This window comes from Nostoc favosum CHAB5714 (assembly GCF_020829495.1).
Lineage (GTDB): Bacteria > Cyanobacteriota > Cyanobacteriia > Cyanobacteriales > Nostocaceae > Nostoc > Nostoc favosum.
Genome location: NZ_JAIVFQ010000040.1, coordinates 20,231 through 63,046 on the forward strand (window position 1 = coordinate 20,231; position 42,816 = coordinate 63,046).

28 protein-coding genes and 1 pseudogene are annotated in these 42,816 nt (G+C 43.7%); 10 read left to right on the plus strand and 19 right to left on the minus strand.

Annotated elements, in window-relative coordinates; all coding sequences use genetic code 11:
• Positions 1 to 210: 210 nt before the first annotated feature.
• The 3 genes from LC586_RS22670 to LC586_RS22680 all read right to left on the minus strand — a co-directional run bounded on the left by LC586_RS22670 (position 211) and on the right by LC586_RS22680 (position 8,137).
• Positions 211 to 1,188 (minus strand): SDR family NAD(P)-dependent oxidoreductase, encoded by a 978-nt coding sequence (locus LC586_RS22670; protein ID WP_229486925.1) that lies wholly within the window; start codon positions 1,186 to 1,188, stop codon positions 211 to 213.
• Positions 1,189 to 1,293: 105 nt separating this feature from the next.
• The gene (locus LC586_RS22675; RefSeq protein WP_229486926.1) at positions 1,294 to 1,434 is read right to left on the minus strand and encodes a hypothetical protein; all 141 of its coding nucleotides are present in this window, start codon (positions 1,432 to 1,434) and stop codon (positions 1,294 to 1,296) included.
• A gap of 22 nt (positions 1,435 to 1,456) precedes the next feature.
• Entirely contained in the window at positions 1,457 to 8,137 is a 6,681-nt protein-coding gene (locus LC586_RS22680; RefSeq protein WP_229486927.1) for a HAMP domain-containing protein, read from the minus strand.
• Between the two features lie 602 nt (positions 8,138 to 8,739).
• On the opposite strand from LC586_RS22680, the gene LC586_RS22685 reads away from it, so the two are divergent.
• A complete protein-coding gene (locus LC586_RS22685) occupies positions 8,740 to 9,423 on the plus strand; it encodes a Uma2 family endonuclease (RefSeq protein WP_229486928.1) in 684 nt (227 codons plus the stop codon).
• A gap of 383 nt (positions 9,424 to 9,806) precedes the next feature.
• On the opposite strand, the gene LC586_RS22690 is transcribed toward LC586_RS22685, so the two are convergent.
• The 4 genes from LC586_RS22690 to bchH form a co-directional block, all read right to left on the minus strand.
• Positions 9,807 to 10,247, minus strand: coding sequence for a hypothetical protein (locus tag LC586_RS22690; protein WP_229486929.1), 441 nt, complete (start codon positions 10,245 to 10,247; stop codon positions 9,807 to 9,809).
• A 988-nt stretch (positions 10,248 to 11,235) separates the two neighbouring features.
• Positions 11,236 to 11,421, minus strand: coding sequence for a type II toxin-antitoxin system HicA family toxin (locus tag LC586_RS22695; RefSeq protein ID WP_100901366.1), 186 nt, complete (start codon positions 11,419 to 11,421; stop codon positions 11,236 to 11,238).
• Positions 11,421 to 11,642 (minus strand): type II toxin-antitoxin system HicB family antitoxin, encoded by a 222-nt coding sequence (locus LC586_RS22700; protein ID WP_229451659.1) that lies wholly within the window; start codon positions 11,640 to 11,642, stop codon positions 11,421 to 11,423. The genes LC586_RS22695 and LC586_RS22700 overlap by 1 nt, the downstream gene beginning before the upstream one ends.
• 52 nt (positions 11,643 to 11,694) lie before the next feature.
• Positions 11,695 to 15,501 (minus strand): magnesium chelatase subunit H, encoded by a 3,807-nt coding sequence (gene bchH, locus LC586_RS22705; protein WP_229486930.1) that lies wholly within the window; start codon positions 15,499 to 15,501, stop codon positions 11,695 to 11,697.
• Between the two features lie 964 nt (positions 15,502 to 16,465).
• Between bchH and LC586_RS22710 the strand changes: the two genes are divergently transcribed.
• Positions 16,466 to 17,407 (plus strand): N-acetylmuramoyl-L-alanine amidase, encoded by a 942-nt coding sequence (locus tag LC586_RS22710; RefSeq protein WP_229486931.1) that lies wholly within the window; start codon positions 16,466 to 16,468, stop codon positions 17,405 to 17,407.
• 228 nt (positions 17,408 to 17,635) lie between these two features.
• Here LC586_RS22710 and LC586_RS22715 read toward each other — a convergent pair whose 3' ends face one another.
• Together LC586_RS22715 and LC586_RS22720 are read right to left on the minus strand one after the other, a co-directional pair.
• Positions 17,636 to 18,007 (minus strand): DUF5615 family PIN-like protein, encoded by a 372-nt coding sequence (locus tag LC586_RS22715; protein ID WP_229486932.1) that lies wholly within the window; start codon positions 18,005 to 18,007, stop codon positions 17,636 to 17,638.
• On the minus strand, positions 18,004 to 18,234 hold the full coding sequence (locus tag LC586_RS22720; RefSeq protein WP_229486933.1) for a DUF433 domain-containing protein: 231 nt from the start codon (positions 18,232 to 18,234) through the stop codon (positions 18,004 to 18,006). Before LC586_RS22720 ends, LC586_RS22715 begins: the two co-directional genes overlap by 4 nt.
• A 43-nt stretch (positions 18,235 to 18,277) precedes the next feature.
• On the opposite strand from LC586_RS22720, the gene LC586_RS40775 reads away from it, so the two are divergent.
• Positions 18,278 to 18,409 (plus strand): AAA-like domain-containing protein, encoded by a 132-nt coding sequence (locus LC586_RS40775; protein WP_309143400.1) that lies wholly within the window; start codon positions 18,278 to 18,280, stop codon positions 18,407 to 18,409.
• A gap of 134 nt (positions 18,410 to 18,543) precedes the next feature.
• Here the strand turns inward: LC586_RS40775 and LC586_RS22730 are convergent, their stop codons facing one another.
• Positions 18,544 to 19,296, minus strand: a complete 753-nt coding sequence (locus tag LC586_RS22730; protein WP_229486935.1) for an alpha/beta fold hydrolase — start codon at positions 19,294 to 19,296, stop codon at positions 18,544 to 18,546.
• A gap of 196 nt (positions 19,297 to 19,492) precedes the next feature.
• Positions 19,493 to 20,005 carry a flavodoxin FldA gene (gene fldA / locus LC586_RS22735; RefSeq protein WP_229486936.1) on the minus strand — a complete coding sequence of 171 codons (513 nt, stop codon included), beginning with the start codon at positions 20,003 to 20,005 and terminating at the stop codon, positions 19,493 to 19,495.
• Between the two features lie 317 nt (positions 20,006 to 20,322).
• On the opposite strand from fldA, the gene LC586_RS22740 reads away from it, so the two are divergent.
• Positions 20,323 to 20,625, plus strand: a complete 303-nt coding sequence (locus tag LC586_RS22740) for a hypothetical protein (RefSeq protein WP_229486937.1) — start codon at positions 20,323 to 20,325, stop codon at positions 20,623 to 20,625.
• A 628-nt stretch (positions 20,626 to 21,253) separates the two neighbouring features.
• On the opposite strand, the gene LC586_RS22745 is transcribed toward LC586_RS22740, so the two are convergent.
• From LC586_RS22745 to LC586_RS22755, 3 genes are all read right to left on the minus strand, one after another.
• The gene (locus LC586_RS22745; protein ID WP_229486938.1) at positions 21,254 to 23,782 is read right to left on the minus strand and encodes a mannose-1-phosphate guanyltransferase; all 2,529 of its coding nucleotides are present in this window, start codon (positions 23,780 to 23,782) and stop codon (positions 21,254 to 21,256) included.
• A 593-nt stretch (positions 23,783 to 24,375) separates the two neighbouring features.
• Positions 24,376 to 28,221, minus strand: a complete 3,846-nt coding sequence (locus LC586_RS22750; RefSeq protein WP_229486939.1) for a CHAT domain-containing protein — start codon at positions 28,219 to 28,221, stop codon at positions 24,376 to 24,378.
• Between the two features lie 187 nt (positions 28,222 to 28,408).
• Positions 28,409 to 29,092 (minus strand): hypothetical protein, encoded by a 684-nt coding sequence (locus LC586_RS22755; RefSeq protein ID WP_438822924.1) that lies wholly within the window; start codon positions 29,090 to 29,092, stop codon positions 28,409 to 28,411.
• A gap of 455 nt (positions 29,093 to 29,547) precedes the next feature.
• Here LC586_RS22755 and dnaX point away from each other — a divergent pair, with 455 nt between their 5' ends.
• A complete protein-coding gene (dnaX, locus tag LC586_RS22760) occupies positions 29,548 to 32,175 on the plus strand; it encodes a DNA polymerase III subunit gamma/tau (protein ID WP_229486941.1) in 2,628 nt (875 codons plus the stop codon).
• 145 nt (positions 32,176 to 32,320) lie between these two features.
• Here the strand turns inward: dnaX and LC586_RS22765 are convergent, their stop codons facing one another.
• Positions 32,321 to 33,727: a glycosyltransferase family 2 protein gene (locus tag LC586_RS22765; RefSeq protein WP_229486942.1), complete on the minus strand. Its 1,407-nt coding sequence runs from the start codon at positions 33,725 to 33,727 to the stop codon at positions 32,321 to 32,323.
• A 583-nt stretch (positions 33,728 to 34,310) separates the two neighbouring features.
• Here LC586_RS22765 and ebsA point away from each other — a divergent pair.
• Positions 34,311 to 34,685 (plus strand): type IV pilus biogenesis protein EbsA, encoded by a 375-nt coding sequence (gene ebsA, locus LC586_RS22770; RefSeq protein WP_229486943.1) that lies wholly within the window; start codon positions 34,311 to 34,313, stop codon positions 34,683 to 34,685.
• A gap of 768 nt (positions 34,686 to 35,453) precedes the next feature.
• On the opposite strand, the gene LC586_RS22775 is transcribed toward ebsA, so the two are convergent.
• Positions 35,454 to 35,657, minus strand: coding sequence for a class I SAM-dependent methyltransferase (locus tag LC586_RS22775; protein WP_233715658.1), 204 nt, complete (start codon positions 35,655 to 35,657; stop codon positions 35,454 to 35,456).
• A 10-nt stretch (positions 35,658 to 35,667) separates the two neighbouring features.
• Here LC586_RS22775 and LC586_RS40780 point away from each other — a divergent pair, with 10 nt between their 5' ends.
• Positions 35,668 to 35,790, plus strand: a complete 123-nt coding sequence (locus LC586_RS40780) for a hypothetical protein (protein ID WP_267921714.1) — start codon at positions 35,668 to 35,670, stop codon at positions 35,788 to 35,790.
• Between the two features lie 35 nt (positions 35,791 to 35,825).
• Here LC586_RS40780 and LC586_RS22780 read toward each other — a convergent pair whose 3' ends face one another.
• Together LC586_RS22780 and LC586_RS22785 are read right to left on the minus strand one after the other, a co-directional pair.
• Positions 35,826 to 36,200 carry a DUF5615 family PIN-like protein gene (locus LC586_RS22780; protein ID WP_229486945.1) on the minus strand — a complete coding sequence of 125 codons (375 nt, stop codon included), beginning with the start codon at positions 36,198 to 36,200 and terminating at the stop codon, positions 35,826 to 35,828.
• Positions 36,197 to 36,487: a DUF433 domain-containing protein gene (locus tag LC586_RS22785; RefSeq protein ID WP_229486946.1), complete on the minus strand. Its 291-nt coding sequence runs from the start codon at positions 36,485 to 36,487 to the stop codon at positions 36,197 to 36,199. The genes LC586_RS22780 and LC586_RS22785 overlap by 4 nt, the downstream gene beginning before the upstream one ends.
• 255 nt (positions 36,488 to 36,742) lie before the next feature.
• On the opposite strand from LC586_RS22785, the gene LC586_RS22790 reads away from it, so the two are divergent.
• A complete protein-coding gene (locus LC586_RS22790; protein WP_229486947.1) occupies positions 36,743 to 38,662 on the plus strand; it encodes a GTPase family protein in 1,920 nt (639 codons plus the stop codon).
• A 372-nt stretch (positions 38,663 to 39,034) separates the two neighbouring features.
• Positions 39,035 to 40,714 (plus strand): hybrid sensor histidine kinase/response regulator, encoded by a 1,680-nt coding sequence (locus LC586_RS22795; protein WP_229486948.1) that lies wholly within the window; start codon positions 39,035 to 39,037, stop codon positions 40,712 to 40,714.
• Between the two features lie 261 nt (positions 40,715 to 40,975).
• On the opposite strand, the gene LC586_RS22800 is transcribed toward LC586_RS22795, so the two are convergent.
• Entirely contained in the window at positions 40,976 to 41,827 is an 852-nt protein-coding gene (locus LC586_RS22800; RefSeq protein WP_229486949.1) for a TVP38/TMEM64 family protein, read from the minus strand.
• A gap of 362 nt (positions 41,828 to 42,189) precedes the next feature.
• On the opposite strand from LC586_RS22800, the pseudogene LC586_RS22810 reads away from it, so the two are divergent.
• A pseudogene (locus LC586_RS22810) lies at positions 42,190 to 42,816 on the plus strand (ISKra4 family transposase); the annotation flags it as partial.

Genomic DNA, 42,816 nt, shown 5'->3' on the forward strand with positions numbered 1-42,816 from the left:
ATTAATGAGTATTAAAGGTGGATGAACGAGTATCAAAGACTCATTAATGAGTATTAAAGGTGGATGAACGAGTATCAAAGACTCATTAATGAGTATTAAAGGTGGATGAACGAGTATCAAAGACTCATTAATGAGTATTAAAGGTGGATGAACGAGTATCAAAGACTCATTTACGAGTATCCCTGCCCTATGCCCGATGTCCTATGCTCATTAAATCTTAGGCGAACTAAGTGCCCCTAATAGCAGCAGTGACCACGGTACTTTAATATCAGGTATGAGCCATGAGTACTTTCTCAGTACAGGTAATGCAGCTGGCAGCACAAAACACAGAGAACGTAGCGACGCCGGGCGATCGCCATTTTCATCTACAATTCCATATTGCTTGGCTAGTTCGGCAACAATCTGCACACGTCCTGTACGGCGCATGACATTTGGCTCACCAGTAAGTGCAGCGATCGCCCGTCCAGTTAGTAAGGGAGTTTCCCAGTTGTAGCGATCGCTAAGAAATGAGCTTTTTTGGTCAGTATCACTGGTTTGATTCACTTCAGAAGCAAAACGGGAAAAAAGCTCAGTACCAACAATACCTGGCCAAATTGAAACAGAAGCGACATTATGGGGTTTTAACTCAACAGCCATATCAGCTGCTAGGCGATCGCAAGCTGCTTTACCAGCACCATAAGCTGTATTAAAGATATAAGACATGCTACCCCACGAGGAAATGGTGCAAATTAGTCCAGAGTTACGCTTGGTCATCATTCGAGCAGCAAAAACACTCGCAACATAGTGGCTACGAAGACCAACGTTATTGCTAGCATCCCAAATACTTGGTTCACAATCCCAAAAGGGCTGCCCATAAGCGTCTTTTAATGCCTGAACTCCTGAGTAAGCATTATTCACCAGTAGGTCTAGTTGTCCATCCTGCTCATCTTGGATGCGCTCAAACAGTAGACGCACCTGCTCATCGTCGCTGTGGTCTACTTGCACAGGAATGCCCACACCACCGGCTTCCTCTATAGCTGATTGGGTTTCGCTAAGACTCCCAAAAACCGCATCACTGGAAGATTTGTTGAGGCTGCGCCCAGTGACGTATACAGTTGCACCAGCCTCACCCAAGCCAATAGCAATTCCCCTCCCAATTCCCCGCGTAGCACCTGTTACCAACGCCACTTTACCCTCAAGGTGTTTCATAATCGCTTTCCTCTGCCGTCTTTTTTAGTGCTGAGTTAGGAGTTAGGAGTTAGGAGTTAGGAGTTAGGAGTTAGGAGTTAGGAGTTAGGAGTTAGGAGTTAGGAGTTAGGAATTATTATTCTCCCTCATCTCCCTCATCTCCCTCATCTCCCTCATCTCCCTCATCTCCCTCATCTCCCTCATCTCCCTCATCTCCCTCATCTCCCTCATCTCCCTCATCTCCCTCATCTCCCTCATCTCCCTCATCTCCCCCTGCCCCCTGCCCCTATCAACGGTATAGCCAAACGCGCAATAGTGAAAGCAGTTGTTCAGTATCCACAGGTTTGGTAATGTAATCTGATGCGCCTGCTTCAATACACTTCTCGCGATCGCCTTGCATGGCTTTAGCGGTCAGTGCAATAATCGGCAAAGATTTAAATTGCTCGTTTTGGCGGATTAAGCGTGTTGTTTCGTAACCATCCATTTCTGGCATCATTACGTCCATCAAAACGACATCAATATCTGATGTAGTTTCCAACAGGGTAATCCCCTCTCTGCCGTTTTCAGCATATAAAACTTGTATTTGATAACGCTCCAGCATACTTGTCAGCGCAAAGATATTACGCACATCGTCGTCTACAATTAGCGCTTTTTTGCCAGCGAGTAAGTGGTCTATGGAATGCAGTTGTTCAAGTATTTCTCGCTTGGGTGCTGGTAAATTTGCTTGGACTCGGTGTAAAAATAATGCTGTTTCATCGAGGAGACGTTCGGGCGATCGCACATCTTTAATGATGATTGTTTCGGCAATTCGTCTGAGTTCGGTTTCTTGAGCTTTGCTAATTTCTCTACCTGTGTAAACAATGATTGGTAAAGTTTTGCCGTGAGGTAGAAGCTTTATCTGCTCGATAAGTTCAAACCCGGTCATGTCGGGTAGCCCTAAATCGAGAACGAGGCAATCAAAATGCTGTGAGCGGATGGCTTCTAAAGCTGCTGCACCAGTGCCCACAGCAGTGGTAGAAACATCGCTGTTGCCAATCAACTCAACAATACTCAGCCGTTGAGTGTCGTCGTCTTCGACTACTAACAAATTTTTCACCTGGCGCTCAACAAAACCTTTAATTTTGGCCAACGCCTCGGATATTGTCTCGCTGGTTAAGGGCTTTTGCAGATATGCGATCGCTCCTAGTTGCAAACCGCGCTGTCTCCCTTCCTCAACTGTCATGATATGTACAGGAATGTGACGGGTATTTGGGTCATGCTTCAGACGATCTAATACAGTCCAACCATCCATTTCTGGCAACCTGATATCTAGCAAAATGGCTGAAGGCTGGAATTGCTGCGCTAACATCAAACCTGTACTGCCTGTTTGGGCAGTGATCACCTTGAATCCTTGCTGTTGTGCCATATCTAGCAGGATACGCGCAAAATTAACGTCATCCTCAACAATTAGTAACACGCGATCGCCTATGCCGATAGTAGTGCGATCGTCATTTAGGAGTGGGGAGTTAGGAGTGAGGAGTGAGGAGTTAGGAGTGAGGAGTGAGGAGTTAGGAGTGAGGAGTGAGGAGTTAGGAGTGAGGAGTGAGGAGTGGGTAGAGACGCGATTAATCGCGTCTGTACTAGATTGTGTTGATGTTGACTCAGGACTCGGAACTCGGAACTCTGGACTCAATTGGGGGAAGTAGAATGTAAAGGTGCTACCTTGACCGGGTTGACTGATTAGTTTAATTTCGCCGCCAAAGAGACGGGCGATTTCACGGCTAATTGATAAGCCCAATCCAGTACCGCCGTATCTGCGACTGGTAGAGCCATCGGCTTGCTGAAATGCCTCGAAAATAACTTTCTGCTTGTCGGGGGCAATGCCAATGCCTGTATCGCTGACTGAGAAGGCGATGACATTTTGGGCGCGATTTAAAGTTACTTGGTCGTTGCTCCACCCTTGCTTCGCCACCGCAATCTGTAAGCGTACTTCCCCTCGCTCTGTAAATTTAAAAGCGTTGGAGAGGAGATTTTTTAACACCTGTTGTAAGCGTTTGACATCTGTATAGATGGTTGTGGGCAATTCGGGAGTCAATTCAATTGTGAAAGCAAGTCCTTTGCTCTGAGCGATTTGTCGGAAGGTGCGCTCAATCTGATCGCCCAATTCTGTCAATGGCATTTGGGTCATGTCAATCGACATAGTTCCAGATTCAATTTTGGCGAGATCCAGAATGTCATTGATTAACGCCAACAAATCATTACCTGCTGAGTAAATTGTTTGGCTGTATTCGACTTGCTTGGCACTGAGGTTGTGATCAATGTTATCTGACAACAACTTTGCCAAAATCAACAAGCTGTTTAGCGGTGTCCGCAGTTCATGGGACATGTTGGCGAGAAACTCTGATTTGTATTTTGAAGAAAGGGCGAGTTGTTCAGCCTTATCTTCTAAAGAGAGTCTTGCTTGTTCAATTTCTCGATTTTTGCGCTCGACTTCTTTCTTTTGCATCGCCAACAACTCTGCCTTTTCTTCTAACTCAGCGTTGGTTTGTTGCAACTCCTCTTGCTGTCCTTTGAGTAAATCTTCCGAGGTTTTGAGTGATTGGGCTTGTTGTTCTAAGCGCTTGTTGGTTTCCCGGAGTTCATCTTGCTGGGTTTGGAGTTCTTCAGCCAAAGATTGCGACTGCTTGAGTAATTCTTCAGTTCGCATGGATGCTGCGATCGTGTTGAGGACGATCGCTATACTTTCGGTAAGTTGGTCGAAGAATGTCAGATGAATTTCGCTAAAGCGACGGAAGGAAGCTAATTCTATGACTGCTGTCACCTGTCCTTCAAAAAGTACAGGTAACACCACGGCATTAAGTGGAGTTGCTTCTCCTAAACCAGAGGCAATTCTGACATAATCACTTGGCACTTCCGTCAGCAGTATTCGCTCTTTTTCTAAAGCGCATTGTCCCACCAAACCTTCACCCAAGTGGAAGCGGTTAGCTAGATGTCTGCGTTCGCGGTAAGCGTAGCTACTAATTAATTTCAAATACGGTACATTTTCTCCAGACTCCATCAGGAAGAATACGCCGTGTTGCGCTCCTACTAAAGGTGCCAGTTCTGAGAGAATTAGTTTAGATACAGTTTCCAAGTCTCGCTGCCCTTGCAGCATTCTGGTAAACTTGGCTAGGTTAGTTTTCAACCAATCTTGTTCGGTGTTTTTCTGCGTTGTCTCCCGCAGATTGGCAATCATCTGATTGATGTTGTCTTTGAGGATGGCAACTTCACCTAATGCTTCGACGGCAATTGAACGAGTTAAATCACCTTTAGTTACAGCTGTAGCAACTTCTGCGATCGCTCGCAACTGAGTTGTCAATGTAGCAGCCAATTCGTTCACATTATCTGTCAAATCTTTCCAAGTCCCAGCCGCGCCAGGGACTCTAGCTTGTCCGCCCAACTTCCCTTCGATTCCCACTTCCCGCGCTACTGTGGTTACTTGATTGGCAAATGTCGCTAGAGTATCAATCATCTCGTTGATTGTCTCTGCCAAGGTTTCAATTTCTCCCTTGGCGTCTAACATCAGTTTCCGTTTCAAGTCACCGTTAGCAACTGCCGTTACAACTCTGGCAATACCGCGCACTTGTGCCGTTAAGTTCCCCGCCATCGAGTTAACATTATCTGTTAAATCTTTCCAAGTCCCTGCAACACCTTGGACTTGCGCTTGTCCGCCCAACTTCCCTTCAGTTCCCACTTCTCGCGCCACCCGCGTTACTTCACTTGCAAAAGAACTAAGTTGATCCACCATTGTGTTGGTGGTGTTCTTCAAGTCTAAAATTTCGCCTTTGGCATCGACGGTAATTTTCTTAGAAAGGTCGCCATTAGCTACCGCCTTGGTAACTTCCGCGATGTTGCGAACTTGTCCGGTGAGGTTCCCCGCCATCGAGTTAACGTTGTCAGTTAAATCTTTCCAAGTCCCTGCAACTCCCCTGACGTAAGCTTGCACGCCCAATTTACCTTCGGTTCCCACCTCACGGGCAACCTTTGTAACTTCTGATGCAAAGGAATTTAACTGATCCACCATTGTATTAATGGTGTTTTTGAGTTCCTGAATTTCACCTTTCACATCGACGGTGATTTTCTTGGATAAGTCGCCGTTAGCTACGGCTGTGGTAACTTCGGCAATATTCCGCACTTGTGCCGTCAAACTTCCCGCCATGAAGTTTACGCTGTCAGTTAAATCTTTCCAAGTTCCGGCTACACCTTTAACTTCTGCTTGTACACCCAGCTTACCTTCAGTTCCCACCTCCCGCGCCACCCGCGTTACTTCACTTGCAAAGGAATTGAGTTGATCCACCATTGTATTAACGGTATTTTTCAACTCTAAAATTTCACCTTTGACATCAACGGAGATTTTCTTAGATAAGTCGCCATTAGCTACAGCTGTGGTAACGGCGGCAATGTTTCGCACCTGTGCCGTTAAGCTTCCCGCCATGAAGTTCACGCTGTCAGTTAAATCTTTCCAAGTTCCAGCTACGCCGCGCACATCTGCTTGTACACCTAATTTACCTTCGCTTCCCACTTCCCGCGCCACTCGCGTTACTTCACTTGCAAAGGAGTTGAGTTGATCCACCATTATATTGATGGTGTTTTTAAGTTCCAGAATTTCGCCTTTGACAGCAACAGTAATTTTCTTAGATAAATCACCATTGGCGATCGCAGTTGTAACTTCGGCAATGTTCCGCACCTGTGCCGTCAAGCTTCCTGCCATGAAGTTCACGCTGTCGGTTAAATCTTTCCAAGTACCAGCAACGTCTTTCACCTCCGCTTGTACACCCAATTTACCTTCAGTTCCCACCTCACGGGCGACTCGCGTCACTTCACTTGCAAAGGAACTGAGTTGATCCACCATTGTGTTAATGGTATTTTTCAACTCCAGAATTTCGCCTTTGACATCAACGGTGATTTTCTTAGAAAGGTCGCCGTTTGCTACGGCGGTGGTGACGGTGGCAATATTTCGCACTTGCGCCGTCAAGCTTCCTGCCATGAAGTTCACGCTGTCAGTTAAATCTTTCCAAGTGCCAGCCACGCCCCGCACTTCTGCTTGCACGCCCAACTTCCCTTCGCTTCCCACCTCACGCGCAACCCTTGTGACTTCTGATGCAAAAGAGTTAAGCTGATCCACCATTGTGTTAATGGTGTTTTTGAGTTCCAGAATTTCACCTTTGACATCGACAGTGATTTTCTTAGATAAATCGCCTGTTGCAACCGCCGTAGTCACTTCGGCAATATTCCGCACCTGTGCCGTTAAACTTCCCGCCATGAAGTTTACGCTGTCGGTTAAATCTTTCCAAGTGCCAGCCACACCGCGCACATCGGCTTGCACACCCAGTTTACCTTCACTGCCAACTTCACGGGCAACCCTTGTGACTTCACTTGCAAAGGAACTGAGTTGATCCACCATTATATTGATGGTATTTTTCAGTTCAAAAATTTCACCTCTGACATCGACGGTGATTTTTTTAGATAGATCGCCATTTGCGATCGCAGTGGCAACTTCAGCAATATTTCGCACCTGTCCGGTGAGATTACCCGCCATTAAGTTAACGTTGTCAGTTAAATCTTTCCAAGTCCCCGCCACTCCTTTAACTTCTGCTTGCACGCCCAATTTACCTTCAGTTCCCACCTCACGCGCAACTCTTGTGACTTCCGATGCAAAGGAATTAAGCTGATCCACCATTGTGTTGATGGTGTTCTTGAGTTCCAGAATTTCACCTTTCACATCGACAGTGATTTTTTTAGATAAGTCGCCATTTGCAACCGCCGTTGTCACTTCGGCAATATTCCGCACTTGTGCCGTCAAGCTTCCCGCCATGAAATTCACACTATCGGTCAGGTCTTTCCACGTACCCGCTACCCCGCGAACTTCTGCTTGACCGCCTAATTTTCCTTCTGCACCCACCTCACGGACAACTCTTGTTACTTCCGATGCAAAGGAATTAAGTTGATCCACCATGATGTTAACGGTGTTTTTCAACTCTAAAATTTCGCCTTTGACATCAACAGTGATTTTCTTGGAAAGGTCGCCATTCGCTACCGCCGTTGTCACTTCCGCAATGTTACGGACTTGGGCTGTCAAATTCCCTGCCATTAAGTTAACGTTATCTGTCAGATCCTTCCAAGTACCTGCTACTCCTTTAACTTCGGCTTGCACGCCCAATTTACCTTCAGTTCCCACCTCACGCGCCACCCGCGTCACTTCCGATGCAAAAGAATTAAGCTGATCCACCATCGTGTTGACGGTGTTTTTTAGTTCTAGAATTTCGCCTTTGACATCGACAGTGATTTTTTTGGATAAGTCACCATTTGCGATCGCAGTTGCAACTTCGGCAATGTTGCGAACTTGTCCGGTGAGATTACCCGCCATCAAGTTAACGTTATCAGTCAAATCCTTCCAAGTGCCAGCAACACCTTGCACTTCGGCTTGAACGCCCAACTTCCCTTCGGTTCCTACTTCACGGGCAACTCTTGTTACTTCCGATGCAAAAGAACCGAGACGATCTACCATCGTGTTGACGATATTAGCAGTTTGGAGAAACTCACCTTGGAGGGGTCTGCCGTCAATTTCTGTTGCGATCGTTTGGGATAAGTCACCATTAGCGACAGATCGAATTACGCGAGTAGTTTCAGCTGTTGGTTGAACTAAATCTGTAATTAGACTATTGACAGAAGTAACACAATCTGACCAGGAACCACGAACATCTCCGAGAGAGGCGCGATCGGCAATTTTGCCTTCTTTGCCGACAACATTACCAATCCTCTGTAGCTCCGCCGCCATCCGCTCATTTTGATCAATAATATCATTAAGCGTATCAGCTATTTTACCCGCTACACCAGTATGGTCTATAGGCATCCGAGCAGAGAAATCACCCTGTTTAACAGCATTCAGCGTTCTTAGTAGCTGATTTAAATCTAGATTATCGCTGTCTCTAGTTAACTGTTCGGTTGCCATAGCCTTATCCTTAATCTTGAATCTTGAGGAATTTTTTGTATTTTTTGCACCCCGTACCTCGTGAGATAACTTTTAGGTAATGCGGATCAAAATAGAGAGTAGGGAATAGAAAGTGGATCAAACTAATTTTTAATGGGTGCGAGTGTAAGCAGTTGATAAAGACTGCTAACTAAATGGTATTGCCGTCGATGTATCTGGCATACCACTTAGCTAATGATAGCTAGTTGGACTCTGTTATGCAGCATCAATTGTCGGCGATGCCTAACTTGGGCGAGTAAGCGATCGCACGGTAGAACCAGGGCTATTTCATTCTCATCTAGCCCGCCTCAGAATAAATTCTGAGGCTAATAGCAAAAGTCGTCTAAAGACGACTAATAAAGGCTTTTAGTCGTCTTTAGACGACTTTTGCTATTAGCCCGGAACTTTAGTTCTGGGCGGTTTATGTCTAGAACGAAATAGCCCTGCGGTAGAACACACGATGACAATTAACATTACGTTTTATGATTTTTGGAATTTGAGGAAAGCAGCAAATCAAGAAATCCTAACTGAGAACTGAAGGTTTGCTAAAGTCAGAAATATCCGGCAACTCCAAGGATTGGCAAATGGTTAGAGAGTACTCAGCCCAGAGACATCTGCCTCCGCTTGAAAGTGGCGATCGCCTAACTCGCCCTGAATTTGAACGGCGTTATGCGGCTGCACCCCATATCAAGAAAGCAGAACTGATTGAAGGAATCGTTTACGTGGCATCTCCCTTAAGACATGAGCAACATGGCAAACCCCACAGTCGGGTCATAACTTGGTTAGGAGTCTACCAATCACTGACTCCCGGCGTTGACTTAAGCGTTGAACCAACAGTCAGACTAGATTTAGACAATGAACCCCAGCCAGATGTAGTGCTGTTTATTGAACCAGACGCAGGCGGACAAACCCGTTTGAGCCGCGACGGTTACATTGAAGGATCTCCCGAATTGATTGTTGAAATTGCAGCGAGTAGCGTTGCGATCGATACAGGGAGCAAAAAGCAGGTTTATCGCCGTAATGGGGTGTTGGAGTACGTAATCTGGCAATCTTACGAGAATAAAATTGAATGGTTTTGCCTAATTGATGGCGACTATCGATCGCTATCTCCCAGTGCAGATGGAATTATTCGCTCTGGGGTGTTTCCGGGTTTGTGGTTAGCGGTGGAGGCGCTGTTAAACAATCAGATGGTGCGAGTGTTGGAGGTGGTGCAAGCGGGGTTGAAGTCACCGGAACATAATGCGTTTGTGCAGCAGTTGAAGAAATAGGAATAAGGCAATACGCTTGGGTTAAGAAATTTGTCCGTTGAGGCAGGCTGTTCTTGAGCAGGGGATGCTGGCGTTGCAGGGGGGAGAAAAAAGCTTATCCCAAGCGTATTGAGGAATAAGGGACTTGCGGTCAAATAGTAGGTAAAATTGATATCCCGCAAGGAACTGAAGTTCCTTGCTAATAGCAAAAGTCATCTGAAGATGACTAAATATACTCAAAAATATTTAGTCTACTTTAGTAGACTTTAGCTGTTAGCCTGGGAATTGATTCCCAGGCGGGTGAGGAAGCTAACAGATAAGCTATTTCTAGGCTTTTGTTGACACTAATAGGCAGTGCCCATAGGCGTCAATTTAACGTATAACTAAACCCTATTGGATTTTACTCAACTCACGATCGCACCCAACGCCCCATTCATAGATCCATTGACAGAAGAAAGGTTAACAGAATCGGCTGCTAAAGAATTGGTGACTTGGGAATTGCTTATTAAGCTTTGCTTCTTCTTGGTATTACCTCGTCTAGCACCACCCGCCATCTCATATTCTTGGCTGTTTTTACCGTAACGGCTGCCAACTCCTAGTAACATTTTTTCTGACATCGTTATTACAGCCTGTTCTGCGTTATTCAGGTCATCTGTGAGTTTGTCAATGGTAGATAATGTAGTGTTGTAGGCAGCAAGCTTAGACCGGAGATCGTTAATTGTCATGGTGTAAGCTTGTATAGTCAATCCTTGGCCAAAGTCAAGTTCTACACTGATAGATTGTAAACTTTCAATCCGGCGATCGGCTCGTTCTAAAACGCTGGAATTTCTTTTACGACGTGCCATAATGCATCTCTGTTACTAGGTTGCTAGTACTGTTTTATACGAAAAGATTTCTGATTGTCATGGGGAAATATATCAAATCAGTTGCGATTGCATCTCTAAAGGTTTAGTTAATTTCACTTAGGCTATATCTTACTATAGGTAGTAAATAAATTTGTTCTGCCTGGTTGGTGAGCGAAGCCGAACCACTGCCCTCCAATACTGTTCGGTTAAGCCTAAAAAATAACTCTAATGTAGGTTGGGTTGAGGAACGAAACCCAACATTTTCAAAGATTTGTTGGGTAACACTAAAGTTCAACCCAACCTACAAATCAATACGGTTCAGTTAAGCAAATTTATCTGTTAAGGCAGGCTGTTCTTGAGCAGGGGAGGCAGAGGAAGCAGGGGGAGAAAAAAAGCTTAACTGAACTGTATTGACCTACAAATCTTCTTAACCTGCCTGGTTGGTGAGCGAAGCCGAACCACTGCGCTCTGCCTTTGTTCGATAGATTCATAAGTTCGTTACAACAATTGCTGCAATGATTTAAGCCTTTCTTATACATGGAAGAACATTTGTTGCAAAGTATTAAACATTTGCAGCAACGACTTATACATTTGCTGCAATGATTTAAGCCTTTCTTATACATGGAAGAACATTTGTTGCAAAGTATTAAGCATTTGTAGCAACTGCTTATACATTTGCAATAAAAACTTAAGCCTTTCTTATAGATGAAGTAATCTTAGCTGCAAAGGTTTAAATTTTCACAGTTTCAAGCGTAGGAGCGATCGTTTTGCTTGTTGTCTGAGATAATACCTCTTGCATAAATTAAAAATAAGAACCCCAAAGCTACGCTTTTTCTCTTACGAGACGTTACCGCCTTAAGCGAAGCTATGCCGAAGGCGTTCGCGTTAGCGTCTCTGAAAGAGAAGCCTCTCGAACGCGAGTGCGTTTTTGTTCGCGCAGCGTCCCGAACGGAAGGACAAGAGAAGGCTTTACGCTTCATTTACAACACTAGGGTGGGGAAATCTCCAAATCTTTGCAAATTTTGATAGCTAGAATATCAACAATCTCAGTATGTCTTGGAACTGCCGAGGTTCTGTTGTTTGATGGATTGTAATAAATCGTATGCCTTCCACCCTCTCGAAGAAACAAACAGCCGTTCTTTTCCAAATGGCGAATCAATTCACGTCTTTTCACTATAATTTGACATTAATCTGTTCACGGACGACATCTTTACCGGAGAGTTGTTGCTCTGCGAGTTCCCGATTTGATATTAGAATCAACTCTATCGCTTCCCGTAGACTTTCTCTAGCTTCTTCCAGCGTTCTCTCTTGGACATTTGCACCTGGTAACTCTTGAACGTAGCCAATATACCAGTCATCTAACTTTTCGTATACAGCAGTAAAAGAATTTTCCATAATTTTTATTAATCGTTAGTGTCTTAATTTGAACTTTTAACGCATCTACTTTCTAAACCGTCACACCCTCCAACTCCTCATCTGTCAACTCATACAATTGACGCAACTTATCCAACTTATCACCATCAGCTTCCCAGAAACCCCGCCCATGTGCCTCCAACATTCTCCCTAAAATATTGCGAAAAGCTTCAGGATTTGCCTTGCGTAATTTATCCGCCATCTCTGCGTCTAACGCATAAGTATCAGCCGCTTGGTCATAAACCCAATCATCGGTAAAATCGGCAGTACCACCCCAACCAATCAACGCCGTCATTCGTTGGGAAATTTCAAAAGCACCACCAGAACCTTGATTCGCCATCGCTTGCGCCCATTTGGGATTTACCAACTTAGTGCGGTACTCCATTCGCAGCAAATCATCTAAATTGCGCGGTGTAGTATCCTTCGAGAAACTTTCCACAAAACTGGTTGTAACCTTCTTCCCGCCTTGTTTTTCTGCTGCCCTTTTCAACCCGCCAGTATTAGCGTAATATTCTTGAATATCAGTTAAACCATATTCAACCGAATCGATTTCTTGAACAATGCGATCGCTAGTTTTTAACAACGTATTCAACACTTCCGGTCTAGCTTGACCTTTATCTTCTCTCCCATAGCTGAATACATTGCGACTTTGCCAAGTATTGCCTAACTCCTCACCAGATTCCCAGTTACCATCCACCACCCTATCATTCACCAAAGAACCAAAATCACCCGCCGGATTAGAAAACAATCTCGCCGATGCATTCTCTACACCTTGGGCTTTCAAAGCCAAAGCATGTCTTCTAATAAAATTTTGATCATCTGATTCATCAGCATCAGCCGCCCGTTGAAATAAATCATCCAACAATTCGATGATATTTACAAAACTATCCCGGAAAATTCCAGACAAATTACCCAACACATCAATGCGGGGATGTCCAACCTCCGCCAACGGCTTCAATTCATAACGAACAACTCTACCAGTTCCTTCCTTAACAGGTTCAGCCCCCACCAACTCCAAAAGAATCCCCAGAGATTCACCCTTAGTTTTAATCGCATCCAATCCCCATAACATCACCGCCACCGTTTCCGGATATTTCCCATATTCATCCAAATGCTGGGCGATAATTTTTTGAGCAATTTCTCGTCCCCGTTCATAAGCAGCAGGTGAAGGCATCCGATAAGGATCTAAAGCATGAATATTCCTCCCCGTAGGCAAAACCCCAGCCCCATCCCTTAACAAATCCCCACCAGGCGCAGGCGGAATATACTCCCCATTCAACCCCCTTAACAAATTCGTTAACTCATCCGTAGATTGCATCAACAAATCCCTTATTAGCCTTTCCTCTTCTTCGCGTCCTTTGCGCCTTTGCGGTTCGTTTACTCCATCCTCCCCCCCAAAATAAGCCTCCAAATACGACCCCAACTCCTCCTCATTCGGTGCTTCCCCCAAAGTATGCAACCCAGAAGAAAACAACCGATTTTCTAAAACCTGCAAATATTCATACAACTCCACCAAATAATCATCAAAAGCATGACCACTAAACATCCGCACATTCTCCGGCGTAAACGCAATCCCCAACCGTTTAGCATCCTCAAACGGACAATCTGCATCCAACCCAGAGTCTACAATTTTTTTACAAATCCCTTCCTTCAAAACATAATTCTTTTGCGGATCTTCACGATACTCCGAAATCAAATCACGCAACGCCACCAATTCCTTATACAAACCTGCACGCCCATAAGGAGGTACATTATGAGAAATCAATACACCATAACCGCGACGTTTTGCCAACATAGACTCAGACGGATTATTCGCCGCATATATATATAGATTAGGCAAATTTCCTAACAGAATATCCGACCAAGAATAACCCGTATTACCCAACGGAGAACCAGGCAACCATTCCACCGTCCCATGCATTCCAAAGTGAACGACAGCATCAGCTTCAAACTCATTTTGCAGCCATTTATAATAAGCAGCATATTGCGGATGAGGCGTTAAATCCCGTTCAAACATTAAACGCATCGGGTCGCCTTGTATACCCAAAGGTGGTTGTACACCTATCCACACATTTCCTAATTGCACACCGCCAATCTGAAAATCATCGCCATAAGTTTTAATACCAGTCCCCGTGAGAGATTTCCATTGTTTTTCGATGCGGGAGGTTTGCAGATATCCCAGCCATTTTTCTAAGGTACGGGCGTTAACGGACGCAGGGATATTCTTTGCATCATCAATTTCATCCGCCTCTTTCACCCAGCGAATCAATTCTTCCCCATCTTCTGGTAAATCCCCGACGGTGTAACCTTGTTCTTTGAGTGCATGGAGAAACTTCAGCAAACTACGCGGCACATTTAATAATGCAGCTGTACCCACAGCACCATAACCCGGAGGAAAGCCATATAAAATGATGGCAATCTTGCGTTCCGATGCAGGTTTTTGCCGCAAAGCCACCCAAGTTTTTACCCTACCAATTAATCGCTGCACCCGTTCGGGAACCAGATAAATATTTTCGCCCACCAAACCGCCGAGGGGAACGGTATCAATAGCCCCATCCAATTCTGGTAATGCGTACAACACGACACTTTGCAATCCGCCGACACCTTGGCGCGTCCACGAGGAAATATCTTGAATTAATAGTGGTGCAGCAACAATATAAGGTACATTCTTGGCAGTGAGGATGCGTTTTGCTACTTCCACTTGACGCCCTGCTTCCATTGAACCAGCCGGGCCACCCACCAGAGGAAAGCCGATTGTCGAAACGATCGCATCTACTTTTGCTGCTTCACTTGATAGTGAGGGAGTCTCTATATTGCCTAGTTGTCGTTGCTGAATTTCATGGTCGGTTGTCATCAAATCTCGTACCGCCACATGTCCTTCCACGCCGTTGATGAAGATGGGTAAAGGAGTTAACCCAGCTTTTTCAAAACTGCGAATTAGTTGGGGAATGTAGGGTTGTTTGGTGATGACGTGTTTACGGTAGAGGAGAATTCCGATAACTGGGGAGACGCGATTTGGGGATACGCGATTTGGGGATACGCGATTTGGGGATACGCGATTTGGGGATACGCGATTTGGGGATACGCGATTTGGGGATACGCGATTTGGGGATACGCGATTTGGGGATACGCGATTTGGGAAGACGCGATGAATCGCGTCTCTACAATGGGTTTTATACCATTCCAAATATTCGCGGGGCGATTCAAAAAACCCTTGATAGTCGGGGTGGAGTAATCCGATGTTGGGGGTTTCAATTAGCGGGGGAATGTCGCCGACTTTTAAATTTAAATATTTTTCTGCCAGTGTCCAGAATAATGAGGCTACGTTTTCTGGGCCGCCAGCATTCCAGTAACTATAGATAATTAACCAGTTGCGTAAGTCTTGGACTTTTTGCACTGGGACATATTTCAATAGTTTGGGGCCAATTTTTAAGAAGCTGATGTAACCAGCGAGTTTGTCTTCTTCTCGTCCGTTGCTAAATTTGTCAAGGATGAATTTGACTGGTTTGGGCATTCCTTTGGGTTTGTCGCCAATGGCAAAGTCACCCACCTTGGTTAAACTCATCAATTCCAAGGCTGACTCAAAGACTAGGCGAATGGGAATTTGGGCAATGCGATCGCGCAGCCACACAACCTGGTCATAATCAAATAGTAGGCTACCGAAAAACACATCAGCGCCATCAAGTGCTGCTTCTACCTCAGTGCGTTTGTTGGTAAGATCGCGATCGCTAAATACCCGAATATCCAACTCAGGACAGCGAGAGTTAGCCAAAAAAGCTGCTTTTCTATACAAATCAGCGTTAAACGATTCAAACCCAGCAACCAAGACGATGCGTTTCATGCCTGTAAGCTACGAAATATTTCTTTACTTTGATCTTAAACCTGCTTTCAGGCTGATTGTTAAATATCTACCAACAGATTTTGGTCATTTAGCCGTACTAGTACAGAATGGCGGAAATAAACATCCTATTTATTCAGGCACAAAAGCCTGTGTTATCGGTTTTCTTGCTTTTACCCCTCTGCCTTCTTGCAGTAATACAGCTCGGCGCAAATAAACCTACCATTTCATTACAGCCAGAAAGCCTTTTGACTTTTGACTTTTAACTAGTTCCGTGGGTTTAAGTCCCCCGGTTCAATAAAAATTTTGTTTTGTGTTGGGGTTAAATCCCCATTACAAAACAAAATTTACGAATTACGTTAGCGCAGCGTTAGCGAGTCATCGAGCGTCATTACGAATTATTTAACTTCCGCCAAGCTGTACTAGGTACATTTGTCATAGCTTTCTACTTTTACGAAGCGTTATTATTTTAAGGATGGGGGTAATTGCTGCATTTCAGTTTATTGCAACAATCACTATATTGTTTCTGATTTTGATAAATTATGAGGGTTGTGTTTTTTCTTCCAATAAACCTTGCAAAAAGCGGGCTTTGCCACATAAAATCTGCTTAAAAAGTTTGCAAAAAACTTATTTTATTTATCAGTATGTTAATGGTTAAAATAATGCCGAGGTTGCCAATAATATCATGTTCACTTGATTACTTATTAAACCCGAAGAACCCCAAAGAGACAATCGTCGCTTCGTCTCCCCTCCTGCTTGCGGGGAGGGGAGATTTTGGGGAGCCAGTGCGGTCTTGGGGTTCACCTGCGTGGAGCCGGATAGCGTGTGGGGTGCAATGACTGTGGAAATCATAACTAATTATGCGAACATGATATAAGTAGCTAAACAAATTTAGGAACAAAACTTTTCCTCTCAAACTTGAAGAGTTTTGAAGCAGTATCAAAATAAGTAAGTTAAGGATTAAATCATGAAATTTGGAATTGATAGTGGGCACAATTGTCCACCAGACACAGGAGCTAGAGGCATCAAAGTTGAGGATAATTTAACTTTAGATGTAGGTAATAGAGTTATAGCCAAGTTAAGAGCTTTAGGAAATGAAGTCGTAGTATGTAAACCAAGTAGTGCTAGTACAGTCCGTGACTCACTCTCAAAAAGATGTTCTACAGCTAATGCGAGTAGAGTAGATATTTTTGTTTCAATTCATTTTAATGCTTTTAACAGACAAGCTAATGGCACAGAAGTTTTTGCAACTAGCGAAAATGGAAGAAAAATCGCTAAACCTGTATTAGATGAAATTGTCAAGTTAGGATTTTTTAATCGTGGCGTTAAGAGTGGTTCGCACTTGTATGTTCTGAAAAATACAGATATGCCTGCTATCTTGATAGAATGTTGCTTTGTCGATTCGCAAAAAGATATGAATCTTTTTAATCCTGAAGCAATGGCTAATGCGATCGTCAAAGGCTTAACTGGTAAATTGCCAAGTGTTCCTGTTAACCCTGTACAAGATGAAGAAGATAATGTAGATGCCACTATTCTCCGACTGCAAAAATCCTTAAATCGGCTCAAAATAACTGATAGAAATGGTAAGGCGTTAGTAGAAGATGGCTTCACCGGGGCTAATACAAAATCTGCCGTAGAAAAATTTCAGACTATTGTTGAAGTTCAAGCGACTGGAATTGCTGACTCAACTACATGGAATGCCATAAATCTAATTTTGGCAAAACGAATTATCAGAGCAAACCATGCCGGTGGTGCAGTTGTCAGATACTTGCAATACCGTTTAGGTGTTGAGAATGATGGCGTCTACGGGCCGCAAACAGAGGTTGCTATTAAGAACTTTCAAAAGCAAAATGGTTTAGATGCTGATGGGATTATCGGCCCTGCTAGCTGGCAGAAATTAATTGGTTAGATTGAGGGGTAGGCATGGTTCGTAGTTAGGGCTTTAGCGCTAAAGCACCAACTACGAACTTATACGATTGGCTATTACCGAAAAAATGAGTCTATAGCTACGCACTTCTAGGACGGCTTTCATTAATAACCGATTTGTACAAGTTGGTGAGCAACTATGGTTATCGCTAACTCCAGAGAAAATTCACTTTTTTGACCCAGAAACTGAGTTAGCAATATTTCCCTAATACTATCCACGTCTAATTGGTAGAATACGCACTCTGGATTGGCTTTGATCAACAGTAACTAATGCGCCTGTCTCTAGTGAGGACTCAAACTGATTCAGGGCTGAAATGACTAGATTTTCGATACTCTTTGGCAAAACATCCTGGGTACGAACCTGAATGACACTGGGAGTATCGACACCTGTCGCAGCTAGCAAGGAACCGAAGTCTAAATCGTGAGTAAAGACGATATATCTATTAGTTCTTGCCCACTCCATAATTATTGAATCTTTCTCACGGGGATCGCCAACCGTAGACCAGTGGACAGCGTAAATATTGTACCTCTCAAAAACCGCAACCCAATCAGGGGAAAGGTTCATATCAATCAAAATGTTCATGCACTTCTAAGAGGGACTTCAATCTCTTCAGCCCGCCATGCAGCGTAGGCAAGTGCCTCATAGATGTCGGCTTCTTCGAGGTAGGGATATGCTTTGATAATCTCGCTATTACTATGTCCAGATGCCATTAAGCCGACGATAGTACCAACAGTGACACGCATTCCTCGAATACAGGGTTTGCCGCCCATCACTTCAGGATTACGAGTAATTCTAGTGAGATTTTGCATAATTTTTGTAGAATGGGAGTAAGGTTATAGGATTGAGAGTGATATTCCTGTGAAGTTAGACTCTGTACAAAGTTTTAAATTACGCAGTCTAGGCTTAATTGAATTTAAAGGAAATGAAGTTCAATGCCTTTGTAATTTATATCGCCTTTATTTTCGAGAACACCTATCCGAATGATTACACCCAGCTTGAGACGATAAACCATCAATAATGAGTGGTAAAATAATTAGCGATCGCACCCCATCATACCTAATTTCACAAATGCGACGCCGAGTAGCCCGCCGTAGGCATCGCACTCTTGTATCTTATTACTAATTTGTAGAACTGCTAAAAGATAGTGCAGATGCTTCTACTAGATGTGGATGGTGGTGTTTCCAAAAACTTAAAATCTCTTCACCAACCTGTTGAGGATAGAAGTAGTGAAAAAAATGATATCCTTCTGGGCATTCCCAAAGTTTATCTTCTGGCTTCAACCAATTTAACCAGTCATGCAATGCAGTTGGGTTAACTATCGGATCACTCTTGCTACCACACACCATCATTGGCATAAAAACTCCACCCTTGGGTAAATCAACCAACTTAAATAAAGAGTGTGACGAGGGAGATTGTTCTAAATCTTTATCTAAGGCAGCTACTAACTTTTTAGTGGTGTGAGGCGGTTGATTTCCAAATAGACTGCGAACGCTGCTTGCTAAAACTAGCTCACGGCTGATGCTAAAAAGTTGTCGTTGAAAGTAATAGTGAGCGTGCCAATTGTTTGCCGGTTGAGCTGCTACAGCTAGCAAGGTGAGCGATCGCGCTTTTTGGGGAAATCGACGGGCAAAGGTTAAGGCGATCGCACCACCCATCCCATGACCTGCCAAATGCACGGGGCGATCGCGCCATTCTAAAAACTCATATAGCAACTCCACAGCTTGATCTATGGAACTAGCTTCATCTTTGGTTTGCTGGTATTCCCACTGGGCGACGCTTATATACCCAGATAAATATTCAAGTAATGGTTTATCAAAACGCTGCAAAACAGGACTCGCACTTAACCACAAAACATCAAATGACTCAGACATAAATACCTATAACTTCTAAATTATCAATTTCAACAGGACTTACGCAAAAATTGCCAAAAAGCTTAATTTCTCGAACCGCCATCTCTACGAGAGGCTTCTGCCAACGCGCAGCGTCTCGTAGAGAAGAACGCCAATGATTCGTAGAGTGTGCGTAAGTCCTATTCAATAAAGGTGCACAGTGGTGCGCCCCTAATCTCTACAAACCAAATTCTCTTTTCAACTGAGCAACCCAAGTTTTAATTCGCTCGTCTGTTAGATCAGATTGACTACCTTCATCAAGTGCCAGCCCTACAAACTTGCCATTTTTCAAAGCTCTAGAATTCTCAAAGTCATAACCCTCAGTTGGCCAGTAGCCAACAGTTTTACCGCCTCGCTGGGAAATTTTTTCTTCTAGAATTCCCATTGCATCCTGGAAATTATCGGCATAGCCATATTGGTCTCCATCACCAAAATAGGCAACCAGCTTACCACTAAAATCTATTTCATCAAGATCGGGGAAAAAACCTTCCCAATCGCTCTGAAGTTGACCAATATCCCAAGTGGGAGAGCCAATAATCAGCAATTCATACTCATCAAAGGTGGTAGCATCCGCCTCATAAATGGGATGTAATGTTACAACCTCATCACCAAACTCATCCCGAATTTTTTCAGCATCAGATTCAGTGTTACCAGTTTGAGTCCCGTAGAACAGACCGATTTTTTTCGACATATTTTCACCTGATATATAGTTTTGCGATCGCCAGGATACCTATTTGCCTTATTGAAATATATTCTTACCTTAATGAATATCTATCTCAATAAGCCTGAAAATATCCTACCAGACTTATTGAAAGTTTTTATCATTTGATTTAAGTAAAATTTTGTAAAGTATTTCAGGGAATAAATCGAAAAGGCAGGCGGCGGTTCATTCAACCTCAACTTATTGTAAGTGCTTTACGATATCCTCACACAATATTCCAGGCTGTTACTGATTTAAAAATATACATCGGTAAAGGAAGCTAGAGAAAGTAAATTTTTTGTGCATTTATGAAATTAATCCAAATACTAAAAGTAGCTGTAATTCCTGTTTTGACTGTATTGAGCTTGTTGTCTGCATCAAATAAAGTACTAGCTGACTACTTAAATAGTCAGGGTTCAGGAGGTAATTACCGTTATGAATTATGGTCTAGCGATGATAATAGTCATTACTATTTGAAAATCTGGTCATCTGAAGCAAGTCCAAACAGTGACGCATACTCCACAAGTAGAGGATTCACCTCTACTAGGGAAGCTCTAATTTATTTTGATTGCAATTACGCCCAGAGAAGTTTACCAGAATGCCCTCGATGAGAATTTTGAACCCCGCTCAAAGCATTGTAGGAGCGTTATATCATGTCCGCCAAATTATCCATAATAAAAGAACCCCACCCCCAACCCCTCCCCGCTCTTCAGGAGGGGAGACAAAGCAAAGCTTTGGCTCTTTGGGGTTCCAGGTATTATGCTTAATTATCCGGACATCATATTAGTTATAGCAATCCTATTTTATTTCTAAAAATTATCAGTTTCCAGATGCCCGGCTTCCCCAATAAATCGGGTATCTAACTTTTCACAAATGATTTAAGATTAAGCTGATATGCGTCTAAATTATATAAACATTCTTTATAATCGTTGACGGTTGACGGTCAACAGTCATCAGTCATCAGGTAAATGTACAAGTTAAATGCGTAACAGCTTACTATATTCTTTCTTTAGTAGTATTTTAAATTTCTAATTTATAAATATAAACTATCTATATTTTTGGTCAATTGTTAATACTTTGAGCAAACTACAGAGGCAAAAGTGAAAGCCTACTTTTCTTCCGATAGTTGGGCGGTTGGTCAACATAATTCGTAGCTCGTAATTAAAAAATTCAATTACGAATTACGAATTACGAATTACGTTAGCGCAGCGTTAGCGAGTCCACGAGCGTCATTACAAATTACGCTTCGGCGGGTTGATATTCTTGTTGTCTTTCCACAAAAGTCTGGACACGGGTGCGGTAGTTTCTCACAGTCTCATCTACCCATTCGCGATCGTTGCTATTTGCATACAAATGCACTAGTGGTTCGCTGGCATCTGGTAAAACTAACAGCCAACTGTCATCGTAGGGTTGACAAATTTTCACTCCATCAATGAGTTCTAGGTTTTGAGCTGGATGAGTTTCCACCAAGTAACGCATCAAAGCACCCTTAGCTGTCCACGGGCAGCGTATTGTATAAGTTTTGTGAATTACACGGGGCAATTCTGACCGCGCAGCAGCAAGCGATCGCTCCTGTATAGTCAACATCTCAATTATCTTCGCAATGCAGAACATAGAATCAAATCCCGGATGCAGTTGCGGGAAAATAAAACCAGTATCTCCACTACCTCCTATTACCACATTCGGGTTTTTTTGACAAGCCTCCATTAAAGCTGTGGGGTTGGCTTTAGTGCGAATCACTCTGCCATCGTGGCGGCGGGCGACTTGTTCAATGGCACTGGAAGCATGAACTGGCACTACTACCGTTCCTCTGGGGTTAGCCGTCAGAATCATGTCTACCATCAGTGCAGTTAAAGTTTCCCCACGAATTGGGTAGCCTGATTCATCAACTAAAATCAGTTGTTCTCCATTAGCCGTGACTTGCACACCAAAGTTAGCTTTCAATGCCTCTACTACATGACCTAACTGAGTCAGCAGTCCTTCTCGGTCAGTTACTGACATCGCCGTTTTATTGACACTGGCATTCAGCACCACTGCATCAGCACCAAATTTATCCAACATTTGGGGTAAAACTGCCCCCGATACGGCATAAACATAGTCAATCACCACTTTTGCTCTGCTGTTGCGGAGTGTATGAACATGCAATAGTTTTTCAAAAGCAGTACAGTAGCGGTCATTCACTTGGCTGGGGTAAGACACATCGCCAATTTCATGGATTAGCGCCCGCCGCATATCCTCCTTAAAGTAAGCCCCTTCAATTTTCTTTTCCAGGGCTTTGGTGATATTAATGCCCTTGGCATCCATGAATTCAATCAAAATGTAGTCAGGGCGATCGGGGTGTACCCGCACATGGATACCACCAGTTACCGACATTGTGGGTATAACGGTGCGGGCAATGGGGATAGCTGTAGCATCGAGGTTTTGAATATCAATACCTACTGACATCAAACCAGCAATAAGCGATCGCGTCACCATCCGAGAGATATTACGCTGGTCACGGGAAACCGTTACCTTAGAGCCTGGTTTTAAGGTAGAACCGTAAGCAGCTCCCAATTTCACGGCGAATTCTGGGGTGATGTCGATATTAGCTAATCCTTGGACACCACGTTGCCCGAATAAATTCCGTTGGGCGGTGTTCCCCCAAATTAAGTTAATGTTTAAAACTGCCCCTGACTCAATCTTTTTACTGGGCCAAACGCGCACACCGGGGCTAATTTGGGCTTCTTCTCCCACCGTGGAAAGCGAACCCACAACAGCAGCTTCTAATACTTGAGCGCGGCGGTCTACACGAGCGCCACGGGAAATTACACAAGCAGAAAGATGTGCTTCATCGCCAATAAATGCCCCATTCCACACTATCGGACGTTTGAGATTCGCATCAGCGCCAATAGTGACATTATCGCCAATTACAGTTCCTGCCTCAATTTGTACTCTTGCACCGATGCGGCAATTATCACCAATCACTACTGGGGTTTCAATCACAGCCGTCTGGTCAATGTAAGTATTTTGACCAACCCATAATTCATGGGAAACTTCTTTGTAGGCACAATCTAGTTGCACTTTCCGATCTAAGGCGTCATACTGAGCCTCACGATAGGCATCTAAGTGACCGACATCACACCAGTAACCTTGAGCAATGTAACCATACAGGGCTACATCTTTTGCTAGTAACAAAGGGAATAAGTCTTTGGAAAAGTCACATTCAACGTTTGCTGGCAGATATTCTAAAACTTCTGGTTCGAGAATGTAAGTGCCAGTATTGACGGTATCAGAAAAAATTTCACTACTAGAGGGTTTTTCTAAAAATCGCCGAATTCGTCCTTCCTTATCGGTAATCACCACCCCAAACTCAATCGGGTTAGGAACCCTGGTCAAAATCAAAGTAGCTTTTGACTTATTCTGTTTGTGAAATGCGATCGCTGCCGTGAGGTCAAAATCTGTTATGCTATCACCGCTAATGACTAAAAAGGTTTCATCAAGAAGTTCAGCAATGTTTTTCACACAGCCTGCTGTACCCAGAGGCTGATCTTCTTCGACGGCGTATGTCATCTGAACGCCAAAATCACTGCCATCTTGAAAATAGTCTCGCAAGACATCAGGTAAATAATGTAATGTCGCAATAACTTCTGTAATTTGATGTCGTTTGAGGAGATTGATAATATGTTCGGCTATTGGTCGATTAAGGATCGGCACCATCGGTTTAGGCAGATCGCAAGTTAACGGGCGAAGCCGCGTTCCCGAACCCCCCGCCATTAGTACTGCACGCATAAATCCTCCTTAACTAGTTACAGCCTTCGCTGCTTGAAAACGTATCAGATATATTTTCTTCTTCTTTCTCTAGTCTCCTATGGATATCGATATTTGAGGAACTTCCACAAGATGCATTACCGCAAGGCGGAAGTCACTCATTCAAAAATCAAAAGTCAAAAGTTTTGTAGATCAAGGCTTTTGCAAGTTTTAAAATGGTAGCTTGATAATAGGCAGGGGGTGGGGTTCAGTACCTACTCAACCGAGAACCGCTTGATCACAAGTACATTCATAAGTAAAGTAAGTTAGCTGCTGATTTTTCCATTATTCTGACCAAATAATTACTAATTCGTAATGACGCTCGTTCCGACGCTCGTTCCTCGCTAACGCTGCGCTATCGCTACCGCTACGCTAACGTAATTCGTAATTAAAGGTACAGAGCAACTAACTAAAGTTTATGGAGACAAATAAATTTATTCCTTATTTCAGAGCAAGCGACTTCAGTCGTGGGGTAATAATTACGAACTTGTACTGAGCGTAGCCGAAGTATTACGAATTATAAATTACGAATTATTTTGACTCCTGAATTCTGACTTTGACTAAGTTTCAAAAGATTAATTTGGCTTACCTGTAATCGTGAATGCTGCCCAATAGTAAGGATGATTATAAAGATTTTTATCTGATGCCATTTTCCTATTTCTATATAGTTGTGTAGCTAAATAAGTTTGAATTCGCAATTCTTCAGGATGCAAATTATTTAAGACATCTTCATACCATTTTGTCAGTTCTCCAGCAGTTAGTTCTTTCAGCCATCGCGTTGCTTCAGCTAAGGCAATAACTGCTGATTTATTGGGCTGTAATCGTCGGTAAAACTCTATCATCACCAAGGCACTAGCTGAAGATTCTACACTCCAGAGAGTACTCATTACATGAGGAACGCCCTGACTCACAAAACCAGTCACTAAACTTACATATTCGCTGCTGATAGTGTGGTTGCTAGTACTTAAATTTTCACAAGCGGAGAGGGTAATAAGGTTGTAACTCGCTAGATTTTGTTGGCAGATTTCAGCTAGAGTAATTTTGTCTTCACCGGCTAATGCTAATTCTGAGTTTTTGGGTTCAATTAAATTATTAGTGACATGACCAGTAAAATGTAAGATATTGTAATTATCAAATAAGGCGTTTTCAACAATATTTTTTGTAGCTTCTGAACCCTGAATTCTTTGGATATTATTGAACATCTGGCTAACAACTTCCGACTCAAGTTTGGCAAATTTGAGTGTGGGATAACCTGTATTCTCTGGATGTTCAATACTGAGCAATAATTGATTTTGCCATTGCCAGATATCCTCAGTTCTTATTGATAAACCTATTTGGGCACTAGGTAGATAGGTAACGCTGAAATTTGACTCCACATTCGGCAATTCTTCCGGCGATGGGGAAGGAAGATGGAAAAGGGTATGAATTGGCAATCTGTACAAGTCACGGTGAGGAATTAAAACTAGTTGGGTGATGCCTTCGAGTTCCTGTGCAATTGTAGAAATATTCAGGATTTCATACAGTTGCAATAGCTTCTGTTCCATATCAACTCGCCAAGAATGCTGGCTTTTACTTTCTTTATCTTGGGCAGTGCTGCGATATTCTTGGTATTGTTGATGCCAATCTTCTAGCCAATTTTCAAATTCAATTAGGCGTTGTACTGCTTCGGGTAGAGGTAATTCATTTAGACGGATAGCGTCTTCTCCTAAAGGTATTGCCCCAGTATCTTGCACGGGTGTAAAGAGGAGGATGGGTGATGGCGCTTGGTCTTTGAGAATAAATGTGTGTAAGGCGACTGGACTAATATGCCAGTAAATAATTGCTGTTGTGGGATTGAATAGTTGTTGAATTGCGCCATAATAAGGCGAGTAAATATTATCATTCCAGCCATAAAGCAGCCAGTTTAAACAAGCATTTTTGCCTTGTTCGGCAATTTCCCAGGCTTCAACTAAATCACCAGACTCTACGGCTAAATCAACTGCTAATTGATCAAAGCCTGCAAATTTCAGGGCTAACTGTTTTTTACTTTCGTCTGAACGAGTTTCTTCACTCAGTAATTGTTGCAATAAATCTGTACCGCGTTGCAGCAATTCTTGAACTTGTGTTGTTTGTCCCAAACCCATCAGCACTTTGCTTAGAGATTGCAAAACCTCTAGGTGCAGCTGGGGAAAATATTCTAGTGTGAGGGTTAACAGCGCCTGATGATACTCAGATGCAGCTTTGCGCCAATAATCGCGGGGATTAGTATTTTTTTTGCCTTGGTCGTAATAAGTATTAGCGATCGCAAAATGCAATCTACCCCAACCTTCTGGGTGGGTATCTGTCCGCAGATGCTTTAACCCTTCCTCGTAGCTGGCTAATTTCCCCTCGTAGCCGCCCTGTTGTAAGGCGGGATTTGTCGCTGTTATACTACTCGACATCTGCAATGCCTCAGCATTGACTAAATGACCGATCGCAGTTCCCCTACCAATCCAAGCTTCCCAATAATCTTGTTTAATTTGCAAAGCCTTGTCATAACAGGCGATCGCTTCAGCAAATTGTTCTAAATAAAACAATGCTACTGCCTGATTATACCAAGCTAAGTGGAAGTCGGGTTTAATGGCGATCGTTTGTTGATAGGAGGCGATCGCTTCTTGTCTACGTCCTAAGTTGTCTAACGCTATACCTCGGTTGTACCAAGCTAAGTAGAAGTCGGATTGAACTGACAGTGCTTTATCCCAGGAGGCGATTGCTTCTGACCATCTTCCTAAATTAAACAGCACTACACCCCGATCTATCCAAACTTCGTGATACTCTGGGTTAATTTCTAGTGCTTTGTCGTAAGATATAATCGCTTCTGTAAATTGTTCGCTTACAGCTAGGGCTATGCCACGGTGATACCAGTTTTCTTGGTCTTCTGGTTCCAAATGTAGCGCTTGGTCATAACTAGAAATAGCTTCCGGTAGCCAACCTAATTTCAGCAGCGCCAAACCCTTACTAGACCAAGCTTCTTGGTAGTCTGGCTTGATTTCTATGGCTTTGTCAAAAGAAGCGATCGCTTCTTCAAAGTATCCTAGTTCTCCGAGAGTTCCACCGCGATTATACCAAGCTTTGTAGAAGTCGGGTTTTAGTTGTGTGGCGGTTTCGTAAGATGCGATCGCTTCATCAAAACGTTCTAAATGGAACAGCGTCAAGCCTCGGTTAAACCAATACTCTGAGAATTTTGGTTGAAGTTTGATGGCTTGGTCATAAGATGCGATCGCGCCTAACAAATCACCTGTTTTCGCTTGGCTTAGACCTTGGTAAAACCACCCTTGAGCCTGGGTAACAGGATCATCGCCATGTCGCTCAATTATACCAGGGGAATTGCTGCTTTGAACTGCCAAATTAGAAGCAAGTTGTTGGACTAAATTGGTACTTTGATCCAATCTCACCCACAACTCATCTAATGTATTAGCCACATTTGGCTCTAAATTTGTCAAAGTGTTATCCCAGGTTTCCACTGAGGGAGAAGTTGTTAATTCAGTTCTTTGTCTAGTGGAAAGGAGATTTGCTTTTGTTGTACTTTGAACAACATCATCATCATCGAACCTGAGTTGGGCTAATGAAGTGATTGAATCTTCTGCGGCGGGGAGAGGGAAATTTTCGGGTATTGTGTGGGCATCTTCCCTTTCATACTCCAATACCAGTTCCTCTAAATTCTGGGTGAATGTTTCCTCAAAAGAGGCATTTTCAGGCGCTGACGTTATTGGTTCAACATCTTGCAAATCATATTCCCATAACTGTTCGCCTAAATTGCGGATTAACTCTTGCCCAGGCGAAGATGGGATAATTTCTTCATCAGTTGTGATTTGTACCACATCTGGCTCATCATACTCCCATAACTGCTCGCCTAAATTGCGGATCAGTTCTTGTCCAGGAGTCGTTTCTATTACATTTCGCTCATCATACTCCCATAACTGTTCGCCTAAATTGCGGAGCAGTTCTTCCCCAGGAGTGATTTCTAAATCCTCTTCTGGATAATTCTCCTCATTTTCTATCTGTGTAGGTGAGTTTTGCATCAGCCGGATGCCAATGTTATAAGCAACATCTCCAATTCTGCCAACACCAAGTTCCCCCAATTGCACCATCTTTGTTGCTAAAAGAGGATTCGGTGTCGGTGAAGCTAGCAAGCTTTCGCCAAACATCACCAACCAATCTATCCAGCGTTCAGCCGGAATGCGATTTTCTACCCGTTGCAGATACCTCAATGCCCACTGTCGTCCTCGTGCTTGATGCACGCCTTCTAACAATTGGATAAACAATTGTTCCAGATCCGCATTGGTTAGTTCTGGTAGTACCTCCACCAGATTCCGTCCTCTCGCACCCTTGAGAGAAGCCTGCTTACTTTCAATGAGGCGCTTTAAAAACCTTCTAAGCGACTGCGATATCCGCCTGAGCATCTGCCACACTATTGGATTTTGTTTTTCTAGATTGTAGCCATCGTAGTGTTAAAAAAATCATCAATTACGTAAAAATCCATTAGATCGGCACAGGGCTTCCGTCGCAGGTTAGCAAAAAATATACAAAACTTCAAGACGACAGCATTACAACGTTACAATTGCCATCGACTCTTGATTTGCGAAGTCGTTAATTTTCTGCTTGCTCTGTAGTCGATTGACCGGCAGGATATAATTGATTGATCAATGCCTGGACAAGCAGTTCTGGATCATCTGTCTCAACGGCAAGCTGTTGAGCAATCTGCTGGCGTAAGTTTTCATCCTGCTGCAACATCACAAACAACTCTTCTAGGGTGACAGTTTGGTATTCTCCCTCCGGGGGGTTCTCTGGGGTATCTACTGACTCTGATATGGGGACGATTGGCTCAGATGGTATCGTGCTAAAAGCATCTGGCCCTTCATATTCCCAAATAGGTTCGCCTTGATTGCGTGTCAACAACTGCATTCCGATACTATAGGCAACATCTCCGATTTCTCCGATGCCCAACTCACCCAGTTGCACTAACCGTGCAGCTATTTCATTATTGGGTGTAGGTGATGCTAGCAATCTGTTGCCAAAGCGCCTTAACCACTCAACCCAGTCTTCAGTTGGGATGCGATGTTCAATATTATGCAGCCACTTTTGCGCCCACGCTTCCCCTCGTGCTTGATGTACTCCTTGCAACAGTTCGTTGAAGAGAAATTCCAGATCCGTATCGCTTAAGGGTGGCGCTGGTTCTTTTGGCACATTTCCTCTAGATTTTGAGGCAGTCTGTTTTCCACCGAACAAGCTCTGAAAAAGCTTTTTGAGCCATTGAAATAGCCGCTTGAGCATCTGCTGCACCATCGAGTTTTGCTTATCCTAAGATTGTAGCGATCGCACTGGACTATGGCGCTAGTTCAGTCATTAAAATTCTTTGGTCATTTGTCATTGGTCATTAGTCATTAGTCATTAGTCATTAGTCATTAGTCAAGAGTTAGAAATTCTTCCCCTGCTCCCCCTGCTCCCTCATCCCCCTCATCCCCCCACCCCCCACTCCCCACTCCCCTAGATAGAACAAATGTACTAAATGATATGCTATAATTCCAATACTTTGATATTGAAATCATAGTAGAGGATAAGCTTTGGTTACTTGCTTTCCTGAGTGCCAAAATTCACGGCATTAGTTGAGCGCAAGGACTATGGCAATATGTACAAACCAAGCAGGTACAAGAGTCTAAAATAGTTGAATCCTAAACTCGACTCGGTGCTACTAATTAACTTTGAAAGGCATTGAAGTCTATATTTCCATGTCTTACGAACCCCTGCACCACAAATATCGCCCCAAAAGTTTTGCTGAACTGGTGGGCCAAGAGGCGATCGCTACCACCCTCACGAATGCGATCGGCACATCTAAAATCGCCCCCGCCTATTTATTCACTGGGCCTAGAGGTACGGGGAAAACTTCTAGTGCCCGGATTCTGGCTAAATCTCTTAATTGTCTCAAAAGTGACAAGCCTACTGCTGAACCCTGCGGCGTGTGTGAAGTTTGTCAAGGAATCACCAAGGGCTATGCCTTAGACATAATTGAAATTGACGCCGCTAGTAATACTGGTGTTGATAATATCCGGGAGTTGATTGAAAAAGCCCAGTTTGCTCCTGTGCAGTGTCGCTACAAGGTTTATGTAATCGATGAGTGCCTAACTGGAGATTCTCTGGTCTTGACTGATGACGGACTTAATAGAATTGATGACCCCAAAATCAAAGATAAAAAAGTTCTGAGTTACAACGACTCATCTCTTAAGTGGGAATTCAAGAAAGTTGTTAGGTGGTTAGATCAAGGAGAACGGCAAACCCTGGTTATCAAGACAACTAACCGAGAAATTAGATGTACGGGTAATCATTTAATTAGGACAAACCAGGGATGGCTACAAGCATTGGACGTAAAAGAAGGAGTGAAGATACTATCCCCTGTGAATAGGGATCTGGAAAACCTCTCTCCAAACCTCTCCCCTAAAAGGGGAGAGGCTTTAAATCCTTCCTATTCCCTAGTAGGGAAGGGGGTTGGGAGGTTAGGTTTCGCCTTAGCTTTTCCCGATCCTGTGAAAAGTCAGGGGAATGTAGATGCGGCATCCTCATGGATTACAAGTTTGGAGACAGTCGAATCTGTTCACCTCGCTGGGGTTGAGCGAGTTTATGACATTGAAGTAGCAGATAATCATAATTTTGTGGCAAATGGACTTTTAGTGCATAATTGCCACATGCTCAGTACTCAGGCATTCAACGCGCTACTAAAGACATTAGAAGAACCACCGAGACATGTGGTTTTTGTGTTGGCGACAACAGACCCGCAACGGGTGTTACCAACGATTATTTCGCGCTGTCAAAGGTTTGATTTTAGACGCATTCAGTTAGAAGCGATGGTCAAGCATTTAAGTGCGATCGCATCTAAAGAAAATATTCATATTTCACCCGACGCTGTAACCCTGGTAGGCCAACTTGCTCAGGGAGGGTTACGAGATGCCGAAAGTCTACTTGATCAATTGGGTTTGTTAGCGGGTGAAGTGACACCAGATAGAGTTTGGGATTTGGTGGGGACAGTAAGTGAACAGGATTTGCTGGCGCTTTTAAATGCGATCGCTCAAGATAAACCCGAAGCTATTCTTGATAGTACCCATTACATTCTAGATCGTGGTCGAGAACCACTAACTCTTCTGCAAAATCTCGCCGCCTTCTACCGCGATTTACTCATTGCTAAAACCGCACCCAATCGCCACGATTTGGTTGCTTGTACTCAGCAAACCTGGACAGCGCTGGTTGAGTTTGCTCAATACTTCGATATGAGCGTAATTTTGGCAGGGCAAAAACACTTGCGAGAAGCTGAAGTGCAAATTAAAAACAGCACCCAGCCGCGTTTGTGGTTGGAAGTAACATTACTAGGATTGTTACCCAGTGCGACGACGAATATTCAGCCACAAGCCCCAAGTGTCACGCCGCGAGTTAACACACCTGCTGTATCTCCAAGCTATTCTCCAGCAGTTGCCCAAAATCACGCAGTCTCTTCTTTACCTGTAGCTGAACCGCAAACAAATCATAATTCTGCAAACCATCATCTAGCGGCAGCCCAAAATCAGCCCGTCACTTCATCTCCCCCAGTTGAACGGCAAACAAATCACAATTCTGCTGCTAACTCAGTTTCACCACCAACCCTAGAACCTGTATCTGTACCCGTGCCACCTGCGAACCTTGAACCAGTAACTTCAGAAGTTGTTGAGGAAGAAGAAGTTGTTGGGGAAGCACAATATGACTTAACTCAGGTTTGGCAACAGGTGCGTGCTAATTTTCCGATGCCTTCCAGGCAAGCTTTACTTGGACAAATGTGCCAGCTAATAGAGTTTAACGGTACTGTAGCACGTATTGCTGTTAAAGGGGCTAAATGGTATGAAACACTTAAATCTGATCTCCCGATGATGAAAGCAGCTTTCCAGCAGACTTTTCAACGTGAAGTTCAGGTAAATCTGGAACAAGTCAGTTCTGCAACTCCTACCTCAGCCAAAAAAAATCCTCCCCCAAAAGACTCTACTCGCGTTCAGCAACCACCAACACCCAGTTATAACCAGCAAATTCGGCCTTCAGCGCCAGTACCACAGCCAACCACTCCGCCATCAGCACCGACAGCAGCAAAAAATGGAAATGGCGTAAATGGAAATGGGGCACATGGAAATGGCGTAAATGGAAATGGGGTGCAAGCTTTACCTCCAACTTCAAAACGAACACCTGCACCTGATTGGGAACCTGACGAAGTAGCGATCGCAGCTCAACGTCTAGCAGAATTTTTCAACGGACAAATTATCCGTTTTGCAGATGATTTCCCAGAATTCTCCGACTCCATGACTACACCTGAGTGGGTAGAGGAAGCAGACGTGGATGATGAATAAAAAATTGGGCATTGGGCATTGGGCATTGGGCATTGGGCATTGGGCATTGGGAGAGAATTTTTAACTCCTAACTCCTAACTCCTAACTCCTAACTCCTAACTCCTAACTCCTAACTCCCCATGCCCCATGCCCCATTCCCCATTCCCTACTCCCCATTCCCCGTATGCAAAGTTTTCACCCATTTCAGGCGTTTTGGTCTTACCGACATGCGGGCAGTAGTACTGCTCATGACGACTAACCAGTGCAACATATATAAACTGCCACGCAGCGTTTGCACCAGCATCAGAAAATATGTAGAAAGTGGGAATTTTTGATCTTGACGTATACGCCTTAGACCTGTAAACATCCCTACCATCGACATAGAAATGGACAAGCCTGTGATGGGACTTAATATTGGTGGACGATGACGAGCGATCGCCATTAATAAATCTGGGACTGTTGCTGTCGGTAAGATATACATAATCAGCATAAAAATCAGTAAATCCCAGCTTTTGCGCCCTCCCATGCGGTTTTTGAGAATTAAATCCCAATAATCCAAATAGCGTTGATAACCGCCTTCTGCCCAACGGTTGCGCTGATGCCAAAGTGCGATCGCACTTGTCACTCCTTCTTCTTGGACTGCTGGATGGAAAACACACTCAATATCCCATTTATCCAAATGTAAGCGGATTGTCAAATCCAAATCATCGGTAATGGTTTCCTCATTCCAGCCACCGCAGCTTTCCAAAGCTGAACGCCGGACAAATTGACCATTGCCGCGCAGTTCGCCAATGCCACCAAGGGTAGTCCGCTGTTGCTGAAACCAGGTATCAAGTGCCATTTCGGCCATTTGACCCTTAGTCCAAAAGTTTGTTTTAGCGTTGGCGATCGCTTTTCGCACCTGCACCGCCCCCACCTTTTCTCTTTGAAATAAAGGTATTACCTGTTGCAGCAGGTCTGGTGTCACTTGGGCATCAGCATCAAATACTGCTATAATATTGCCCTTTGTCAGAGGCAATACCTGATTTAACGCCCCCGATTTGCCACCAGTAGCTTCTGCTGAACGCCTTAGTACTTTCAGTTGCTCGTGTTTCTGTTCGAGTTCTGCTAATAAACGTGGCGTGCTATCACTGCTGTGATCGTCAATTATCCATACTTCGTACTGCCCACCTGGATATTCCAGATTACAAAGATTTTTGACTAATTTAGCAATTACCGCTTCCTCATTTTTCGCAGCCACTAACACAGAGACAAAAGGCAAATCTCCCTGTATTTCTTTTGGATAGCGACGGGATTTAGTAAATACTACCACCAAGGCATGAAATCCTAGAATGGTGGTCAGTCCTAGAATAAATATGGAAGCCCAAGAAACTAAATGTAGAGCGATCGTGCTACTCCAGACGATAGTCAAGACTAGAGCCGCTTTGCGTCTACGACCTTGAAACCGGGGTGTTAGAGACACAGGATCTGTCTCTAACACTGACTCCTCATTTGCTGATAGGTCAGACAACAAGGAGTTGAGCGGATCAAGCTCTTGATAAGAATCTTCTTCGGGCCAGGAATTCGCTGGCATAGGTTAGGTTGCTTGATTCAAAAACCAGTATTTGTCTACAGTTAGTAATTTTACGGACAAATATCCCTAAGCTACTTTTCCCGATATTAATCGGAATGGGCAAACTGCAATACCCGCTATCCCTAAGCCAAAAGCCGCTGGGACTACCTTTGTTGTCACCGCCACTCTGCGTAATTATTTCGCATTAACCACCTTTGCTACTCTTAGACAGAGGCTTGATTCCTTTGATAGCCATTTAGGCAGGAAGCTTGTAGAGTGGGACTTTCTTCAATGAGAACTCCGTTTTGGGCAAAGTAATAACAAGGTAGTAGCAGCTCGTCGTTGGGAGAAACAGCAATAATAACATCCACCACTTTACAGTGGGGATTTTTGGTGTTATCTTCCCCAGCGTCGATAAAAGTTAATGCAGACCTATTCTAACCGAAATTTTAATATTTCTTAGCAGTAACTTCATTTTTGGGCATGGGGCATTGCTGATTTCTCCCCCTGCTCCCTCATTCCCCACTCCCCACTATGTGCTTTAGACACATCTTTTGGGAATACTACTAACATCCACTAATATCCCCAGTTGGCATATTTAACAATGTCTATTGACCAACTCCAGCCTGCCACTCAACAACAAGCCAGTGTTTACTTACCTTATGTTCAGGGCGCTAGGCGCAATTTCTTACCCTATGCCATCAGTCTTTATCAAAAAGGGGTCTTGGAGGGACACCGGAAGATAGAAGCCAGTGAACATGTTCCCTTTGTCGCCTCCTGGAATGTTGCGACTTTACCCTCAGACTTAACCCGTTGCCGAATCCAGTTTGATGGCAATGCTGACTTAAGTTACGAACTGATGATGGCTAGTTTCGAGTTTATTAATTTTTTAATTGAAGTTATGGATAACTATAAACGTCATCGTGCAACCGATTTTTCACAACCGTTTTATCGCAAACTACTGCGTATAGACGATTGATTAAACTCAGCCGGACTTTTGCAAGTTCGGCTTGTCTTTAAAACTCAAAATATCAGAAGCCTAACCCTCATTCCAATGCACTGAGATTCATTTAAATTTTTTCTCCAGCATGATTTATTATTTCCAAGCTTCTTATAGTTTAGGACTTACGCACTGTACAAATGCGTCGTGATGTGCATTACCTATCTTGAGGAAGTTTTCAGGCTTTTCTTAATTATCCTGCGATCGTAAATAGACCATGCTGTAGGGGCACAGCATTGCTGTGCCCTTACGAAAGATATGGTTTTTAACCTTATATCAATTCTGTATGAAGATGCGCTAAACCATATATAAATACAAAAAAGAAAAAAGAAGAAAGAAAAACGAACCGCATAGACGCGGAGCGGCTTCCCGCAGGGTAGGACGCAAAGGACACAAAGAAAGAAAGAAAGAAAGAAAGAAAGAAGTTAGAAGGGTTTGGCGCAGCCTCACAAAGAAATGGTATTAATCCATATTTGGTATTTCTTGTCAATGCGTAAGTCCTATAGTTATATATCTTGCACCTGCCCACTTTCCCGCCAGAGAATTTATTCTCTGGCTAATAGCGCAAGTCCACTAAGCGTGGACTCTAATCCTTATCTTCTTTAGAAGAATGCAAGCTTGTAGCCCCAGAATTCATTCTGAGGCGGTTGTTGGGACTGGTGCAAGTTCTGAGTATACCTAATGCGCCTCCAGACTGCTCTATAAGATGATGCAGATTTAGGACTTCCACCACCGTCAGGTAACGTATCATGCTAAACGTCGGTACAATTCGGCATTTTTCTTCAACACATAGTTGGCTGCTTCAGCAAACTCGCTCGTCGGGTGACTGAGCCAGTCTTCTATCCTGGGACGTAACAAATCTTCAAGCAAGATACCACTCTCTCGTGCTAATGCTTGCAGCTTCTGCAATTGTTCATCGGAAATGTCGATCGTGATGGAAGCCACAGCCATTACTCCTTAAATGCTAGGAAAGTGTAGCATTATTAGTATTTTAAGTTTCTCTGACAGGCGATCGCTATCTTTATTCTTGCTTGCGATCGCTGAATATATTAGAGGCGATCGCTCCTTATCTCCCAATATCTAATTAAAAAGCGATCGCGCTAAAACGCCGACAGTGGTCTAATAGCTTTTATCAATATAAGCACTCAAAAACACCAGTTGGTTTACCATCTCCTCTGCCGAACGAGTAGCAACCAACTTGAGCAACCCTTGTAACTGTTGCCCTACGGAATAGCGTTGCTGCTGCAACAAGATAATGCCAGCATGATTTCTTTCTGTGGCTAAAAACTCGTTATGCAAGCAGCAGAAGTCTCTTCGGTTGTAGCTATAGATGGCACGCCCTTGCTCTGTTGCCCAAATTAGCTGCTCATCATCAGAATAGCTCTGCCTCCTCACATCGGCGACTGTCACAACATCTAAGTTTGCATTACAGAAAGCTTTGATTAAGGACTTTTCAAAGCTGTCCTCATCTAAATACAAACGAATTTCGCTCACTGTCTCTTCGCCGTGTATTCAGCTTCCAAACGGTCGTATTCTTCAATTTCTGCGGCAATCTCCGTGTCAATTACTTCCTTGTTAGCATAGTAGTAAGCTAGCGCTGCATAAACTTGTGCCAACATTAGCTGTGGTCTTTGAGCAACTATCTCTTCCGGTTTCATGCCTGCGTTGAAGTCGATCGCAATGTTGTGTACCGTAATCCGGTGTCCCGCAATCCGAGGGCGACCACCACAGGTTTCCGGTGTGCTGACAATCAGCGTGCCAATGTCGGTAATTGTTTGCATAGCTTGGTTACTAAATTTTGCTCCCATAAGCAACTGAGCAATTTAAAACTTCTTCTAATCTAGAAATAATATAAATGTCCAGTTATTTATTTAACTACCCACAGCAAAATAAAACATTTATCCCTAATCATTAGAAGTCTAGCACTAATCCAAGAATACCAAACATCTTGCTTAGATTAGAGACGATAGACTTTTTATAAGAGTAATTTTTGCAAAAACTCGAATTTCCCAACATTTCAAAGTAGGTATGGGGCAATGGTGCGATTAAAACCGTGGCAGTGGGTCGTCTTAGCAATCCCGATCGCGTTTATCATTATTTTCTTACTGGTATCCGCCGGTTCGCAAATTCATGCGTGGGGCATTAATTGGATCTGGGGTGTATTCACCCTTTTATTTGTTGCTTGGCGTTGGCTATTGGTGAAATGGACTCAACCTGCTGTTAACCAAGTAGAAGCTGTATTAGCCCAAGTCCAAGAAGAACTGAAATCGACAGCAGAGGATACAGTAGGGCTACCAGTGGGAAGTGATGTTACAAAGCTTGCAGAAGCTGCCCTTCAAGAGATTCTGCAAGCAGCACAAAGCGATCGCCCGATTTGGGAAGATTGGCAAACTTTTTGGACGCGATGCCAAGATTTGGTTGTAGCGATCGCTCATATCTACAATCCTCAAATACAATATCCGCTACTGAACATTTACGTCCCCCAAGCTTACGGGTTGATTCGGGGAACGGTGGATGATATGGATCGGTGGATGCAAAAGTTATCCCCTGTCCTGAATCAGGTGACGGTTGGGCAAGCATACCAAGGATACGAAGTCTATCGGAAGTTGGAGCCATCGGCTCGGAAATTCTGGAAAGCTTGGAACTGGGCACAGTGGGTCTTAAATCCAGTGGCGGCGGTGGCAAAACAAGCCAGCAAGGGTTCTAGTAATCAGGCAACTCAGCAATTATTGGGGAATTTGAGCCAGTTATTTCGAGAAGCTGCCCTGAGAAACTTATGTCAGCAGGCGATCGCTCTTTACGGACGTAGCACATTACCAGTTTCAGCAACTGTAGTATCCACACCAACTTTACCCAAGGCAAAAACCCAAACACTCCGAGAAATCCTGACTCAAGCCGAACCAGGCGAGGTAGTTGAGCAAAAACCCGTGAATATTCTGCTGGTAGGGCGCACGGGGTCAGGTAAAAGTAGCCTGATTAACACGCTATTTCAGGCGGATCTCGCAGCCGTTGATGTTTTACCCAGTACCGATCGCATTCAAAATTATCAATGGCAGACTGAAAGTGGGGAAACCCTAACGCTTTGGGATACACCTGGTTATGAACAAGTCAACCGTGCCGATCTGCGAAATCTGGTGCTTGATTATGCCATCAACGCAGATTTGCTGCTGTTAGTCACCCCTGCCCTCGATCCTGCCCTGCAAATGGATGTAGACTTTTTGCAAGACATCAAAGCAGAAGTTGCAGATTTACCTGCAATAGCGATCGTCACTCAAGTAGATCGTCTGCGTCCCATCCGCGAATGGCAACCGCCTTATGATTGGGAATGGGGCAATCGCCCAAAAGAAATTGCCATTCGAGAAGCTACTGAGTATCGTGCCAAACTGCTGGGAAACTTTTGTAATCTAGTTCTACCCGTGGTTACAGGTGACAGCAAAACAAATCGAATCGCTTGGGGAGTAGAGGCGCTATCGTTGGGATTAGTAGATGCGATCGCACCAACCAAGCAACTCCGTCTCGCCCGCTTTTTGCGTAACCTTGAAGTCCGCACCGTTGCTGCTGCTAAAATCATCGACCACTATACCTTCCAAATGGCAACAACACAGGGACTAACGTCATTGCTCAAAAGTCCCGTCCTCCAGTTTGTTTCTACTCTATCAACTGGATCTCCAGCCCTAGCATATATGCTGGCAGAGCAAATTCCCGTGGAACAGTTGCCGATTGTGATTGGCAAACTCCAAATGGGATATGAGCTTTTCTCGCTCTTGAATACTGCTAACCCTAACCCGCTTAACTTTGAATTGCTATCCCTCTGGCCGCTACTGCTGGAAAATTCCGCTTCACCCGATCGCAACGCCTGGGCATTTGGTCACGCCCTAGTAGAATACTGGACTCAAAATTTGACGGTTGAACAACTCCGGGAGCGATTTTACTATTATCTGTCGATTGCCAAATAATTTGTCTGCATTAATGTCTACAACGCGCTATTGGGCATCGCATCTTCCATTCTCACAAGTTGAATCAATACATTAGTATATTTACGAATAAATAGTTAGTAAATTAAATGTATTTATACTGAAAAAACAAAAACAAAAAATGTGGTAACGGGTCGCAATACGCTTAATTTAAGCATTTTTTCTCTTCTCTCTGCTTCCTCTGCGGTTCGTTAAAAATTTGACTTTGATAAAGAGTTTTAGCCTTAACCCAAGCGTATTGTAACGGTCGTACTCTTAACATCAAAGTTAAGATTACGATTAAGAGTAGGTGTCTGCTGAAACCTACCCGCTTTACCTGAGTTTTTACCCAGACATCCCTGTTCGGAGTTATTTATGAAAAATATATTACAAACCTCCATCTCACAAAAACAAAATTTACATCAGAGTTATAGTATTTCGTCTTACAATAGACTGCTTTTGGTCGTGAAGGATTTGGCTTGTGTACGGACTATTGAAGAAATTATTGAGATTGTGCGTTTGGCTGCCCGCGATCTGACTAATGCTGATGGAGTAACTTTTGTACTGCGGGATGGTGAATGTTGCCACTATGTCGATGAAAACGCCATCGGCCCACTTTGGAAAGGTATGCGTTTTCCGCTCAAGTCTTGCATCTCCGGTTGGGCAATGCTCAATAAACAAGCAGCCGTGATTGAAGACATTTACCAGGATGCTCGAATTCCTATTGAGGCTTATAAAGTTACTTTTGTCAAAAGTTTAGTGATGGTTCCCATACGGATTTCTGATCCACTGGGTGCGATCGGAGCTTACTGGAGTACACAACACCGAGCCACGTCCGAAGAGATAGAACTGCTTGAGATTTTGACCGATACTACAGGAGTTGCGATCGCAAACGTTCAACTTTTCCAGAAACTGACGAACCAAAACGCCCTGAAAGACAAATTCATTGCGATGCTAGCTCACGAGTTGAGGAATCCCGTTGCCCCCATCTCGAATGGGGTTCAGCTTCTCAAGTTGAAGCTAGGCGAGACTGGCGCAGTCGGAGAAACAGTTTTAATGATGCAGCACCAGATTAAGCACCTCTCGAAATTGATCGATGAGTTACTTGATGTATCATCTATCACTTATGGGAAGATTTCATTAAACCTGGAGAAGGTTAATTTGGTGGAATTGGTTCGCCAGAGTCTCAATGACCATGCACAAGCAATAAAGAGATCGAACCTTAACGTAGTACAAGACCTACCAAACAAGCCTCTGTGGGCTTATGTTGACCCGACGCGGTTCTTCCAAGTCTTTGGCAACCTTCTTGATAACGCCTTAAAGTTTTCCAAGCCAGATGGAATAATTTGGGTGGATGTCTCATTTATTCCAGGTGAAAATGGCTCAGGCAGTGTAGCGATCTTATCTGTAAGAGACTCAGGTATAGGGATAGATCCGACAATCTTACCAGAACTATTCGAGCCGTTTACCCAAGCCGATCGCAGTTTAGACCGTTCGAGGGGCGGGCTAGGTTTGGGATTATCGGTAGTAAAAAGTCTTGTCGAACTTCATGGCGGTAATGTTGAAGCCTCAAGTAGAGGGATCAATTTGGGAGCAGAATTCAAAGTTACTCTCCCTGTATGCGAAGAGATTACAGCTTGGCATAACGACCCAGAGATTATAGAAGCGGCTAAAAAATCGTTGAAGATTTTAGTCATCGAAGATAACGAAGATTCAGCCGTAACATTAAAAGCAGTGCTTGAGCATTTTGGGCATGAAGTTTCTGTTGCTAACAATGGAATTTCAGGGGTAGAAACTGCAAGAGAGTTTGAGCCTCATGTGATTATTTGTGACATCGGACTTCCCGAAATGGATGGATTCGCCGTTGCACAGGAACTGAGTAAAGACTCCAAATTTACTCACTCAATTCTGATTGCACTCACCGGCTACGGTGGCCAGGAGGATAAGGAGCTTGCGCTTAAGTCTGGTTTTAAATGCCACTTGACCAAGCCTGTGGACTTTGAAATACTTACGGCAGAAATTGATCGATACTTTGAAGGAGTATTATCAAGTTAACGAATTTTGCTAAGTAGAGCGATGTAAATAATTAAAGCTCTGTAGTGAACGCGAGTGCGTCTCGTAGTGAGGACTTTAGTCCTCAAATGATGGCTGGAGACGCTAACTACAAAATAATTTCAAGATTTTTTAGATTAGGGACTTCCAAATAAAAAAATATCCCACTGTTCACAGTCAACAGTCAACAGTCAACAACTTCAAGCGGTTGTTTTTATTTCTTGGAGTTCCCTTACAGATACTCTTGCAAACTCAGTTTAATTTTTAATTGCTACTTACTTCCTCTTCTAAAGCTTTGCGTGCAATCCGGGTGACATAAACTGTCACAGCTACTGTAGCAATCAAACCCAAGATGCGAATTGCCCATTGCAAAGTTGGGTTGGTAGGTTGAGCCTCAGTACCAATCATGGCAAGATTACCTGCAAGTGAACCAATATAAACGTACATCACAGTTCCAGGAATCATACCTACAGAGCCGATAAAGTAATCTTTAAGTGAAACTCCTGTGATACCAAAGGCATAGTTTAATAAATTGAAAGGAAATATCGGGGACAGTCGCGTTAACAGGACAATTTTTAATCCTTCTCTACCAACCGCTTGGTCAATGGCGGCAAATTTTTTGTTATCTGCAATTTTCCGAGCAACCCAGCCCCTTGCTAAATAACGTCCCACAAGAAAAGCAGCAGTAGCACCAAGGGTTGCACCGATAAACACGTAGAGAGAACCCCAAACTGCACCAAAAATCACACCAGCCCCCAAGGTGAGAATAGAACCTGGGAAAAAAGCGACACTAGCGATAATGTAAAGAGCAATAAAAGCTATGGCTCCCAACGCACCCAGGCTATCAATCCACTGCAACGAGTCCCGTAAAATGGCTTGAGGATTGAAAGAATTTGGATTTGCAGATTCTTGTGCTAAAACCGGGTCTGTGTTTAATGCGAAAGCGCTCGACAATATCAGTAATATTAATACACTTAAGCTAAAAAGCTTCTGTAAGTTTCTGGCATCAATACTTTTAACACTTCGGCTTCGCTCAGTGTTAAAGCCGAGCGGAGTCGTTCGCGTAGCGTCTCGCAGAGAGGCTTTAAATATCTGAATGATTGTTAGTTTTGTCATAGGTTGTTATATCATGTCCGCCAAGTTACCCATAATAAAAGAACCCCACCCCCAACCCCTCCCCGCAAGCGGGGAGGGGAGCGAAAGCGTAGCTTTTGCGGGGTGGGGTTGCGGGTATTATGCTTAATTGCCGGGACATCATATTATTTCTTCTAATGCCACACTTTGAGCTAATGCTTTTTGAGCAACTTTTGTGATATATACAGTCACGGCAACGGTAGCAATCAACCCAACTACTCGCATTAACCATTGCCAGACTTGAGTTTCTAGACTAGTTGGTTGATAAGATGGGGAGCATCCCAGTTTTTGCAAAGAGCGCGAAAATCAGTCAGGATAAGTATGATGAGTGTATTTATCTACCGATGACTCCCGAACAAAAGCAAGCACTTCAAGAACATATTCAGGCGATCGCTAAAATATTGTACGAAGACACGACACCAGAAAGACTAACCACCCTTGCAGGAATTGAAGAAGCAGTACGCAGTCAAATGCAGAAGCACGTAATGCCAGAAGTAGGGGTTTTTTTATCGAAACGGTTACGGACACAAAAGCAGGGTATAAACGACGACTAAAAAGTATTTTGGGAGAATTGCCAATCACAAGTAAGCAAGCGCAGCAATTGGAAGTCGCTGCGAGAAATCAACTGAGTCCGTATCTGGAAATTTGCTGTCTGCGCGTGAGTGCCAATGTTAGCTATGAAGATGCGGCAGCAGATATCGAGTATTTTACAGGAGTACAAGTTTCCCGTAGCAGTCAACAGAGATTGGTGCATCGTCAAAACAATGAAAAAGCCGACACAAGAAGACACAGTTGAAGAATTAAGCGTTGATGGTGGAAACATTCGTGTTCGCACTACTGAAGGTGAAATATGCGCTTGGCTTGGCTACAAAGCAATTAGCTTACATCACAATGGAATGGTTGGAACGTCCTTTCAAGATAATCAGGTTGTAATTGATTGGGTGAATCATCAACCACTGGCTAGCACAGTT

What these genes read in the sequence shown, in the direction of transcription:
- LC586_RS22730 (WP_229486935.1), bottom strand. Translation starts at nt 19,296, where the DNA reads ATGTCTGAGTCATTTGATGTTTTGTGGTTAAGTGCGAGTCCTGTTTTG.
- LC586_RS22795 (WP_229486948.1), top strand. Translation starts at nt 39,035, where the DNA reads ATGAAAAATATATTACAAACCTCCATCTCACAAAAACAAAATTTACAT.
- LC586_RS22670 (WP_229486925.1), bottom strand. Translation starts at nt 1,188, where the DNA reads ATGAAACACCTTGAGGGTAAAGTGGCGTTGGTAACAGGTGCTACGCGG.
- dnaX (WP_229486941.1), top strand. Translation starts at nt 29,548, where the DNA reads ATGTCTTACGAACCCCTGCACCACAAATATCGCCCCAAAAGTTTTGCT.
- LC586_RS22720 (WP_229486933.1), bottom strand. Translation starts at nt 18,234, where the DNA reads ATGCAAAATCTCACTAGAATTACTCGTAATCCTGAAGTGATGGGCGGC.
- LC586_RS22675 (WP_229486926.1), bottom strand. Translation starts at nt 1,434, where the DNA reads ATGAGGGAGATGAGGGAGATGAGGGAGATGAGGGAGATGAGGGAGATG.
- bchH (WP_229486930.1), bottom strand. Translation starts at nt 15,501, where the DNA reads ATGAAACGCATCGTCTTGGTTGCTGGGTTTGAATCGTTTAACGCTGAT.
- LC586_RS40780 (WP_267921714.1), top strand. Translation starts at nt 35,668, where the DNA reads ATGCTAGGAAAGTGTAGCATTATTAGTATTTTAAGTTTCTCTGACAGG.
- LC586_RS22800 (WP_229486949.1), bottom strand. Translation starts at nt 41,827, where the DNA reads ATGACAAAACTAACAATCATTCAGATATTTAAAGCCTCTCTGCGAGAC.
- LC586_RS22755 (WP_438822924.1), bottom strand. Translation starts at nt 29,092, where the DNA reads ATGCTCAAGCGGCTATTTCAATGGCTCAAAAAGCTTTTTCAGAGCTTG.
- LC586_RS22785 (WP_229486946.1), bottom strand. Translation starts at nt 36,487, where the DNA reads ATGCAAACAATTACCGACATTGGCACGCTGATTGTCAGCACACCGGAA.
- LC586_RS22775 (WP_233715658.1), bottom strand. Translation starts at nt 35,657, where the DNA reads ATGGCTGTGGCTTCCATCACGATCGACATTTCCGATGAACAATTGCAG.
- fldA (WP_229486936.1), bottom strand. Translation starts at nt 20,005, where the DNA reads ATGTCGAAAAAAATCGGTCTGTTCTACGGGACTCAAACTGGTAACACT.
- LC586_RS22685 (WP_229486928.1), top strand. Translation starts at nt 8,740, where the DNA reads ATGGTTAGAGAGTACTCAGCCCAGAGACATCTGCCTCCGCTTGAAAGT.
- LC586_RS22740 (WP_229486937.1), top strand. Translation starts at nt 20,323, where the DNA reads ATGAAATTAATCCAAATACTAAAAGTAGCTGTAATTCCTGTTTTGACT.
- LC586_RS22710 (WP_229486931.1), top strand. Translation starts at nt 16,466, where the DNA reads ATGAAATTTGGAATTGATAGTGGGCACAATTGTCCACCAGACACAGGA.
- LC586_RS22750 (WP_229486939.1), bottom strand. Translation starts at nt 28,221, where the DNA reads ATGCTCAGGCGGATATCGCAGTCGCTTAGAAGGTTTTTAAAGCGCCTC.
- LC586_RS22745 (WP_229486938.1), bottom strand. Translation starts at nt 23,782, where the DNA reads ATGCGTGCAGTACTAATGGCGGGGGGTTCGGGAACGCGGCTTCGCCCG.
- LC586_RS22790 (WP_229486947.1), top strand. Translation starts at nt 36,743, where the DNA reads ATGGTGCGATTAAAACCGTGGCAGTGGGTCGTCTTAGCAATCCCGATC.
- LC586_RS22680 (WP_229486927.1), bottom strand. Translation starts at nt 8,137, where the DNA reads ATGGCAACCGAACAGTTAACTAGAGACAGCGATAATCTAGATTTAAAT.
- LC586_RS22715 (WP_229486932.1), bottom strand. Translation starts at nt 18,007, where the DNA reads ATGAACATTTTGATTGATATGAACCTTTCCCCTGATTGGGTTGCGGTT.
- LC586_RS22690 (WP_229486929.1), bottom strand. Translation starts at nt 10,247, where the DNA reads ATGGCACGTCGTAAAAGAAATTCCAGCGTTTTAGAACGAGCCGATCGC.
- LC586_RS22765 (WP_229486942.1), bottom strand. Translation starts at nt 33,727, where the DNA reads ATGCCAGCGAATTCCTGGCCCGAAGAAGATTCTTATCAAGAGCTTGAT.
- LC586_RS22700 (WP_229451659.1), bottom strand. Translation starts at nt 11,642, where the DNA reads ATGGAAAATTCTTTTACTGCTGTATACGAAAAGTTAGATGACTGGTAT.
- ebsA (WP_229486943.1), top strand. Translation starts at nt 34,311, where the DNA reads ATGTCTATTGACCAACTCCAGCCTGCCACTCAACAACAAGCCAGTGTT.